This window comes from Sinosporangium album (genome assembly GCF_900100605.1).
Lineage (GTDB): Bacteria > Actinomycetota > Actinomycetes > Streptosporangiales > Streptosporangiaceae > Sinosporangium > Sinosporangium album.
On record NZ_FNCN01000007.1, the window covers coordinates 227,534 to 285,204 of the forward strand.

Genomic DNA, 57,671 nt, shown 5'->3' on the forward strand with positions numbered 1-57,671 from the left:
CCCGACCCCGACCGGCCCGGCAAGACGTACTCGATCCACGGCGGTTTCCTCGACGGCGCCGCCGACTTCGACGCCGCCTTCTTCGGCATCTCCCCGAAGGAGGCCCTGTCCATGGACCCGCAGCAGCGGCTCCTGCTGGAGGCCGCCTGGGAGGCGCTGGAGCGGGCCGGGATCGACCCGGCGTCGCTGCGCGGCAGCCGTACCGGCACGTTCATCGGGGCGAGCTACCAGGACTACACCTCGGGGAGCTCCGGCGGGGAAGGCGCGGAAGGGCATCTGATCACCGGGACGATCCCGAGTGTGCTGTCGGGCCGCGTGTCGTACACGTTCGGGTTCGAGGGGCCGGCCGTCACCTTGGACACGGCGTGTTCGTCGTCGCTGGTGGCGCTGCACCTGGCCTGCCGGTCGCTCCGTGACGGGGAGAGCTCGCTGGCGCTCGCCGGGGGAGTCAGCGTCATGGCCACCCCCAACGCGTTCATCGGCTTCAGCAGGCAGCGGGCCATGGCCCCCGACGGCCGCTGCAAGGCGTACGCCGACGGCGCCGACGGCATGTCGCTCGCCGAAGGCGTCGGCCTGCTGCTGGTGGAGCGCCTGTCGGACGCGCTGCGCCACGGGCACCGCGTGCTGGCCGTGATCCGGGGCAGCGCCGTCAACCAGGACGGCGCGTCCAACGGCCTCACCGCGCCCAACGGCCCCTCGCAGGAACGCGTCGTGCGCGCCGCCCTCGCCGACGCCCGCCTGTCCGCCGGCGACGTGGACGCCGTCGAAGGCCACGGTACGGGCACCCGCCTGGGCGACCCGATCGAGGCCGGGGCGCTGCTCGCGACGTACGGCCAGGGCCGCGAACGGCCGCTGCTGCTCGGCTCGGTCAAGTCCAACATCGGCCACACCCAGATGGCGTCCGGCGCGGCCGGGGTCATCAAAATGGTCATGGCCATGCGGTGCGGCACGCTGCCGCAGACCCTGCACGTCGACCGGCCGTCCACGCACGTCGACTGGGCCGCGGGCTCGATCGAGCTGCTCACCGAGCCGCGCCCCTGGCCCGCCACGGGGAGCCCGCGCCGCGCCGCCGTCTCCTCGTTCGGCCTCAGCGGCACCAACGCGCACGTCATCCTGGAGCAGGCTCCGGCGGAGCCCGCCGGCCTCGCCGGACTTGCCGACGGTGCCGACGGTGCCGACGGCGGCGGGATGTCCGACGGCGGCGGCCTGGATGCGGGCCGCGCCGACTCCGGGGCCGGCCCCGATGCGGAGCCCGTCGGCTTGGCAGGGGACCATTCCGCGGCCGATCCCGGACCCGGCCGGGACCCCGACAGGCCGCCGGCCGGTGCGCGTCCCGTCGTGCTGCCCGCTGAGTTGCCTGTTGTGCTGCCCGTCGTGCTGTCGGCGCGGGGCGACGCGGCGCTGCGGGCCCAGGCGGAGCGGCTGCTCGCCCACCTCGGCGAGCGGCCCGGCCTGCCCCTGGCGGACCTGGCGTTCTCCCTCGCCACCACGCGCGCGGCCCTGGACCATCGGGCCGCGATCACGGCGCGGGACCGAGGCGAGCTGGTGCGGGGCCTCACCGCGCTGCGGGACGGCCTGCCGTACGGAGGGCTGGTGACCGGCCGCGCGGGAGCGGCCCGGTCGGCGTACGTGTTCTCCGGGCAGGGCGCCCAGCGGCCCGGCATGGGCAGGGAGCTGTACGCGCGCTACCCGGCGTTCGCCGACGCGCTCGACGCCGTCCTCACCCGCCTCGACCTCGACGCCGACCGGCCCCTGCGCGAGGTGATGTTCGCCGAGCCCAGTACGGCGGAGGCCGCCCTCCTGGACGACACCGCCTTCACCCAGCCCGCGCTGTTCGCGCTGGAAGTGGCGCTGTTCCGGCTCGTGGAATCGTGGGGACTCCGCCCCGCCTACGTGGCCGGCCACTCCGTCGGCGAACTGGCCGCCGCCCACGTCGCCGGGGTCCTGTCGCTGGACGACGCCTGCACCCTGGTCGCCGCACGCGCCCGGCTGATGGCGGCGCTACCCGCCGGCGGGGCGATGGTGTCGGTGGAGGCGACCGAGGACGAGGTGCTCGCGCTGATCGCGGGGCTCGACGGGGGGCTCGCCGCGGGGCGGGAGGACCGCGTGTCGGTCGCCGCCGTCAACGCGGCCAGGTCGGTCGTGGTCTCCGGCGCCGAGGACGCCGTGCTGGACGTCGCCGCCCGCGCTGAGGCCGGGGGGCGCAGGGCCAGGCGGCTGCGGGTCTCGCACGCCTTCCACTCGCCGCTGATGGAACCCATGCTCGACGCGTTCGCCCAGGTCGCGCGGACCGTGTCGTACGGCGTGCCGGAGATCCCCCTCGTGTCCACCGTGACCGGCGCCGCGGTCGGCGCGGGCGAGATGGGGGCGGAGTACTGGGTCGGCCAGGTGCGCGGCGCCGTACGGTTCGCCGACGCCGTGGCGGCGCTCACCGAGCGGGGCGCCACCGAGTTCCTGGAGATCGGCCCCGGCGGCGCCCTCTCCGGCGCGATCGAGGACGGCAGGGCCGAGGACAGCGAGGACGGCAGGCCCGAAGGCAGCAGGGCCATGCCGGTGCTGCGCGCGGGAAGGGCGGGACTCGGCGAGGCCGACGCCCTCGCCGAAGCGCTGGCATGGCTCCACACGCGCGGCGCCCGGCCCGACTGGGCTGCGGTGTTCGGCGGTACGGGCGCGAGGGTCGCCGACCTGCCGACCTACGCGTTCCAGCGGCGGCGCTTCTGGCCGGAGGCCGGGGCGGCGGTGCCGTACGGTGACCCGGCCGATGGCGAGTTCTGGACGGCGGTGGAGCGGGAGGACCTGCCGGCCCTTGAGGCGAGTCTGCGTGTCGAGAGCGGCACGCTCGCCCCGCTCGTGCCCGCCCTGGCGGCGTGGCGGCGGCGGAGCCGCGACCGGTCCACCGTGGACGGCTGGCGCTACCACGTCACGTGGAAGCCGCTGCCCGGCTCGCCGTCGTCGGCGTCCGGCACCTGGCTGGCCCTCGTACCGCCGGGGTCGGCTGCAGGGGATGCCGTACTCGCCGGCCTGGTCCGGCTGGGCGTGGACGTGGTGAGGGTCGAGGTCCCCCGCGGTACGGCCAGGGCCGCATTGGCCGACCGCCTGCGCGGGCCCGACGTGGCGGGCATGGCAGGCATAGCAGGCACGGCAGGCATAGCAGGCACGGCGGGCATGGCGGGCATGGCGGGCATGGCAGGCACGGCGGGTGTCGCGGTGGCCGGCGTGCTGTCGCTGCTGGCGCTGCGAAACGACGACACCCCGCACGGCTCCGCGGCGGAGGACCCGTCACGAAGTGGCCGACAGGGCGGCCCTGGCGGCTTCGCACTCGGCGGGCCGGGAGAGGGGACACGGGACGGCCTGACGTGGGACGGGCTGTGGGCGACGGCGGTTGCCGTACAGGCGCTGGGCGACGCGGGGATCGACGCGCCGCTGTGGTGCGTGACGCGCGGGGCCGTGGCGGTTGGGCGGTCGGACCAGGTGACCGCTCCCGGGCAGGCCGCCGTGTGGGGCCTTGGGCGTTCGGCCGCGTTGGAGCACCCGGCGCGCTGGGGCGGTCTGGTGGACATGCCCGAGGAGATCGACGGTGCCGCGCTGCGGCGACTGTCGGCGGTGCTCGCGGGCGCCGAGGACCAGGTGGCGGTGCGGGCCTCCGGCGCGTACGCGCGGCGGCTGGCCCGCCGCCCCCGCGGCGGCCCTTTCGGGTCGTACGGCGACAGCCCGCTTCCGGGTGCCGCGGAGCGGGACGGCGGTAGCCGTACCGGCCCGGGAACGCCGGAGGGGTTCGACGCGGGCGGTACGGTGCTGGTCACCGGGGGTACGGGAGGGCTCGGCGCGCATGTGGCGCGGTGGCTGGCCGGGCGCGGGGCCGGACACCTGCTGCTGGCCAGCAGGCGCGGCCCCGCCGCGCCCGGCGTCGACGAGCTGCGGCGGGAACTGGCCGAGCTCGGCGCGCGGGTCACGGTGGCCGCCTGCGACACGGCCGACCGCGACGACCTCGCCGCGCTCCTTGAGCGGTTCCCGGTGAGCGCGGTGTTCCACGTGGCGGGCGTCGTGGACGACGCGGTGCTCGACAACCTGACGCCGGAGCGGTTCGAGGCCGTGCTGCGGCCGAAGGTGGCGTCCGCCGTACATCTGCACGAGCTGACGCGCGACACGGGACTGTCGGCGTTCGTGATGTTCTCGTCGACGGCGGGCACGCTGGGTTCGGCGGGGCAGGGCAACTATGCCGCGGCGAACGCGTTCCTCGACGCCTTCGCGGAATACCGCCGCGCCCACGGGCTGCCGGCGACCTCGCTGGCGTGGGGGCCGTGGGCGGAGGCGGGCATGGTCGCCGACGGCGCGGGCCTCGAAGGCCGGATGCGGCGGGGCGGTTTCGTCCCGATGGAGCCGAGGCTCGCGCTGGAGGCGATGGGCGAGGTCGTCGAGCGGGGCGATACGGCGGTGACCGTGGTCGACCTGGACTGGGAGCGGTTCGCCGGCGTGTTCGCGCGGAGCCCGCTGTTCGCGGACCTGCCCGAGATGCGCCGCGCCGCGCCGGGCGCCACGCAGGCGACCGGCGGGAACGTGACGGCCGGCGGGGAGGCGGGGCTGCGGGAACGCCTCGCCGTACTGCCGGAGAGCGCGCGGCCGAGGCTGGTGCTGGACCTGGTGCGGGCGCAGGCGGCGGCCGTGCTGGGCCACGGCGGAGCCGACGCGGTCGCGGCCGACCAGCCGTTCAGCGACCTCGGCTTCGACTCGCTGACCACCGTCCACCTGCGCAACGCCCTGGCCGCCGCGACCGGTCTGCGGCTGCCCGCCTCCCTCGTCTACGACCATCCGACGCCGCTCGCCCTCGCGGAGCGCCTGCTCGGTGAGCTTCTCGGCTCGCTGCCGCAGACCGCGCCCACGCAGACCGCGTCGGCCGCGGCACCGGGCGCGGACGACGACCCGGTCGCGATCGTGGGCATGAGCTGCCGCTTCCCCGGCGGGATCGAAACCCCCGAAGAGCTGTGGGCGCTTCTGTCGGAGGGACGCGACGCGATCTCGGGCTTCCCCGACGACCGGGGATGGGACCTGCCGGCCCTCGCCCGCGGCGCGTCGGCGACGCTGGAAGGCGGCTTCCTGCGCGACGTGGGCCGCTTCGACGCGCCGTTCTTCGGGATCTCGCCGCGCGAGGCGCTGGCGATGGACCCGCAGCAGCGTCTGCTGCTGGAGACGTCGTGGGAGGCGCTGGAGCGGGCCGGGATCGCCCCCGACTCGCTGCGCGGCAGCGCGACGGGCGTGTTCGTCGGCACCAACGGCCAGGACTACATGTCGGTGCTGCGCCGCGGCGCCACCGACGTGCGCGGCCACGCCGCCACGGGCAACACGGCCAGCGTCATGTCGGGGCGCCTGTCGTACACCTTCGGCCTGGAGGGGCCCGCCGTCACCGTCGACACCGCGTGTTCGTCGTCGCTGGTGGCGCTGCACCTGGCCGTCAGGGCGCTGCGCGGCGGCGAATGCTCGCTGGCGCTGGCCGGCGGGGTGTCGGTGATGTCGACGCCGGACGCGTTCGTCGAGTTCAGCGCCCAGGGCGGCCTGGCGCCCGACGGGCGGTGCAAGGTGTTCGCCGAGGCCGCCGACGGCACCGCGTGGTCGGAGGGCGCGGGCATGCTGGTGCTGGAGCGGCTGTCGGACGCCCGGCGGCACGGCCACACCGTGTGGGGTGTCGTGCTGGGTGCGGCGGTCAACCAGGACGGCGCGTCCAACGGCCTGACCGCGCCGAACGGGCCGGCTCAGCAGCGCGTCATCCGGCAGGCGCTGGCCGACGCCGGGCTCACGCCCCGCCTGGTGGACGCGGTGGAGGCCCACGGCACAGGCACCACCCTCGGCGACCCGATCGAGGCGCACGCGCTGGTCGCCGCCTACGGCGGCGACCGCGAACATCCGCTGCTCGTCGGGGCGGTCAAGTCGAACCTCGGCCACACCCAGGCCGCCGCCGGCATCGCAGGTGTGATCAAAACGGTCATGGCCATGCGCCACGGCGTGCTGCCGGAGACCCTTCACGTGGACGAGCCGTCGTCCCACATCGACTGGTCGGGCGGCGTCCTGTCCCTCGTACGGCACCGCCGCCCCTGGCCCGACACCGGACGCCCCCGCCGCGCCGGCGTGTCGGCGTTCGGCGTCAGCGGCACCAACGCCCACGTCATCCTCGAACAGGTTCCCCCTGCCGAGGAGAGCCCGGAGGAAAGGCCGGAGGAGCAGCCTGCCGCGCAGCCCATGGTGCCGTCGGTGGTGCCTTCCGTGGTGCCGTGGGTGGTGTCGGGCAAATCCGAGGCGGCGCTCGACGCCCAGATAGAACGCCTCGCCCCGTTCCGGGACGCCGCGGCGTCGGCGGCAGCCGTACGGGACGTGGGGTTCTCGCTGGCGCGGCGTACGCGCTTCGCGCACCGGGCCGTGCTGCTGAACGGCGAGCGGGTCGCGCGGGGCGTGGCCGCCGACACCTCGGCGGCGTTCCTGTTCCCCGGGCAGGGGTCGCAGCGGCTCGGCATGGGCCGCGGCCTGCACACCCGGTTCCCGGTGTTCGCCGACTCGTTCGACGCGGTGTGCGCCGAACTGGACCGGCATCTCGACCGGCCGCTGCGTGACGTGGTGTGGGGGAGCGACGAGGACCTGCTCGACCAGACCGTCTACGCCCAGGCCGCCCTGTTCGCGGTCGGGACGGCGCTGTTCCGCCTCGTGGAGTCGTGGGGCCTGCGGCCGGACCTGCTCGCCGGGCACTCCATAGGCGAGGTGGCCGCCGCCCACGCGGCGGGGGTGCTCTCCCTGGCGGACGCCTGCACGCTGGTCGCGGCGCGAGGCCGACTCATGCAGGCCCTTCCCGCGGGTGGGGCCATGGTGTCGCTGCAGGCCGGAGAGGACGAGGTCCTCGCATACCTCGCCCGGCCCCACTCCGGCCGCGGCGGCCTGGTGCCCGCCCCTCGGGAAGGCTCTCCGGGCCGCGCCGACACGGCCGGCGCCCAGTCCGCCGCCGCGGTATCCGTCGCCGCCGTCAACGGGCCGTCCTCGGTGGTGATCTCCGGAGGCGAGGACGCCGTCGAGGAGGTGCGGTCCCACTTCGAACGCGTCGGCCGCAAGACCACCCGGCTGCGCGTCTCGCACGCCTTCCACTCGCCGCTGATGCAACCGATGCTGGCCGCGTTCCGGGCCGAGATCGCCGACCTGGCCTTCCATGCCCCGGCGGTCGCGCTGGTCTCCAACGTGACCGGCGGGCTCGCCACCGCCGACCTGGTCGCCCGGCCCGACTACTGGGTACGGCACGTGCGGGACACCGTACGTTTCGCCGACGGCCTGCAGACCCTCCGCGACGCGGGTGCGGGCGCGCTGCTGGAGCTCGGGCCCGGTGGCGCGCTGACCGCGCTGGCCCGGCAGCACCACGACTGCGCCGCCGCCCCTGCGCTGCGTGCGGGCCGCCCCGAGGAGGAGGCGCTGCTCACCGGGCTGGCCCGCCTCCACGTCGCCGGCGTACACGTCGACTGGGCGAGCGTCTTCGACGGGACCGGGGCCCGCCGGGTGGACCTGCCGACCTACGCCTTCCAGCGTGACCTGTACTGGCCTGAACCCGCGCCGCCGCCTTCCGTCTCCGCGGACCCGGCCGAGGCGGAGTTCTGGAGCGCCGTCGAACGGGAGGACGTCGGGTCGCTGGCCGCCGCCCTCGGCCTCGACGGCGACACCGTGGCGACGCTCGTGCCCGCCCTGCCCGCCCTGTCCGCGTGGCGCCGCTCGCGCGGACAGGCGTCGGCCGCGGACCGGTGGCGTTACCGGGTGGCGTGGACGCCCCTGCCGGACGCCGAGGCGGCGGCTCTCCCGGGCGCCTGGCTTGTGATCGCACCCGCCGCGCCCCGCGACGGAGTCGGCGGTGCCGATGGGGCCGATGGGGCCGGGAACACGGTTGGCGGCTGGGCGGCGGCCGTGGCCGCGGCGCTCGGCCGCGAGACCGTGTGCCTGGAGGTGGGGGCCGACGACAGGGACGCACTGGTCGGCTGCCTCGCCGGATCGCAGGTCGCCGGTGTCGTGTCGCTGCTCGCGGTCGCCTGCGGTGAAGGCCGCCCGCCGAGCGGGCTCGCCTGGCCCGACGTGCTCATGGAGGTGTTGGCGGAGGCCGGGGTGGACGCGCCCGTGTGGTGCCTCACCAGGGGAGCGGTGTCGGCGACCCCGTCGGACGGCCCCGCCGACCCGGCCCAGGCAGCCGTGTGGGGCGTCGGCCGGGTCGCCGCCCTGAGCCGCCCCGCACGCTGGGGAGGGCTGGTCGACATCGGCGAGACCCTCGACGAGCGTACGGCGGGACGCCTGCGCGCCCTCCTGCGGGCAAGCCAGGCCGTGCCGGGCGACCCGGGTTCCGTGGAGCAGGTCGGGGCACGTGGGGCACAACCCGGTCCGGGTTCCGCGGGTATCGCCGGGGGGTGGCCGGGGGCGGGGTTCGAGGACCAGGTCGCGTTGCGGCCGTCTGGCCTGTACGGCAGGCGGTTGAGGCGTGCGGAGGCCGGGCGGGGCGGTTGGACGCCGTCGGGGACGGTGCTGGTCGCCGGTGATGCGCCTGGTTTCAGGGGACATGTCGCTCGTTGGCTTGGCGGGCACGGCGCCGCCCATGTGGTGGTGGCGGGCTCGGGCGAAACCGACGCGGCACTCGAAGCCCACCTGTCGGAGCTGGACGTCGCGGTGACGTTCGCGGCCTGCGACCCGGGCGACCACGAGCGGCTTTCGGAGATCATCGCCGCGGTCCCCGAGCGGTGGCCGCTGAACGCGGTGGTGTACACGGGCCACCAGGGGGACGGGGAGGGCGCTGACCGGGACGCCTACCTCGCCCGTGCGGCCGACGGTGTCGCGGCGCTGGAGACCGCCCTCGGCGGCCGGGAGCTTGAGGCGTTCATCCTCTTCACCTCCATCGCCGGCATCTGGGGCATCGCAGGCAGGGAGACCGGTGCGGCGGCCGGCGCCTACCTCGACGCGGTGGCGCAACGCCGTCCGGACGCCCTGTCCGTGGCGTGGGGCGCGTGGACCGACACCACTCCGCCCGCTCTCGCCCGGCATCTGCGCCTCAACGGCCTCCCGGCCGTGGAGCCCGCCCGCGCCCTGCCCGCCGCCCTGTCGGCTCTGCCCGCTGCCCTGTCGGCCCTGTCCACGCAGCCCGGCCTGTCCGGCCCGTCGGCCGCGCGTTCCCTGTCAGGCCCGCCCGACCTGTCGGGAGACTCTGGTCTGCCCGCAAGCTCCGCCACGATTGCGCCGTCTGCGCCGTCTGCACCGCCTGTTCTGCCTGTTCTGCCTGGTCTGTCCATGCCGACCGGTCCGTCTGGTCCGCTGCATGTGGGGCCGGCCGCCGACGCGGCCTGGGCTGAGATGTCCACGGTCACGGTGGTCGATGTGGCGTGGGATAGGTTCGCGCCTGCTTTCACCCGGGACCGGGCGAGTGTCTTCTTCGCCGACATCCCCGAGGTGCGCGAGAGCGCGGGCGAGCCTGCCGCCGAGGCGGCGTCCGCCGTACAGGGGCTGCGAACCGTACTGCCCGGCCTGTCGCCCGCGGAGCGGGCGGACCGGCTCGCCATGCTTGTGCGCAGCGAGGTGGCGGCCGTGCTCGGCTACGCCGACGTCGCCGCCGTCCGGACCGACCACGCCTTCAAGGACCTCGGCCTCGACTCGCTCACCGCCGTCGACCTGCGTGACCGGCTCAACGCGGCCACCGGGCTGCGCCTGCCCGCCACGGTGGTCTTCGACCACCCGACGCCGAAGGCCCTCGCCTCCCAACTTGAGGCCGACCTGCTCGGCCGGTCCGACACGCACGAGGTCGCCGTCCTGAGAGCCGCCTCGCCCGCCGCCTTGAACGACACCGTGGACGCCGCCGGCGACCCTGTCGTCATCATCGGGATGAGCTGCCGCTATCCAGGCGGGGTACGGTCACCCGAAGACCTGTGGCAGCTCCTGCTCTCCGAGGTCGACGCCATCGGCGACTTCCCCTCCGACCGGGGGTGGGACCTGGACCGTCTCGCCAAGGGCGACCGGGAGGGCCGCGGACGCAGCGCCGCCCGAGGCGGAGGGTTCCTCTACGACGTCGCCGACTTCGACGCCGCCTTCTTCGGCGTCTCGCCCCGCGAGGCGCTGATCGTCGACCCGCAGCAGCGGATACTGCTGGAGACCGCGTGGGAGGCGCTCGAACGCGCCGGGGTGGACCCGGCGGCGCTGCGCGGCGGCGACACCGGCGTCTTCATCGGCGGAGGCAGCGGCGACTACCGGCCGTCGCTCGGGCAGATCGGCCACGTGGAGACCGCCCAGTCGGCGAGTCTCCTGTCCGGGCGCCTGTCCTACACCCTCGGACTGGAGGGGCCTTCCGTGACGGTGGACACGGCGTGCTCGTCGTCGCTGGTGGCGCTGCACCTGGCGGCGCAGGCGCTGCGCGCCGGGGAGTGCGCGATGGCGCTCGCGGGAGGCGTGACCGTGATGTCGACGCCGGTCGGGTTCGTGGAGTTCGGTGAGATGGGGGCACTGTCGCCCGACGGCCGCTGCCGCCCGTTCTCCGACGCGGCGAACGGCACAGGCTGGTCGGAAGGGGTCGGCGTGCTCGTGCTGACCCGCCTGTCGGAGGCGCGGCGGCACGGCCACCGGGCGCTCGCCGTACTGCGCGGCTCGGCCGTCAACCAGGACGGCGCGTCCAACGGCCTCACCGCCCCCAACGGTCCGTCGCAGCGGCGCGTCATCCGGCGTGCCCTCGCCAACGCCGGGCTGTCGGCGGCGGATGTCGATGCCGTCGAGGCGCACGGCACCGGCACCACCCTCGGCGACCCGATCGAGGCGCAGGCGCTGCTGGCGACGTACGGCCAGGGCCGCGAACGGCCGCTGCTGCTCGGCGCGGTGAAGGCCAATATCGGCCACACGCAGGCCGCCTCCGGCGTGGCCGGTGTGATCAAGATGGTCATGGCCATGCGGGACGGCAGTCTGCCCGCGACCCTGCACCTCGACACCCTGTCGTCGCACGTCGACTGGTCGGCCGGCGCCGTCGAACCCCTCACCTCGCGCGCCGCGTGGCCCCGCACCGGCCGTCCGCGCCGTGCCGGGGTGTCGTCGTTCGGGGCCAGCGGCACCAACGCCCACGTGATCCTCGAACAGGCCTCCGAAGAGGTCGGCCCCGCCGACCCCGCCGACCCCGCCGAGCGCGCCGAGCGCGACGGGGGAGACCTGGGAGACAGGGGAGACGGGGGGCTCGGCCGCGGCTCCGGCGGCCCGGCGGACCAGGCTCCGGCCGTTCCCGGCCAGGCCGGTGAAACCGCCGGCCACGCCCCGGGAGCGCGCCGCGTTCTCCCCGTGACGGTGTCAGGCGCCGGCCCCCAGGCGCTGCGCGCGCAGGCGGGGCGCCTGCGCGCTCACCTGGACGCCCGGCCCGGCGCCGCGTTCGCCGATGTCGCGTTCTCCCTCGCCACGACCCGCTCGGCACACGAACACCGCGCCGTGATCAACGCGGGGGGCTGGGGCGCGCTGCTCGACGGGCTCGCGGCCGTGGCCGAAGGCCGGGCCGTGCCGTACGTGATCACGGGGCGGGCGGGGCAGGGACGCACGACCGCGGTGCTGTTCCCCGGGCAGGGGGCGCAGCGGCCAGGGATGGGCCGGGGCCTGTACGCGGCGTTCCCGGTGTTCGCCCAGGCCGTCGACGCGACCGCCGCCTGCTTCGACATGAAGCTGACCCGTCCCCTGCGCGAGGTCATGTTCGCCGAGCCCGGTACGGCGGAAGCCGTACTTCTGGACAACACCGCCTACACCCAGCCCGCGCTGTTCACCGTCGAGACGGCGCTGCTCGCGCTGTTCGCATCGTGGGGCATCCGGCCCGACGCCGTGGCCGGGCACTCGGTCGGCGAGATCGCCGCGGCTCACGCGGCGGGCGTGTTCTCCTTGGAGGACGCCTGCACTTTGGTCGCGGCCCGCGCCGGGCTCATGGCGGCGCTGCCGCCCGGCGGGGCGATGGTGGCGGTGGAGGCCACCGAGGCCGAGGCCGCCGCCCACCTGTCGCCGGGCGTGTCCATCGCGGCCGTCAACGGCCCGAGGGCGGTCGTGCTCTCCGGCGACGAGCCCGACGTGCTGCGTGTCGCCGCGGGCTTCACCGCCGAGGGCCGCAAGACTAGGCGTTTGCGGGTAAGCCATGCGTTTCACTCCGTGCACATGGACGCCATGCTCGGCGATTTCGCGCGGGTCGCACGCGGCATTTCCTACTCCGCGCCGACCGTGCCGCTCGTGTCGAACCTGACCGGGGAGATCGCGCCGCCGGACCTCCTCCGCACACCGGACTACTGGGTGCGGCACGCCCGCGAAGCCGTACGTTTCGGCGACACCGTGCGGACCCTCGCCGGTCGCGGCGCCACCCGCTTCCTCGAACTGGGCCCGGGCGCGGCGCTGTCGGCCATGGTCCGCGACACTCTCACCGGCGAGGCAGGGGCTGGCGCGGGTGCCGGCTCGGGCCGGGTCGTCGTGGCGGCGGCGCTGCGCGACGGCGACGAGGAGGCGTCGGCGGTCGCGGCCCTGGCCCGCCTCCACGCCGACGGGCACAGCCCTCACTGGCCCGCCGTCTTCGCGGGAAGCGGGGCCCGCCGCGTCGACCTGCCGACGTATGCGTTCCAGCGTGAACGCTACTGGGCGGCGGCGCCCTCCCCCGCGCCCTCCCACGCGGCAATGCCGGACGACGGGCTGCTGGCCGCGGTGCAGGACGAGACCGTTGGTTCGCTGGCCGAAACGCTGCTGGCCGAAACGCTGGATGTCGACGGCGAATCACTGGCGAAGGTGCTTCCCGCCCTGCGCGACTGGCACCGCCGCCGCGGCGAACAGGCCACCGTCGACGGGTGGCGGCAGCGTGTCACCTGGAAGCCCCTCACCGTCGCCGCGGCGGACACGCCGCCCGGCAGGTGGCTCGCCGTCGTCTCGGCCGAGCGGTGTGACGACCCGTGGACGGCCGCGGTGGTGGGCGTCCTCGGCCCCGGCGCCGTCCGCGTCCAGGCCGCTCCGGGCATGGACCTCGAAGACCTTCTCCGTGAACACGCGGGTGTCGGCTTCGCCGGCGTCGTGTCGCTCCTCGCCCTGGACGAGCCCTACGGAGAGTCGTCGGGAACGACCCCGGACGGAGAGTCGTCGGGAACATCCCCGGAGACGTCGCCGCGGATGTCCTTGGGGACCTCCTCAGGTGAGCCCGCCGACGCGGCGGGGCTCGGGAGCGTGCCCGGCGGGCTCATCCGCACCGCCGCGCTGGTCCGGACACTTGGCGCCCTCGGCGTCGCCGCCCCGCTCTGGTGTGTGACACGCGCGGCCGTCGTCACGTCGCCCAACGACGACATCCCCGAGGCCGGTCTCCCGCAAGTGGCGGTCTGGGGGCTCGGCCGGGTTGCCGCGCTGGAACATCCGCAGCGCTGGGGCGGCCTCATCGACCTTCCCGACTGCCTCGACCGCCGCACGCTGTCCCTGTTCGCCGGTTTCCTCGGCGCGCCCGACGGCGAAGACCAGGTCGCCGTGCGACCCGCCGCCGTGTCCGGCCGCCGGCTCACACCCGCGCCGCCCCGCCGTACGGCACCGCCCACGTGGACCCCGGACGGCACCGTGCTCATCACCGGCGGCACCGGCGCTCTCGGCGCCCATCTGGCCCGTGACCTCGCCGCCGCGGGAGCACCGCACCTGCTCCTCGTCAGCCGGCGAGGCCCCGACGCCCCCGGAGCCGCCGAGCTGCGCCGCGACCTCGCCGGGCTCGGCGCCGACGTCACCATCGCCGCCTGCGACGCCGCCGACCGCGGCGCGCTGGCCGCCGTGCTCGCCGCCATCCCCGCCGACACGCCGCTCACCGCCGTCGTCCACACCGCGGGCGTGCTCGACGACGGCGTGCTCGACAGTCTCACCCCGCGGCGGTTCGATGCCGTCTTCCGCTCCAAGGTCGCCCCCGCCCTCCTCCTCGACGACCTGACCCGGGACATGGACCTGGCGGTGTTCGCGCTGTACTCCTCGGCCTCGGCGGCCGTCGGCAACCCCGGCCAGGGCAACTACGCCGCGGCGAACGCCGTACTCGACGCCCTCGCCGAACGGCGCCGCGCCCGCGGCCTGCCGGCGACGTCGGTGGCGTGGGGCGCGTGGGGAGGCGGCGGCATGGCCGCGGCCGACCGCGCCGCGGAAGCCGCCCACCGGACCGGCGTTCGCCCCTTGGACCCCGGCCTGGCCGTCATGGCGCTCCGGCAGGCCGTCATGGACCCCGACCCGACCACCGTCATCTCCGACGTCGACCCCGCCAGGTTCGTCCCCGCCTTCACCGCCGTACGGCAGAGCCGTCTCCTCGCCGGACTCCCCGCCCCGAGCGCCGCAGCCCCCCGCGACGCCGAGACGGCCTCGCTCCGCGACCACCTCGACGGCCTGGCCAACGGAAAGCGCTCCGGCGTCGTCCTCAATCTCGTCCGCCGCCGCGCCGCCGACGTGCTCGGCCATGCGTCCGTCGACGTGGTCGGCCCCGACAAGGCGTTCCGCGACCTCGGCTTCGACTCCCTCGGCGCGGTCGAACTGCGCAACCAGCTCAACGCCGCCACCGGCCTCGCCCTGCCGTCCACCCTCGTCTACGACCATCCCACCCCGACGGCCCTCGCCGACCACATCCTCCGGCAGCTCGTCCCCGCGGCACGCACCGAACCCCCCGGCGACTCCGACGAGGCCGGGCTCCAGGCCGTCCTTTCCAGCGTGTCGGCCGACATGCTGCGTCGCGCCGGGCTCCTGGAACCGCTGCTGCGCCTCGCCGTACAGACCGAGAACCGCGCCGACGCCCACAGAGACGCCCGCAGCGACATCCACGGCGACATCCACGGCGACATTCGCAGTGACATCCACAGTGACATCCAGCGCGGCGCCCACGGCGCCGGCGACCCACGCGCCTACGACGACACCATCGACGCGATGGACGTCGACGAGCTGGTCCAGGCGGCGCTGCGGAACGACACCGACCCCACGCAGGAGTGACGGAGCTCGCCCATGACCACCCCGAACGACAAGGTCGTCCAGGCCCTCAGGTCCTCCATGAAAGAGGCCGAACGCCTGCGGCGCCACAACCGCGAACTGCTCTCCGCCGCCGCGGAGCCCATCGCCGTCGTGGCCATGAGCTGCCGCTACCCCGGCGGAGCCGACACCCCTGAAGCCCTGTGGGACCTGGTCGCCGCCGGCGTCGACGCCACCTCCCCGCTGCCCGCCGACCGCGGCTGGGACCTCGCCGCCCTGTACGGCGCGGGCACCGACACGCGCGGCACGGACGTCAGCCTGCGGGGAGGTTTCCTCGACTCCGCCGCCCATTTCGACGCCGACTTCTTCGGCATCTCGCCGCGTGAAGCCGTCACCATGGACCCGCAGCAGCGGCTGCTGCTGGAGACCTCCTGGGAGGCGTTCGAACGCGGCGGCCTGGACCCGGTCGCGCTGCGCGGAAGCCGTACCGGGGTCTTCATCGGCACCAACGGGCAGGACTACGCCTACCTGCTCGTGAGGTCCCTCGCCGACGCCACCGGCGACATCGGCACGGGCATCGCCGCCGGGGCCGTCTCCGGCCGAGTCTCCTACACCTTCGGGCTGGAAGGGCCCGCGGTGACCGTCGACACCGCCTGCTCCTCGTCCCTGGTCGCCGTCCACCTGGCCGTCCAGTCGCTGCGCGCCGGTGAATGCGCGCTCGCCCTCGCCGGGGGAGTGAACATCATGTCCACGCCCGGCTCGCTCCTGGAGTTCAGCCGCCAGGGCGGGCTCGCCGCCGACGGCAGATGCAAGGCGTACGGCGACGCCGCCGACGGCACCGGCTGGTCCGAAGGCGTCGGCGTGCTCCTCCTCGCCCGCCTGTCCCACGCCCGGCGCAACCGCTATCCCGTCCTCGCCGTCATCCGAGGCTCCGCCGTCAACCAGGACGGCGCGAGCAACGGCTTCACCGCCCCCAACGGCCCCTCGCAGCAGCGTGTCGTTCGCGCCGCCCTCGCCAGTGCGGGGTTGTCCCCGGCCGATGTGGACGTGGTGGAAGGACATGGCACGGCGACGCCGCTGGGGGATCCGATCGAGGTGGGGGCTCTTCTCGCGGCGTACGGGCAGGAGCGTGACAGGCCGCTGTTGCTGGGGTCGGTGAAGTCGAACATCGGCCACACGCAGGCGGCTGCGGGTGTGGCGGGTGTGATCAAGATGGTGATGGCGTTGCGGCACGGGGTGGTGCCGCCGACGCTGCATGTGGATGCGCCGTCGTCGCACGTGGACTGGTCGGCGGGCACGGTCGAGCTGCTGACCGAGGCGCGGGAGTGGCCTGAGGGCGGCCGGCCGCGTCGGGCCGGTGTCTCCTCCTTTGGGATCAGCGGGACGAACGCGCACGTGATCGTGGAGCAGGCGCCGTCCGCACCGCAGGAGGCGGCGGCGGTCGGGGAGCCGGGTGTGGTGCCGTGGGTGGTGTCCGGCAAGTCGGACGTGGCGCTGGACGCGCAGGTCGAGCGGGTGACGTCTGCTGCGGGCCGTGCTGTGGATGTGGGGTTCTCGCTGGCGGGCCGTACGGCTTTCGCGCACCGGGCGGTGTTCCTGGCGGGGCCGGACGGGGTGCGGGAGATCGCGCGGGGTCGCGCGGGTGAGCGGTCTGTGGCGTTCCTCTTTTCGGGACAGGGGGCGCAGCGGCTGGGGATGGGCCGGGAGTTGCATGGGAGGTTCTCGGTGTTCGCGGCGGCGTTCGATGAGGTGTGCGGGCTGCTGCCGGGTGTGCGGGATGTGGTGTGGGGTGAGGATGCGGGGCTGCTGGATCGGACGGTTCATGCGCAGGCGGGGTTGTTCGCGGTCGAGGTGGCGCTGTTCCGGCTGGTGGAGTCGTGGGGGGTGCGGCCGGACCTGGTGGCGGGGCATTCGATCGGCGAGGTGGCGGCGGCTCATGTAGCGGGGGTGTTCTCGCTTGAGGATGCGTGTGTGCTGGTGGGGGCGCGCGGCCGGTTGATGGACGCGCTTCCGTCCGAGGGCGCTATGGCGGCGGTGCAGGCCACCGAGGGGGAGGTGCTGGCCGAGCTGGGCCAGGATGGTGTGGCTGTGGCGGCGGTGAATGGGCCCGCCTCGGTCGTGGTCTCTGGGGACGAGGATGCCGTCGAGCGGGTTCGGCGGCATTTCGAGGGGCTTGGGCGGAAGACGTCGCGGCTTCGGGTGTCGCATGCGTTCCATTCGCCGTTGATGGACCCGATGCTGGAGGAGTTCCGGGCGGTGGTCGAGGGGCTGTCGTTCAATGCCCCGGAGTTCCCGCTGGTGTCGAATGTGACCGGTGGCCTGGCCGATCCCCAGGTGGTGACGACGCCCGACTATTGGGTGAGGCATGTGCGGGACACCGTAAGGTTCGCCGACGGGGTACGGAGCCTGCGGGAGGCGGGGGCGACGGCGTTCCTGGAGCTCGGGCCTGGCGGGGTGCTGACCGCTCTGGTGCGGGGCATTGTGGACGAGGGGTGTGTGGCCGCCGCCGGATTGCGTGCGGACCGGCCGGAGGAGACCGCGCTGCTCGGCGGGCTTGCGGAGCTTTACGTGGCCGGCGTGAAGGTCGACTGGGCCGCGGCCTTCGACGGCACCGGGGCCCGGCGCATCGGCCTGCCGACCTATGCCTTTCAGCGTGAGCGGTACTGGCCCGCACTTCAGCCTGATGCGGGCGATCCCTCAGCCCTTGGTCTTGCCACGGCCGACCATCCACTTCTGGGTGCTGTCGTCCCCCTCGCTGGTCGTGAGGAGCTCCTGTTCACCACCCGGCTCTCCACCCGGGAACTCCCCTGGTCGGCCGACCACACCGTGGACGGCGTCGCCGTTCTGCCGGCGACCGCGTTCCTGGAGCTTGCCGTACTCGCGGGCGACTACGCCGGATGTGACACAGTGCGAGAACTGTCGGTGCGTGAGCCGCTTGTCCTTCCTGAGGATGGCGCGGTGGTCGTGCAGGTCTGGGTGGGGGCACCGGATGCGTCGGGCGCCCGGAGCGTGGGGTTCTTTTCGCGTACGGATGGTCCGGGTTCCTCCGGGCGCGGCATGGTTGAGCTTGACGAGGTGTGGGTCGAGCATGCGTCGGGTGTCCTGGCCGAGGGCAGGCAGGATGTCGAAGCCTTCGACGCTTCGGTGTGGCCGCCTCGGGGCGCGGTCGCGGTCGACGTCGAAGGGCTCGGGGAGGGGCGGGGGGCGGCCTTCCAAGGGCTGCGCTCGGCGTGGCGCCGAGGGGCCGAGGTGTTCGTTGAGGCCGCGCTGCCTGCCGAGGTCGCCGGAGACAGCGGGCGATTCTCGATCCACCCGGCGTTGCTGGACGCCGTGGCGCAGGCGGACGAGCTCGTGCATGGGGTCGGCACGGGGCCGGACGGCAGGGGCCATCTCGGTCCGCATCTCAGCCCGACCGCGTGGCAGGGTGTCGCGCTGCACGCGGTTGGGGCGTCGGTCGTGCGTGCGCGGCTGGTCCGCGCGGGTGGTGAAGGCGCGGTGTCGGCCTTGCTGGTCGACGTCAAGGGCGCTCCGGTGCTGTCGGCGGAGTCACTGACTCTCTCGGTCCTCTCGGTCCCCGGTGCGCACAGGGCTGATGGCGGCGGGTCTCTGCTCACGTTGGAGTGGATCCCGGCTCCGTCCGGCCGCAACGGGGTTGATCGGGCGACGGGATACAGGCCGACGGGATACGCACTGGTCGACTTCGCCTGGAGTGCTGCGGAGGCACCTGCGGCGAAGCGCGGTCACGGCCGGGACGGTGGGGCCGTGACCACACCCACGTTGGATCCCCCGCGTGGCCATGACCGGCCGTCTGGTACGGCGCAGCCCGGCATGCCGGTCCCGGAGGACGGGTGTTCCGGGGACGGCGTGTCGCTGGGCTTGTCCATAGGCGTCGGCGATGCCGCCGGGCTGGTTGAGGAGCCGCCGCTGATTCACGGTGGTTGGAGCGGGGTTCCGGTCGGGGCGCTGGCGGATCTGGATTCTGCGGTGCCGCCTGTCATCGTGGTTCCGGTTCCGGGTGTCGACGGTGATGATGTGCCGTCGTTCGTGCACGGGGTGTGCGGCCGGGTCCTGGGACTGGTACAGGAGTGGCTGGCGGGGGAGCGTTTCTCGGGGTCGCGTCTGGTGTTCGTGACGCGAGGGGCTGTGTCGGCCGTGTCGGCGACGGGGGAGTCGGTGGATCCGGCGGCTGGTGCGGTGTGGGGGTTGGTGGGGTCGGCGCTGTCGGAGAACCCCGGGCGTTTCGGGCTGGTGGATCTGGAGCCGGGGGCCTCACTGCCGCTGAGCGATGTGCTGGCGGGCATGTCGGCGGTCGGCGAGGAGCGTGTGGCGGTTCGTGGTGGTGAGGTCCTGGTCGCCCGCCTGGCCCGGGCATCGGCGGACGCCGCAGGCCCCGCGCGGCGCGGGGTGGCCGACATGGGGTCCCCGTCCGATGGGTCGGCCGCGGGGTCGGCGGCCTTCGTCGGCTCCAACGACGCTGGGCCGTCGGCTGCCGTCATGTTGGGTGCTGGTTGGGCCGGTGACGGGACCGTACTGGTGACCGGCGGGACCGGCGGGTTGGGACGTGAGGTGGCCCGGCATCTGGTGGTCACGCATGAGGTGCGGAGCCTGCTGCTGGTGGGGCGCCGGGGGCTGGAAGCCCCCGGGGCTGCGGAGCTGGTGGAGGAGCTGCGGGGGCTGGGCGCCGAGGTGGTGGTGGAGGCGTGCGACGCTGCCGATCGTGACGCTCTCGCGGGGGTGCTGGCGCCCGTGGGATCCAGGCTGGTGGGAGTGGTGCATGCGGCGGGGGTGCTGGACGACGGAGTCGCGACCTCGTTGTCCGGCGATCGGGTGTCGGGGGTGCTGCGGTCGAAGGTGGACGCGGCCTGGCATCTGCATGAGCTGACGCAGGGCCTGGATCTGCGGATGTTCGTGCTGTTCTCGTCGATCGCGGGGGTCATGGGGGCCGCCGGGCAGGGGGCCTATGCGGCGGGGAACGTGTTCTTGGATGGTCTGGCCAGGTATCGGGCTGCTCGGGGGTTGTGCGGGGTTTCGGTGGCGTGGGGGGCGTGGGCTCCTTCCGGTGGGATGACGGGGGCGCTGTCGGAGGCGGATCTGCGCAGGTTGACCGCCTCGGGGGTCGCGCCGCTGCCGGTGGCCGAAGGGCTGGCGCTGTTCGATGCGGCGGTTCGCGGGCGGGAGCCGTACGTGGCGGCGTTGGGGCGTTTCGCGGTGAGTGCTTCGCCGGGTGGTGAGGTGCCGCCGCTGTTCCGGGGACTGGTCAGGGTGAGGCGGCGGGCGGCTGCGGCGGGAGAGGCCGCGGGGACGGCGTCCGTACTCGCCGAGCGTCTACGTCAGATGCCCGAGGCGGAGCGCGGGCGGCACATGCTGGACCTTGTACGGCAGGAGGCCGGGGTTGTCCTGGGGCATAAGTCCGGCAAGTCGGTCGATGCCACGCGAGAGTTCCGCGACCTGGGGTTCGACTCGCTCACCGCGCTGGAGCTGCGCAACCGGCTGGCCACGGCCACCGGGCTGCGCCTGCCCGCGACCCTCGTGTTCGACCACCCGACGCCGGCGGTGCTGGCCGAGCACCTGACGGCGGAACTGCTGGGGCAGCACAGCGAGTTCGGCATCGCCGTCGTGAATGCGACGCTGCCCGCCGACGAGCCCATAGCGATCGTCGGGATGGCGTGCCGGATGCCCGGCGGGGTCGAATCGCCCGAGGACCTGTGGGAGCTGGTGGCCGAGGGCAGGGACGGCATCGGTGACTTCCCCACCGATCGAGGCTGGGATCTCGACGCCCTGTTCGGCGGGCAGGGACCCGGGCGCGGCGTCAGCGCCACTCGTCGCGGCGGCTTCCTGACTGGTGTGGGGGAGTTCGACGCTGACTTTTTCGGTATCTCGCCGCGTGAGGCGCTGGCGATGGACCCGCAGCAGCGTCTGCTGCTGGAGACATCATGGGAGGCGGTGGAGCGCGCCGGGATCGATCCGGCGGCGCTGCGCGGCAGCCGTACCGGGGTGTTCGTCGGCACGACGGGCCAGGACTACGCGACGCTCGTGATGAACTCGCGTGAGGACGTCGAAGGCCATGCGAGTACCGGGCTCGCGAACAGCGTGATCTCCGGACGTGTCGCCTATGTCCTGGGGTTGGAGGGGCCCGCCGTCACCATCGATACGGCCTGCTCGTCGTCGTTGGTCGCCATGCATCTGGCCGCGCAGTCGCTGCGCAGTGGCGAAAGCTCGCTGGCCCTGGCAGGCGGCGTGACCGTTCTGTCCACGCCGGTGAGTTTCCTGGGCTTCTCACGGCAGGGCGGGCTCGCGCCCGACGGCACGTGCAAGGCGTTCGCGGACGCGGCGGACGGGACCGGGTGGTCGGAGGGCGTAGCCGTACTCCTGCTGGAGCGGCTGTCGGACGCTCGGCGCAATGGGCACCGCGTGCAGGCCGTGTTGAGGGGCTCGGCGGTCAACCAGGACGGCGCGTCCAACGGGCTCACCGCGCCGAACGGGCCTTCCCAGCAGCGGGTGATCCGCCAGGCGCTGGCCAACGCCGGGCTGTCGCCGGCCGAGGTCGACGCGGTCGAGGGACACGGCACGGGCACGCCGCTGGGGGACCCGATCGAGGCGCAGGCGCTGCTGGCGACGTACGGGCAGGGGCGGGAGCGTCCGCTGCTGCTGGGGTCGGTGAAGTCGAACATCGGCCACACGCAGGCGGCTGCGGGAGCGGCGGGCGTGATCAAGATGGTCATGGCCATGCGCTCCGGGGTGCTGCCGCCGACGCTGCACGTGGATGAGCCGTCCACGCATGTCGACTGGGCGATGGGAGCGGTTGCCGTACTCACCGAACCGGTCCCGTGGGACAGTGCCGGGCGGCCGAGGCGGGCGGGGGTGTCGTCGTTCGGGATCAGTGGGACGAACGCGCACGTGATCGTGGAGGAGGCGCCCGACGTGCAGGAGGCCGTCGGGGAGCGGGCGGTCTCGCCGGATGCGGCGCCGGATGCGGTGCCGGGTGTGGTGCCGGGTGTGGTGCCGGGTGTGGTGCCGTGGGTGGTGTCGGGCACGTCGGAGGCGGCGCTGGGGGCGCAGGTCGAGCGGGTGATGTCCGCTGCGGGCCGTGCCGTGGACGTGGGGTTGTCGCTGGCGGGCCGTACGGCGTTCGCGCACCGGGCGGTGTTCCTCGCGGGGCCGGACGGGGTGCGGGAGGTGGCGCGGGGGCGTGCGGGTGAGCGGTCCCTGGCGGTGCTGTTCTCAGGGCAGGGGTCGCAGCGGCTGGGGATGGGCCGGGAGCTGCGTGCGCGCTTTCCCGTGTTCGCGGCGGCGTTCGATGAGGTGTGCGGGCTGCTGCCCGGCGTTCGCGAAGTCGTCTGGGGGGAGGATGCCGAGCTGCTGGATCGGACGGTTCATGCGCAGGCCGGTTTGTTCGCCCTTGAGGTTGCCCTGTTCCGGTTGGTGGAGTCGTGGGGGGTGCGGCCGGACCTGGTGGCGGGGCATTCGATCGGCGAGGTGGCGGCGGCGCATGTGGCGGGGGTGTTCTCGCTTGAGGATGCGTGTGTGCTGGTGGGGGCGCGGGGCCGGTTGATGGACGCGCTTCCGGCGGGCGGGGCGATGGTGGCGCTTCAGGCCGCCGAGGAGGAGGTGCTGGCCGAGCTCGGCCGGGATGACGGTGTGGCCGTGGCGGCGGTGAACGGGCCGACGTCGGTGGTGGTGTCGGGTGTGTCGGAGGCGGTCGAGCGGGTCCGGCGGCATTTCGAGGGGCTGGGGAGGAAGACGTCGCGGCTTCGGGTGTCGCACGCGTTCCACTCATCCCTGATGGACCCGATGCTTGAGGAGTTCCGCGCGGTCGTGGAACGGCTGGAGTTGAAAACGCCGACGATTCCCGTGGTGTCGAACCTTACGGGTGACGTCGCTTCACCTGAGGAGATCCGTTCACCTGGGTATTGGGTTCGCCATGTTCGCCACGCCGTACGGTTCGCCGATGCGGTGCGAACGATGACGGAAAGGGACGTGTCGGCGTTTCTGGAGCTCGGGCCTGACGGGACACTGACGGCGCTGGTGCAGCAAACTCTGGACGGCGACTCCGACCATGTGGCGGCTCCGGCGCTGCGTAAGAATCAGCCCGAGGAAGACGCTGTCATCGGTGCGGTTGCCCGCCTTCATGTCGCGGGTGTCGCGGTGGGCTGGCGCCGCCTCTACGACGACACCGGCGCTCGTCCCGTGGACCTGCCCACCTATCCGTTCCAACGGCGGAACTACTGGCCCGTCCCCGCCCCACGCCTGGGCGATGTGAGCGGCGTCGGCCTCATGCCGACGGGACATCCGCTGCTCAGCGCGGTGGTTCCCCTCGCGGATTCCGATGGCGTGTTGCTGACGGGCATGGTGTCCCCGGCGACCCATCCCTGGTTGGCCGACCAAAGCTCATTCCCGGCGACGGGATTCCTGGAGCTCGCGCTGCGTGCGGGCGATCAGGTCGGCTGCGATCGTGTCGTCGAATTGACACTTGGCGAACCGCTGCCGTTGCGCGGCGGGCCGGTCGCGGTGCAGGTGTCGGTGAGTCCGCCGGACGCCTCGGGGCACCGTACGGTGCACTGCTATTCGCGCAACGATTCCTCCAGCCCATGGACCGCGCACGCCACCGGAACCCTGGCTCCCGGTGAATCGATCGGGGAGTCGGACGCGTTCGCATGGCCGCCGAAGGATGCCGTCGCGGCTGATGGTCTCTGGCGGCGCGCTGACGAGTTGTTCGGCGAGGTTTCGCTGCCGGGCGAGACGGGCGATGCCGAAAGGTTCTGCTTGCACCCGGCGCTGGTGGATGCGGTCGTTGAGGCGGCCGAGTTCGCGGGCGTCGGTGAAGGCGAAAGCGAAGACGAAGGTGAAAGTCTTGTGCCGTCGGGATGGCGGGGGGTTTCGCTGCACGCGACGGGCGCCTCCACGGTGCGTTTCCGCGTGGCAAGGCTGAGTGGCGACGCGGTGTCGCTCTCGATGGTCGATGTGGAAGGCGCTCCGGTGCTTTCCGTGGAGTCACTGTCACTTTCTTCTCCGTCGGTCTCCACGGAGACAGAGGCGCAGGGGCGTGGGTTCGGGTCCCTGTTGTCGTTGGAATGGGTGCTGCCGGCTGCGGGACCTGGCAGGTCTTCCAGCGCCAGGCATTCGATATCGCACGCGCTGCTGGAAGCAGCCTTGTGCGGACCGGCAGGTCCAGGTGCGGCCGACCCTGCTGTGGAGCCGGTGCTGGTCGAGGGGGGCGAGGGCGGGACCCGGGCCGGGACGTTGTCGGGTCTGGGGGCCGATGTTCCGTCCGTGGTGCTTGTCCCGGTGCCGACGTTCGGCAGCGGTGATGTGCCGTCGTTCGTGCATGGGGTGTGCGGCCGGGTTCTGGGGCTGGCGCAGGAGTGGCTGGCGGGGGAGGCGTTCTCGGGGTCGCGTCTGGTGTTCGTGACACGTGGGGCCGTGTCGGTGGCCGGGGAGGCGGTGGATCCGGCGGCGGGCGCGGTGTGGGGGCTGGTGGGGTCGGCGCTGTCGGAGAATCCCGGGCGGTTCGGGCTGGTGGATCTGGAGCCGGGCGCCCCGCTTCCGCTGGAGGGTGTGGCGGCGGTCGGGGAGGAGCGGGTCGCGGTTCGTGGCGGTGAGGTGCTGGTCGGCCGGCTGGCCCGGGTGTCGGTGGAGGTTGCGGGTGCCGGTTCGGGGTGGGCGGGTGATGGGACGGTCCTGGTGACGGGGGGGACCGGCGGGCTGGGGCGTGAGGTGGCCCGGCATCTGGTGGTCGCGCACGGGGTGCGGAGCCTGCTGCTGGTGGGGCGGAGAGGGCTTGAGGCTCCTGGGGCTGCGGAGCTGGTGGAGGAGCTTCGGGGGCTGGGCGCCGAGGTGGTGGTGAAGGCGTGTGATGTCGCTGATCGTGATGCTCTGGCGGGGGTGCTGGCGCCGGTGGGTTCGCGGCTGGTGGGGGTGGTGCATGCGGCGGGGGTGGTGGACGACGGGGTGGTGACCTCGCTGTCGGGGGAGCGGGTGTCGGGGGTGCTGCGGTCGAAGGTGGACGCGGCCTGGCATCTGCATGAGCTGACGCAGGGTGTGGATCTGCGGGTCTTCGTGCTGTTCTCGTCGGTCGCGGGGGTGATGGGGGCGGCGGGTCAGGGGGCTTACGCGGCGGGGAACGTGTTCTTGGATGGTCTGGCCCGTTATCGGGCTGTGCGGGGGTTGTGCGGGGTTTCGGTGGCGTGGGGGGCGTGGGTTCCCGCGGGTGGGATGACGGCGGCGCTGTCGGAGTCGGATCTGCGGAGGTTGGTCTCTTCGGGTGTGGCGCCGCTGTCGGTGGCGGAGGGGTTGGCGCTGTTGGACGCGGCGGTTCGCGGGCGGGAGCCGTACGTGGTGGCGTTGGGGCGTTTCGCGGTGAGTGCTTCGCCGGGTGGTGAGGTGCCGCCGCTGTTCCGGGGACTGGTCAGAGGCAAACGGCGTGCCGCACAGGCAGGAGCGGGCACGGAGCTCGCTGCGGCGATGGCCGAACGATTGCGTGGCATGCGGGACGGCGACCGCCTGCGACATGTCCTGGATATGGTGCGGGCCGAGGGGGCGGCCGTACTCGGACACACGTCCGGCGATGCCCTTGACGCCGCGCGGGAGTTCCGCGACCTGGGCTTCGACTCGCTCACCGCGCTGGAGCTGCGCAACCGGCTGACCACGGCCACCGGGCTGCGCCTGCCCGCGACCCTCGTGTTCGACCACCCGACGCCGGCGGTGCTGGCCGAGCACCTGCTGGCGGAGATGCTGAACGAACACAGCGATTCAATTGAGCAAGCACTGCTTTCCGACCTCGATAAATTCGAGGTCGCTCTGGCCGCGGGCGATGCGGATGCCTCTCTCAAATCCGCAGTGTCTCTTCGCCTACGCCGAATGCTGCACAAGCTTAACGAGGATGACTCCGGCAAAAGCGTTGCCGAACACATTGAGGCCGCCGACGCGGACGAGATTTTCGCGTTCATCGACAACGAGCTCGGCCGTCTGACCGACCGCTGATCATCGGAAGGGTCCCCCCATGTCTCACGACAGCAAGCTCGTTGACTATCTCAAGTGGGTCACCGCGGAACTGCACCAGACGCGTCAGCGGCTCCTGGACGTCGAATCAGGAAAGCATGAGCCTGTCGCCGTCATCGGCATGGCGTGCCGCCTGCCCGGCGGCGTGCGTTCGCCCGAGGACCTGTGGCGACTGGTGGTGGAGGAGCGGGACGGCATTTCCGGATTCCCGACGGACCGGGGCTGGGACCTCGACGCTCTCACCGGGGGTGGAAACGGAAGCAGCGCCACGACCGAGGGCGGCTTTGTCGCCGCGGCAGACTTCGACGCCGACTTCTTCGGCATTTCGCCGCGTGAGGCGCTGGCGATGGATCCGCAGCAGCGGCTGCTGCTGGAGACCTCGTGGGAGGTCTTCGAGCGGGCCGGGATAGATCCGCTGACGCTGCGCGGCAGCCGTACCGGGGTGTTCGTCGGTACGGCGGGCGTCGACTACGTCGGCGTGGTGATGAATTCGGATGAGGACGTGGAAGGCCACGCGACCACCGGCCTCACCGCCAGCGTGCTGTCGGGCCGGCTTTCTTACGCCTTCGGGCTGGAAGGTCCGGCGGTAACGCTGGATACGGCGTGTTCTTCATCGCTGGTGGCGCTTCATGTGGCGGCGCATTCGCTGCGGTCGGGTGAATGCTCGCTGGCGCTGGCCGGCGGGGTGACCGTGCTTTCCACTCCGATGAGTTTTTCGGGGTTCAGCCGCCAAGGCGGTCTCGCGGCCGACGGCAGGTGTAAGGCGTTCGCCGATTCCGCCGATGGCACGGGCTGGTCGGAAGGCGTCGGCGTGCTTCTGCTTGAGCGGCTGTCGGATGCCCGGCGAAACGGCCGCGACATTCTCGCCGTCCTGTCCGGTTCCGCGGTCAATCAAGACGGGGCCTCAAACGGTCTCACCGCCCCCAACGGCCCCTCCCAGCAGCGTGTTGTTCGCGCCGCCCTCGCCAGTGCGGGGTTGTCTCCGGCGGATGTCGATGTCGTGGAGGGGCATGGCACGGGGACGACGCTGGGGGATCCGATCGAGGCGCAGGCGCTGCTGGCGGCGTACGGGCAGGGGCGGGAGCGTCCGCTGCTGCTGGGGTCGGTGAAGTCGAACATCGGTCACACGCAGGCGGCTGCGGGTGCGGCGGGTGTGATCAAGATGGTGATGGCGTTGCGGCACGGGGTGGTGCCGCCGACGCTGCATGTGGAGGTGCCGTCGTCGCATGTGGACTGGTCGGCGGGGTCGGTGGAGCTGCTGACCGGGCCGCGGCCGTGGCCGGAGGCGGGGAGGCCGAGGCGGGCGGGGGTGTCGGCTTTCGGCATCAGCGGCACGAACGCGCATGTGATCGTGGAGGAGGCTCCTGCGGTAGAGCGGGAGGAGATGGGGGTCGGAGAGCCGGGTGTGGTGCCGTGGGTGGTGTCGGGCACGTCGGAAGGGGCGTTGGAGGCGCAGGTCGAGCGGGTGATGTCGGCTGCGGGCCGTGCCGTGGGCGGTGCTGCGGATGTGGGGTTGTCGCTGGCGGGCCGTACGGCGTTCGCGCACCGGGCGGTGTTCCTCGCGGGCGCGGACGGGGTGCTGGAGGCGGCGCGCGGGGAGGCCGACGAGCGGTCGCTCGCGGTGCTGTTCTCGGGGCAGGGGGCGCAGCGGCTGGGGATGGGCCGCGAGCTGCATGCGCGGTTCCCGGTGTTCGCGGCGGCGTTCGACGAGGTGTGCGGAGAGTTGGACGGGCATCTCGACCGGCCGCTGCGTGACGTGGTGTGGGGTGAGGACGCCGAGCTCCTCGACCAGACGGTTTATGCCCAGGCGGCGCTGTTCGCTCTTGAGGTCGCCCTGTTCCGCCTGGTCGAGTCGTGGGGTGTGCGGCCGGACCTGCTCGCAGGCCACTCGATCGGTGAGGTGGCGGCGGCGCACGTGGCGGGGGTGTTCTCCCTGGCGGACGCGTGTGTCCTGGTGGGGGCACGTGGCCGGTTGATGCAGGCGCTCCCGGCCGGTGGCGCGATGGCGGCGGTGCAGGCCACCGAGGAGGAGGTCCTGGCCGTACAGGGCGAGACGGCCGTGGCGGCGGTGAACGGGCCGACGTCGGTGGTGGTGTCGGGGGCATCCGAGGCGGTCGAGCGGGTCCGGCGGCATTTCGAGGGGCTGGGGCGGAGGACGTCGCGGCTGCGGGTGTCGCATGCGTTCCATTCGCCGCTGATGGACCCGATGCTGGACGGGTTCCGGGCGGTTGTCGAGGGGCTGTCCTTCAGCGCCCCGGAGATCCCGCTGGTGTCGCATGTGACCGGCGGCCTGGCCGATCCCGAGGGGGTGGCGACGCCCGGTTACTGGGTGGGGCATGTGCGGGACACCGTACGGTTCGCCGAGGGGGTGCGGAGCCTGCGGGAGGCGGGGGCGTCGGCGTTCCTGGAGTTGGGGCCGGGCGGGGTGCTGACCGCTCTGGTGCAGGGCGTCGCGGACGAGGGGTGTGTGGCCGCCGCCGCGTTGCGTGCGGACCGGCCGGAGGACGCCGCGCTGTTCACGGGGCTCGGGCGGGTGTATGTCGCGGGGGTGGCGGTCGACTGGGGCAGGGTGTTCGACGGCGCCGGGGCTCGGCGGGTGGATCTGCCTACCTATGCGTTCCAGCATGAGCGCTACTGGCCGAGGCCGGCGGCGCGTGTCGGCGATGTGGGTGGTGCGGGGCTCATGCCGGCGGGTCACCCCCTGCTGGGGGCCTCGGTGACCTTGGCGAACTCGGAGGGCACGCTGTTCACAGGCAGGTTCTCCGCGACCGCGCACCCCTGGCTGGCCGACCACGCCGTTGACGGGCACGTGGTGTTCCCCACCGCCGGCCTGCTGGAACTGGCGATACACGCGGGTGACCACGTGGGGTGTGACCGGGTCGAGGAGTTCAGCCCGAAAGAGCCGCTCGTGCTGCCCGAAGACGGCACGGTGGTGGTGCAGGTGTGGGTGGGGGCTCCGGACGCCTCGGGTGCTCGGGTCTTCGGCCTTTTTTCGCGTGCGGACGGCGCGGCCGAGGAGAACTGGGTCGAGCACGCGTCGGGCGTGTTGGTGTCGGGCGAGCAGGTTCGGACCTTCGACGTTTCGGCGTGGCCCCCTCGGGGAGCGGTCGCGGTCGAGCACGTGGACGAGGACGATACACCGGGTTTCCGTGGCCCGCGTTCGGCGTGGCGCCGCGGTGGCGAGGTGTTCGTCGAGGTGGCGCTGCCCGCGGATCTCGCGGGAGACGGTGAGCGGTTCGGGATGCATCCGGCGTTGCTGGACGCGTTGGTGCAGACGGCCGGTCTTGTGGTGAAGCGCAGGGGGGCCGCGGATGCCGATCACGACGAGTACGGCGACCGCGCCCCAGCGGCCGGGATGTGGTCGGCCGGGACGTGGCGAGGGGTCTCCCTGCACGCCTCCGGCGCGTCGGTGGTCCGGGCGCGTCTGGTCAGCACGGGCAGCGGGTCGATCAGCGGGTCGATCTCGGTGTCGGTCGTCGATACCGAAGGCGCGCCTGTCCTGTCGGCGGAGTCGCTGGCGCTGATCGCTCCGACGGCCCCTGCGGGGCTGCGCAGGACTGCGGAGCCGGGGACCCTGCTGAGGTTGGAGTGGGTCCCTGCGGCTTCGGGTCACGCTGCGGGCGCGTCGTCGGGTGTGCGCGCCCCGGTGACGTATGCGCTGCTGGAAGCGGCGTCACACGAATCCATGGTGTCACCGATGGCTTTTGGCGGCATGGCCGGAGCGGCTCGGGAGCCTCTGGCGGTCGAGGGGGGCCGAGCCGGTGCGCGGGTCGAGGCGCTGTCGGGGCTCGGCTCTGAGGTGCCTCCGGTCGTGCTTGTCCCCGTGCCGGCATTCGGCGGCGGTGATGTGCCGTCGTTCGTGCACGAAGCGTGTGTGGAGGTTCTCGGCCTGCTGCAGGAGTGGCTGACCGGGGAGGCGTACGCGCGGTCGCGTCTGGTCTTCGTGACACGCGGGGCCGTGTCGGTGGTCGGGGAGACGGTCCATCCGGCGGCCGGTGCGGTGTGGGGGCTGGTGAGCTCGGCGCTGTCGGAGAACCCCGCGCGTTTCGGGCTAGTGGATCTGGAGCCGGGGGCTTCGCTTCCGCTGGGCGATGTGTCGGCCGCCGGCGAGGCGCAGGTGGCCGTCCGGGATGGTGAGGTCCGAGTCGCCCGCCTGCTCCGCGCGTCGGTGGAGGCTGCGGGTGCCGCCCCTTCCGGGTGGGCCGGCGACGGGACGGTCCTGGTGACCGGCGGCACCGGCGGGCTGGGCCGTGAGGTGGCCCGCCATCTGGTGGTCGGTCACGGGGTGCGGAGCCTGCTGCTGGTCGGAAGGCGAGGGCTCGAAGCGCCCGGGGCCGCGGAGCTGGCGGAGGAGCTCCGGGCGCTGGGCGCCGACGTCACCGTCGCGGCCTGCGACGCCGCCGACCGCGACGCTCTCGCGAGGGTGCTGGCACCCGTGGGATCGCGGCTGGTGGGGGTGGTGCATGCGGCGGGGGTGGTGGACGACGGGGTGGTGACCTCGTTGACCGGCGAGCGGGTGTCGGGGGTGCTGCGGTCGAAGGTGGACGCGGCCTGGCACCTGCACGACCTCACGCAGGATATGGACCTGCGGGTTTTCATGATGTTCTCCTCGATCGCCGGGGTGACGGGCGCGCCGGGCCAGGGAGCCTACGCGGCCGGCAACCTGTTCCTTGACGGTCTGGCCCGCTACCGGGCGAGCCGGGGGTTGTGCGGGGTGTCGGTGGCATGGGGGGCTTGGGTGCCCACTGCCGGGATGACGGCGGCGCTGTCGGAAGGGCATCGCCGACGCCTGGGCTCTTCGGGTGTGGCGCCGCTGTCGGTGGCGGAGGGGCTGGCGCGGTTCGACGCGGCGCTCGGGGGGCGGGAGCCGTACGTGGTGGCGTTGGGGCGTTTCGCCACAAGCGCCCCGCAGAGTGGTGAGGTGCCGCCGCTGTTCCGGGCGCTGGTCAGAGGGAGACGGCGGGCCGCTCGGGGTGGGGCGGGCATGGCGTCGGCGCTCGGGGCGCGGCTCCTGGGCCTGCGGCCCGAGGAGCGCATCGGGCACATGGTGGAGCTTGTGCAGGGGGAGGCGGCGGCCGTACTCGGGCACGCGTCGAGCCGGGCCGTCGGCAGGGATCGGCCGTTCCAGGCGATCGGGTTCGACTCGCTGACCGCGCTGGAGCTGCGTAATCGGCTGACCGCGGCCACCGGGCTGCGCCTGCCCGCGACGCTGGTGTTCGACCATCCGACGCCGACGGTGCTCGCGGAGCACCTGGTGGCCGAACTGCTGGGCGAGGAGGCCGACGCGCATGCTCCGGCGGTTGTGGCGGCGAGTGTCGCGGACGACCCGGTCGCCATCGTCGGGATGGCCTGCCGCCTTCCGGGAGGCGTCGAATCCCCGGAGGAGCTGTGGGAGTTGGTGGCCGAGGGCCGGGAAGGGATCAGCGATTTCCCTGCCGACCGAGGGTGGGACCTCGCGACGCTGCTCGGCGGCGGCCGGAACGGGCAGGGGCGCAGCGCCACATCGCGCGGGGGTTTCCTGCAGGGAGTGGCGGAGTTCGACGCCGACTTCTTCGGCATTTCGCCGCGTGAGGCGCTGGCGATGGACCCGCAGCAGCGTCTGCTGCTGGAGACCTCGTGGGAGGCGATCGAACGCGCGGCGATCGATCCGGCGGCGCTGCGGGGCAGCCGGACCGGCGTGTTCGTCGGCACGGGAGGCCAGGACTATCTCACCCTGGTGATGAACTCCGCCGAGGATATTGAAGGCCATGCGAGCACCGGGCTCGCGGCCAGTGTCGTCTCCGGGCGCGTCTCCTACACGCTCGGCCTGGAGGGGCCGGCCGTCACCATCGACACGGCCTGCTCGTCGTCGCTGGTGGCGATGCATTTCGCCGCGCACTCGCTCCGGAGCGGCGAGTGTTCGCTGGCGCTCGCGGGCGGCGTCACGGTGATGTCGTCGTCGCTGGGGTTCCCCGGTTTCACCAGGCAGGGCGGGCTGGCCCCGGACGGCAGGTGCAAGGCGTTCGCCGACGCGGCGGACGGGACGGGGTGGTCGGAGGGCGTTGCCGTACTCGTCTTGGAGCGCCTGTCGGACGCGCGGCGCAACGGTCGCGAGGTGCTGGCCGTGCTGCGCGGTTCGGCGATCAACCAGGATGGGGCGTCCAACGGGCTGACCGCGCCGAACGGGCCGTCGCAGCAGCGGGTGATCCGCCAGGCGCTGGCGAACGCCGGGCTGTCGCCCGCCGAGGTCGATGCGGTCGAGGCGCACGGCACGGGCACGACGCTGGGGGATCCGATCGAGGCGCAGGCGCTGCTGGCGGCGTACGGGCAGGGCCGGGAGCGGCCCCTGCTGCTGGGGTCGGTGAAGTCGAACATTGGTCACACGCAGGCGGCTGCGGGTGCGGCGGGTGTGATCAAGATGGTGATGGCGTTGCGGCACGGGGTGGTGCCGAGGACGCTGCATGTGGATGCGCCGTCGTCGCATGTCGACTGGACTGCGGGCGACATCGAGCTGCTGACCGAGGTGCGGCCGTGGCCGGAGGCGGGGAGGCCGAGGCGGGCGGGGGTGTCGGCTTTCGGTATCAGCGGCACCAACGCGCATGTGATCGTGGAGCAGGCGCCGTCCGCACCGCAGGAGGCGGCGGCGGTCGGGGAGCCGGGTGTGGTGCCGTGGGTGGTGTCCGGCAAGTCGGACGTGGCGCTGGACGCGCAGGTCGAGCGGGTGACGTCTGCTGCGGGCCGTGCTGTGGATGTGGGGTTCTCGCTGGCGGGCCGTACGGCTTTCGCGCACCGGGCGGTGTTCCTGGCGGGGCCGGACGGGGCGCGGGAGGCGGCGCGAGGCGAGGCTGATGAGCGTTCGCTCGCGGTGTTGTTCTCGGGGCAGGGGGCGCAGCGGCTGGGGATGGGCCGGGAGCTGCATGCGCGGTTCCCGGTGTTCGCCGAGGCGTTCGACGAGGTATGCACGCTGCTGCCGGGCGTACGGGACGTCGTGTGGGGCGACGACGCCGAGCTGCTCGACCAGACCGTCCACGCCCACGGGGCGCTGTTCGCCCTTGAGATCGCCCTGTTCCGCCTGGTCGAGTCGTGGGGCGTACGGCCCGCCATGGTGGCGGGGCATTCGATCGGCGAGGTGGCGGCGGCCCACGTGGCCGGGGTGTTCTCCCTCGCGGACGCATGCGTCCTGGTGGAGGCGCGCGGCCGGCTGATGCAGGCGCTCCCGGCCGGTGGCGCGATGGCGGCGGTGCAGGCCACCGAGGACGAGGTGCTGGCCGAGTTCGGCCGCGACGGCGTGGCTGTGGCGGCGGTGAACGGGCCGTCGTCGGTGGTGGTCTCCGGTGCGGAAGCCGCCGTGAACGAGGTCATGGCCCGGTTCGGCGCCCGGGGGCGGAAGACGAGCCGCCTGCGCGTGTCGCACGCGTCCCACTCGCCGCTGGTCGAGCCGATGCTGGAGGAGTACGGGCAGATCCTTGCGGGCGTGGCGTTCCGCCCGCCGGAGCTGCCTCTCGTCTCCACCGTGACCGGTCGCCCCGCCGACGCGGAGCTGGTCGCAACGCCCGACTACTGGGTGAGGCAGGTGCGCCGCGCCGTACGCTTCGCCGACGCGCTGGGCGCCCTCCGCGACGGCGGCGCGACCGCGTTCCTGGAGTTGGGCCCCGACGGGGTGTTGACGACGATGGCGCATGGAGGCCCCGGGTGTGTGGCGGCGCCGGCGCTCCGGCAGGGCCGGTCGGAGGAGGAGGCGCTGCTGAGCGGGCTGGCCGCACTTCACGTGGCCGGGGTGGGCGTGGAGTGGGCGAAGGTCTTCGACGGTTCGGGGGCGCGCCGGGTGAGCCTCCCGACCTATGCGTTTCAACGCGTCCGCTACTGGCCGGACACCTCGGCGGCGACGCGCGGCTCCGGTCCGGCAGGGGCGGCGGAGTCGGTGGACTCGGATGAGCCGGGCTTCTGGGCAGCGGTCGAGGGCGAGGATGTCGACACGCTGGCCTCCGACCTTCGGGTCGACGCCGAAGCCCTCGGCGCGGTGCTGCCGGCGCTGTCGTCGTGGCGCCGCCACCGCAGGGACCAGTCGATGCTGGACGCCGTCCGGTTCCACGAATCGTGGAAACCGCTGCCGGGGATGTCCTCGGGGCACCTGCCGGGGCCGTGGCTGGTGGTCGCGCCCGCGCATTGCGACGACGAGGAGTGGACGGCGGCGGTGCTCGCGGCGGTGGGCGGCGACGCGCTGTGCCTGAACGTCGAGGCGCTCACCCGCGGCGAGCTGGCCGCGCGGCTGCGCGCTCTGCCCGCGCCCGGCGGCCCGTTCGCGGGGGTGCTGGCGCTGCCGGCGGCGTCGGACGCGGGCGGGGAGGAGGCGGTGCGGGCGGTAGCCGTACTGCTGCAGGCGCTCGGAGACGCGGAGATCGCGGCGCCGCTGTGGTGTGTGACGCGCGGAGCGGTGGCGGTGGGGGCCGCGGAGCCGGTGGCGGCTCCTGAGCGGGCCGGCGTGTGGGGACTCGGGCGGGTCGCCGCCTTGGAGTGGCCGGAGCGGTGGGGCGGGCTGATCGACCTGCCGGACGTCATCGACCGGCGGGTGGCGCGGCGGCTGGCCGGGGTGCTCGCCGGCTCCGGCGGAGAGGACCAGGTGGCGGTGCGGTCGTCGGCGGTGTACGGCTGCCGGCTCGTCCCCGCCCCCGCGGGCTCGCCGGGTGCCCTATGGGAGCCGTCCGGCACGGTGCTGATCACGGGTGGAACGGGCGGCAGGGGTGCTCATCTGGCCCGCCGCGTCGCGGAGGCGGGAGCCCGGCATCTGCTGCTGGTGAGCCGCAGAGGCCTCGACGCGCCGGGCGCAGCCGACCTCGTGGCCGAGTTGCGGCGGCTCGGGGCGGAGGCCACGGTCGCGGCGTGCGATGCGGCCGACCGGGAGCGGCTCGCCGAGGTGCTGGCGGGCATACCGGGGGACGCGCCGCTGACGGCGGTGGTGCATGCGGCGGCGGCTGCGGACGACGGACTGCTGGACGATTTCACCGCGGAGCGGTTCGCCGCGCTCTACCGGTCGAAGGTCACCGCCGCCCTCACCCTTCATGAACTCACCAAGGATCTGGATTTGTCGGCGTTTGTTCTGTGTTCGTCGCTGGCCGGGGCTGTGGGCGTCCACGCTGTGGCGGGGGCCGCGGCGGCGAACGCCGTACTCGACGCGCTGGCGAGGCACCGCGCGGCGCGGGGGCTCCCCGCGACGTCGGTGGCGTGGGGCGCGTGGGTGGGCGACGACGACACGTGGGGGGGCCAGCCCGCGCGCCGCACCGCGTTCCCCGCGATCCACCCGGATCTCGCGGTCGCGGCGGTGCGGCAGGCCGTCGCAGCGCCCGCCCCGGCGCTGGTGCTGCTCGACCTGCGGCAGCCGCAGATCCTCGACACCCTCATCGGCCTGCGGGGCAACGCACTGCTCAAGGACCTGCCCGCGGCCCGGCAGGCCCTCGCGGCGGCCGACGCCGAGCGCAAAACGCTCGCATCGGCCGCGACCGACCTCGCCGGGCGGCTGCGGCCGATGCCGGACAGAGACCGTACGGCACTGCTGACCGACCTGGTCCGCACCCACGTGGCCGCGGTCCTCGGCCATGCCGACGTGTCGGCCGTGGCGCCGGACAGGAAGTTCGGCGACCTCGGCTTCGACTCGCTGACCGCGATCGAGCTCCCGGCCCGGCTGCACCTCGCGACCGGCGTGAGGCTCTCCTCCACCGCCGTCTTCGACCACCCGACCTCGGCCGTCCTCGCCGCGCACCTCCTCACCGAGCTCCTGGACGAGCGCCCGCAGGCGCGGCCTCCGGCGGCGGTGGAGCGGGCGTCCGACGACGACCCGATCGCCATCGTCGGCATGGCCTGCCGCCTGCCCGGCGGCGTGCACACCCCCGGCGACCTGTGGCGCCTGCTCGTCGACGGCGGCGACGGCATCTCGCCCTTCCCCGCCGACCGGGGCTGGGACCTCAAGACCCTGATCGGCGGCGACCGCTACGGGCGCGGCAGGAGCGCGACGCTCGAAGGCGGGTTCGTGCCCGGCGCGGCGGACTTCGACGCCGGGTTCTTCGGCATTTCGCCGCGTGAGGCGCTGGCGATGGACCCGCAGCAGCGGCTGCTGCTGGAGACCTCGTGGGAGGCGCTGGAATGCGCGGGCGTGGACCCCGAGGCGCTGTACGGCACGCGCACCGGCGTGTTCGTCGGGACGAGCGGCCTCGACTACGCGACGCTCATGATGAACTCGCGCGAGGACATCGGCGCACACGCCGGCACGGGCCTGGCGAGCAGCGTGATGTCAGGCCGCATCTCCTACACGCTCGGCCTGGAGGGGCCGGCCGTGACGATCGACACGGCGTGCTCGTCGTCGCTGGTGGCGCTGCACATGGCGGTGCTGGCGCTGCGCAACGGCGACTGCTCGCTCGCCCTGGCGGGGGGCGTGACGGTGATGACGACGCCGGTCGGATTCTCGGGCTTCACCGTCCAGGGCGGTTTGGCGGCCGACGGCAGATGCAAGGCGTACTCCGACGCGGCCGACGGCACGAGCTGGTCGGAGGGCGTGGGCGTCGTGGTGCTGGAGAGGCTGTCCGAGGCTCGCCGCAACGGGCATGAGGTGCTGGGGGTGGTCCGCGGTTCGGCCGTCAACCAGGACGGCGCGTCCAACGGCATCACCGCGCCCAACGGCCCGTCGCAGCAGCGGGTGATCCGCCAGGCGCTCGCCTCGGCGGGCCTTGCACCCGCCGATGTGGACGCGGTCGAAGGCCACGGCACGGGCACCGCGCTCGGCGACCCGATCGAGGCGCAGGCGCTGCTCGCGACGTACGGCCAAGACCGGGAGCGGCCCCTTCTGCTGGGGTCGCTCAAGTCGAACATCGGCCACACGCAGGCGGCGGCCGGCGTTGCCGGCGTCATCAAGACGGTGCTGGCGATGCGGCACGGCCTGCTGCCCAAGTCCCTCCACCTCGACGAGCCGTCGTCGCACGTCGACTGGACCTCGGGCGATATCGAGCTACTGACCGAGGCGCGGCCGTGGCCGCGGGTGGACCGCCCGTGGCGGGCCGGCGTGTCGTCGTTCGGCATCAGCGGCACCAACGCCCACGTGATCGTCGAGCAGGCTCCGCCCGCGGAGGGGGAGACCCCCCGCCCGACCACCCGCCCGACCGCCCACGAGCGGGTGGTGTCGCCGCGCGCGGTGCCGTGGGTGGTGTCGGCCAAGTCGGAGGCGGCGCTGCGGGCGCAGCTCGTACGGCTGTCGCCGCTGCTCGGCGAGCTCGGTGGGCTCGGTGGGCTCGCCGACCGCACCGACGACGCCGGGGACGCAGGGGATGTCCCTCCGGCGGGCGCGGCCTTGGATGCGGGGCTGTCGCTGGCGGGCCGGTCGCGGTTCGCGCATCGGGCGGTGCTGGTGAACGGCGAGGAGGTCGCGCGGGGTGTGGCGTCCGAGCAGACGCTCGCCGTGCTGTTCACCGGGCAGGGGGCGCAGCGCCTGGGGATGGGCCGCGACCTGTATGGACGGTTCCCGGTGTTCGCCGAGGCGTTCGACGAGGCGTGCGGGCTGCTGCCGGGCGTCCGGGACGTCGTGTGGGGCGGCGACGCCGAGCTGCTGGACCAGACCGTCCACGCCCAGGCGGGGCTGTTCGCCCTTGAGGTCGCCCTGTTCCGGCTGGTCGAGTCGTGGGGCGTGCGGCCCGCCATGGTGGCGGGGCATTCGATCGGCGAGGTGGCGGCGGCCCACGTGGCGGGCGTGCTCTCCCTGGCGGACGCGTGTGCCCTGGTGGAGGCGCGCGGCCGGCTGATGCAGGCGCTCCCGGCCGGTGGCGCGATGGCCGCGGTGCAGGCCACCGAGGAGGAGGTGCTGGCCGAGCTCGGCTCGGACGGTGCGGCCGTGGCGGCGGTGAACGGGCCGTCGTCGGTGGTGGTGTCGGGCACGGACGAGGCCGTCGAGCGGGTGCGGAGCCACTTCGACGGGCTCGGACGCAAGACCGGGCGGCTGCGGGTGTCGCACGCGTTCCACTCGCCGCTGATGGACCCGATGCTGGAGGACTTCCACCGGGTCGTCTCCGGCCTGGTGTTCCGCGCCCCCGCGATACCGCTGGTGTCGAACGTGACCGGCCGGCTCGCCGACCCCGAACTGGTCGCGACGCCGGACTACTGGGTCAGGCATGTGCGGGACACCGTACGCTTCGCCGACGGCCTGCGGGCGCTCCGCGACGCGGGCGCGACCGCGTTCCTGGAGCTCGGCCCCGATGGTGTGCTGACCGCGCTGGTACGGCAGGAGCACGACCGCCCCGCCGCCTGCGCCCTGCGCAAGGGCCACCCTGAGGAGTCCGCGCTCCTCACCGGCCTGGCGGGTCTGCACGTGGCGGGGGTCCACGTCGACTGGGCGGAGGTGTTCGGAGGCACGGGGGCGCGGCGCGTGGAGCTGCCGACCTACGCCTTCCAGCACGAGCGCTACTGGCCGCGGCCGGCGCCGCACAATGGTGACGTGACCTCGGTCGGGCTCGTCCCGGCCGAGCATCCGCTGCTGGGCGCGGCGGTCCCGCTGGCGGACGCGGACGAGGTGCTGTTCACCAGCCGCCTCTCACTGCGGGTGCACCCGTGGATTCTCGACCACCGCGTGAACGGGCAGATCATCTTCCCGGCCGCCGGATATGTCGAGATGGCGATCCGGGCCGGGGACCAGGTCGGCTGCGGCAGGCTCGCGGACCTCACCGTCGTCGCGCCGCTGGAGCTCGCCGAAGGCGCCGAACCCGCCGTCCAGGTGTGGGTGGGAGCCCCTGGCGGGTCGGGTGCCCGCACGGTGAACTGCTACGCACGGCCCGCCGACGTCGGCCCCGACGAGCCGTGGACGTGCTGCGCGACCGGCACCCTCGTCGAAGGCGACGCCGAGGCGGTGGCGGAGGAGCCGCCGATCTGGCCGCCGCCCGCCGCCCACCCCGTCGACCTGGACGGCTTCCACGACACGCACGGCCGCGGCGTGTCCTTCCCGGGGCTGCGGGCGGCGTGGCTGCGCGGGGACGAGGTCTTCGCCGAGGTGGAGCTGCCGCGTGAGCAGGCCGAGGACGCCCAGTACTTCGGGTTGCACCCCGCTCTGCTGGAGTCCGCCCTCCGCGCGTGCGCGCTGGTGGGGGAGGAGGAAAGGATGCTTCTGCCGTACGCGTGGCGGGGCGTCACGTTGCACGCGACCGGCGCGTCGATGCTGCGGGTGCGCATCGCGCGGCTCGACAGAGACGGCTCCGGTGGTGGCCCCGAGGGCGCTGGTTCCGAGGGCGCTGGTTCCGAAGGCGGCGGGGACGGCGGCGAGACGGTGTCGCTGACCGCGTTCGACGCCAAGGGAGAGCCGGTCATGTCGGTGGAGACGCTGATGCTGCGCCCGCCCTCGACGCCCGGGACGGCCCGCGGCGGCCGCGATCCACTGTTCCGGCTGGAGTGGATGCCCGCCCCCGACGTCCGGGCGGGCGCGATCCCCGCCTGTGTGGCGCTCGGCGACGACGAGTACGGCATCGGCGCGTCGGTCGCCTCCCTCGACGCACTGGCGCGGCTGTCCGGGGCGGCCTCCCGCACGCCGGAACTGGTCGTGGTGTCGATGACCTCCCTGCACGCCACGCCCGGCGCGGGCGGGGACGTCGCGGCAGCGGTCCACGACGTCGCGGCACGCGTGCTGGGCCTTGTGCAGGAGTGGCTGGCCGACGCGCGCTTCGCGGCCTCGCGCCTGCTGTTCGTGACCCGCTCCGCCGTACGGGCGGCCGGCGGAGACCGCGTGGACGATCTCGCGGGCGCGGCGGCGTGGGGGCTCGTGCGTTCGGCGCACTCCGAGCATCCCGACCGCTTCGCCCTCCTCGACGCGGAGAAGACCAGCGACGTCTCCGACGCGCTGCCGTACCTTCCCGGCCTCCTCGAAACCGGCGAGGTCCAGTTCGTGGTCAGGGACGGCGCACTGCGCCTCGGTCGCATGGTCCCCCTGACGGACCCCGACCCGGCGCGCGAATGGGACCCCGACGGCACGGTGCTCATCACCGGAGGCACCGGCGCCCTCGGCAGGCACCTCGCCCGGCGGCTCGCGAGACGCGGCGCGCGGCACCTGCTGCTGGTCAGCCGCAGCGGCCCCGACGCCCCGGGAGCAGCCGAGCTGGCCGACGAGCTGCGCGGCCTCGGCGCCCACGTCGAGATCGCGGCCTGCGACACCGCGGACCGCGGCGCGGTCGCCGCCCTGCTGGACCGGATCCCGGCACAGCACCCGCTGACCGCGCTGATCCACACCGCCGGCGTGCTCGACGACGGCGTCGTCACCTCACTCACCCCCGGCAGGATGGCCACCGTCCTGCGTCCCAAGGTCGACGCCACCTGGACGCTCCACCAGCTCACCCGCGACCGCGACCTCGACCTTGCGGCGTTCATCACGTTCTCCTCCATCGCCGGGATCATGGGCAGCCCCGGCCAGGGCAACTACGCCGCCGCGAACTCGTTCCTGGACGCGCTCGTCGACCACCGCAGATCGCTCGGCCTCGCCGGCATGTCGCTCGCCTGGGGCCCGTGGGAGCAGGACGCCGGAATGACCAGCGGGCTCAGCGCCACCGACATGCGCCGCATGCAGGCCGGAGGCATGCCGCCGCTGTCGGTCGGGCAGGGACTGCGGCTGTTCGAGGCGGCGACGGCCATCGACGGGCTGCTCGTCATCCCGCTGGGGTTGACCGGCGGAGCCATGCGCCCGCCGCAGGGCGAGGTGCCTCCGCTCTTCCGCGAACTGGTCGGCCGCACCCGCCGCACCGCCGCGAGCAGCGCGGGCGGCGGCGACGCGGCGGCCACGTTCAGCAGGCGGCTCCTGGAGATGAACGAACGGGACCGGACGCGTTACGTTGTCGAGGTCGTGCGGGTGGAGGCCGCCGCCGTACTGGGCCACCCGTCGCACACCGCCGTCGAACCGGACCGCGACTTCTACGAGCTCGGCTTCGACTCGCTCACCTCCGTCGAACTGCGCAACCGGCTGGCCGCCGCCACCGGGCTGCGACTGCCCGCCACCGTCGTGTTCGACAGCGGAACGCCGACCGAACTGGCCCGGTGGCTGCGGGCCGAGCTGTCGGCGCAGCCGGGCATCGACCCGTCGAGCGGCGGGGAGGCGGGGGCTGTGGCGGTGCCGTACAGCGAACCGGAGCTCGACTCGCTGGAGCGGCTGTTCCTGGAGGCGCTCGGCGCCGGCAAGATCGGCGAGGCGCAGCGCATGCTGGCGGTCGTGGCGGCGCTGCGTCCGACGTTCGAGGCCGCGGCCGAGCTGGAGGACCTGCCGTGGGCGACGACGCTGGCCGACGGGCCGCGCGCGCCGAGGGTGATCTGCGTGAGCGCCCCGACGGCCAACGGAGGGGTCCACCAGTACGCGCGTCTGGCCGCCCACTTCCGCGGCGTCCGCGAGATGTCGGCGCTGCCGCTGGTCGGCTTCGCGGTGGGGGAGCGGCTTCCGGCGACGCCCGAGGCGGCCGTTCGCGTCATCGCCGAGAGCGCGCTGCGCGCCGCCGACGGCCACCCGTTCGTCCTGGCCGGCCACTCCTCCGGCGGTTCCTTCGCCTACGCCGCCGCTGGCCTGCTGGAGAACACGTGGGGGATCAGGCCGACGGGCGTCGTCCTGCTCGACACGCTCAGCTTCCAGCACCACGCCGACGAGGGTGTCGACTACGCCGGGATGATGCGCCTCAACTTCGCCGGGGAGCAGGCCAGTCCCGTGCGGCTCACGAACTCCAGGCTGTCGGCGATGGGCCGCTGGATGGTGCTGCTCAACAAGCTGGACGTCCAGCCCACCACCGCGCCCGTCCTGCTGGTCAAGTGCGGCAAGCCTCTGATCGGTGTGGACGCCGCGCCGGTTGGCGAGCCGGAGGCGGGGCCGCTCGTGCCGGGCGCCGAGGTCCGCCTCGTGGACGGCGACCACCTGTCGCTGGTCAGGGAGGACTCCGCGAAGACGGCCGAGATCATGGAGGACTGGCTCGGCTCCCTCGCCTGACATGCTCGTGAGAAGGCGTGCCGCGGTATGCCCGGTGCGCCTTCTTCATGCCGTTCCTCTAGGGAAATCCGCAGTCCCCGATGACCACACTGAGCGGGGACACGGCTCGGATCCGACGTCAGTCGTCTGCATGAGTCCACCGACACCCCCGGCATCCCACCCGAGAGGTTGGCATCCTCATGTCGAACGAGGCGAAGCTCCGCGACTATCTAAAGCGCGCGATCGCGGACCTTCACGAGACGCGCGAGCATCTGCGAGAGGTGAGCGGGAAATCCCGCGAACCGATCGCCGTCGTCGGCATGGCGTGCCGCTACCCCGGCGGCGTACGGTCACCGCAGCAGTTGTGGGATCTTGTCCGCGACGGCGTCGACGCCGTGTCGGGCTTCCCCGCCGACCGAGGCTGGGACCTCGACACCGTGTTCCCCCCGGGAGCCGCCTACACGCGGGAAAGCGGATTCCTCCACGACGCCGACGCGTTCGACGCCGACTTCTTCGGCATCTCGCCGCGTGAGGCGCTGGCGATGGACCCGCAGCAGCGGCTGCTGCTGGAGACCGCCTGGGAGGCGGTCGAGCGGGCGGGCATCCCGCCCGCGACGCTGACGGGCACGCATACCGGGGTGTTCATCGGCGCCGGCCACGGAGGATACGACGCGGCGTGTTCCGCCTCCGGACGGCCGGCGCCCGACGAGGTCGCCGGCCATGTGCTGACCGGCAACACCGTCAGTGTGGCCTCCGGCCGTATCTCCTACGTGCTGGGGCTGGAGGGCCCTGCCCTCACCGTCGACACGGCGTGTTCGTCGTCGCTGGTGGCGCTGCACCTTGCGGTGCAGTCGCTGCGGCGCGGCGAGTGCTCGCTGGCGCTGGCGGGTGGGGTGACGGTGATGTCGACGCCGCAGATGTTCGCGGAGTTCGCCCGGCAGGGCGGGCTCGCCCCCGACGGGAGGTGCAAGCCGTTCGCGGCGGCGGCCGACGGCACCGCGTGGAGCGAAGGTGTCGGGGTGCTGCTGGTGGAGCGTCTGTCGGACGCCCTCCGCCACGGCCGCACGGTGCTGGCGGTGGTGCGGGGCAGCGCGGTCAACCAGGACGGAGCGTCGAACGGGCTGACCGCGCCGAACGGGCCGTCGCAGCAGCGGGTCATCCGCAGCGCCCTGGCCGACGCGGGCCTGACGGCCGCCGAGGTCGACGCGGTGGAGGCGCACGGCACGGGCACCAGGCTGGGCGACCCGATCGAGGCGCAGGCTCTGCTGGCGACGTACGGCCAGGGCCGGGAACGGCCTCTCCTGCTGGGGTCGGTCAAGTCGAACCTGGGCCACACCCAGGCCGCCGCCGGGGTCGCCGGCGTCATCACGGTGATCGGGGCGATGCGGTACGGCACGCTGCCGCGGACACTGCATCTGGACGAGCCGACCCCGCACGTCGACTGGTCGGCGGGGGCGGTCGAGCTGCTGGCCGAACCGGTGGAGTGGCCCGATACGGGCCGCCCGCGGCGGGCCGCCGTCTCGTCCTTCGGGGTGAGCGGAACAAACGCCCACATCATCCTCGAACAGCCGCCCGGCAGCGCTCCTGCCCCGGACGCCTCCGATACCGCCCCAGACGCTTCGGATACCGCTGCGGACCGTGAGGTGATCGCGGTGCCGTGCCTGGTATCGGCGAAGAGTGAGGCCGCTCTCCGTGCCCAGGCCGCGCGGTTGGCCGAGCACCTCAGGGCGCGGAGCTCGGGCGACACGGCCGAGCCGGAATCCCGGCGGGGTCCGGCTCCCGTGGACGTCGCCTACTCCTTGGCGACCACGCGGACTCCCCTGGAGCACCGGGCCGCGGTGGTCGCCGCCGATCGGGAGAGTCTGCTGAGCGGCCTCGACGCCCTCGCTCAAGGCGAGGTCTCCGGCGTCTCCGGCGTCTCCGGCGTCTCCGGCGTCTCCGCCGGCAAGGGACCCGTGGCGTTTCTCTTTTCGGGGCAGGGGTCGCAGCGGCTGGGGATGGGCCGGGGGCTGTATGAGCGGTTCCCGGTGTTCGCGTCCGTTTTCGATGAGGTGTGCGGGCTGCTGCCGGGTGTGCGGGAGGTGGTGTGGGGGGAGGACGCGGGGCTGCTGGATCGGACGGTTCATGCGCAGGCCGGGTTGTTCGCGGTCGAGGTCTCCCTGTTTCGGCTGGTGGAGTCGTGGGGTGTACGGCCGGACCTGGTGGCCGGGCATTCGATCGGCGAGGTGGCGGCGGCGCATGTGGCCGGGGTGTTCTCGCTTGAGGACGCGTGTGTGCTGGTGGGGGCGCGTAGCCGGTTGATGGACGCGCTTCCGGCGGGCGGGGCGATGGCGGCTCTTCAGGCTACCGAGGAGGAGGTGCTGTCCGAGCTCGGCCGGGATGACGGTGTGGCCGTGGCGGCGGTGAACGGGCCGACGTCGGTGGTGGTGTCGGGTGTGTCGGAGGCGGTCGAACGGGTCCGGCGGCATTTCGAGGAACTGGGGAGGAAGACATCCCGGCTGCGGGTGTCGCACGCGTTCCATTCGCCGTTGATGGACCCGATGCTGGACGGGTTCCGGGCGGTTGTCGAGGGGCTGTCCTTCAGCGCCCCGGAGATCCCGCTGGTGTCGCATGTGACCGGCGGCCTGGCCGATCCCGTGGCGGTGGCGACGCCCGATTACTGGGTGGGGCATGTGCGGGACACCGTACGGTTCGCCGACGGCCTGCGTGCCATGGCGGGACACGGCGTGACGCGCCTCCTTGAGCTGGGCCCCGACGGAGTGCTGTGCGCGTTGGTCGGGGAGACGTTGGACGGTGCTGCGGCCGTACCCGCGTTGCGCAAGGGCAGGGCGGAGGAGCGGGCCGTCGTCGAGGCGGTGGGGCGCATGGCCGCATGGGGGGTCGGCGTCGACTGGGCCGCGTTCTTCGCGGGCACCGGAGCCCGCCGCGTGGAGCTTCCCACCTATGCCTTCCAGCGTCGGCGGTTCTGGATGCGGGCCGCCGAGACCGGCTCAACGCCTACGGCGGACGATCCTGTGGAGGCGGCGTTCTGGGAGGCGGTGGAGCGGGGGGACCTGGGGGCGGCGTCCGCGGTACTGGGTGTTGAGGGGGAGCAGGCGCGGGACTCCCTCGACGGGTTGCTCCCCGTGCTGGCGGCGTGGCGAGAGCGGCGGCGGGTGAGCTCGGCCGTCGACAGGTGGGGTTACCGGGTGACGTGGGCGGCGGTGCCGGACGGCGACGGCCACGTGTCGCCCGGCCGCTGGTTGGCGGTGGTGCCGGACTGCGCCGCCGGCGACGAAGGCGTGAAGGCACTGCTCGACGGCCTGATGGCACTGGGCATGCGGATTGAGCGTGTCGAGGTGCCGGACGGCGGCGACGCCGCGCGGACGGCCGACCAGGCGGGCGACGCATCGGTCGCGGGGGTTCTGTCGTTCCTCGCCTTGGACGAGCGGGCCCACCCCGACTTCCCCTCGGTGCCGCGTGGGCTGGCCGCGACGGTCGACCTCCTGCGCTGCGGGCTTCCCGGTCGGCTGTGGTGTGTGACGAGGGGCGCGGTGTCGGTGGAGCGTCCGGCCGAGGTGGCGGGCGCCGTACAGGCGCAGGTGTGGGGGGCGGGGCGCGTCGCCGCGCTGGAGCAGCCGCACCGCTGGGGCGGGCTGATCGACCTTCCTGCGGCCGTCGACGGCAGGACCGTGTCCCGGGTGGCCGGGGTTCTGGCCGCTCACGAGGAGGACCAGGTCGCGGTGCGGGAGTCGGGGGTGTTCGCCCGGCGCCTCGCGCGGACGAGCGCGCACGGTGACGCGCCGTGGTCGGCTCCGCGTGGAACGGTGCTGGTCACGGGCGGTACGGGTGCCCTCGGCCGGCGTGTCGCCCGCTGGCTGGCCGAGGCCGGTGCCGACCACCTGCTGCTGGTCGGCAGGCGGGGCCCTGAGGCCGAGGGGGCGGACGAGTTGACGTCGGAACTCTCCGCCTTGGGCGTGAAGGTGACCGTGGCGGCGTGTGACGTGGCAGACGAGGACGCGTTGGCGGGTCTGCTCGCCTCGGTCCCGGCCGACATGCCGTTGACGGGTGTCGTGCATGCGGCGGGCGTTCTGGGCGACGGGGTTCTGGAATCCCTGACGGTCGAACGTTTCGAGGCCGTGCTGCGGGCCAAGGCGCAAGCCGCGTCGAACCTCCACCGCCTGACGCGCGACCGCGCACTGTCGATGTTCGTGCTGTTCTCCTCGATCAGCGGGGTGCTGGGCAACGCCGGGCAGGCCAACTATGCGGCGGCCAACGCCTATCTCGACGCTCTTGCCGTACGGCGGCGCGCACAGGGGTTGCCCGCGACGTCGGTGGCGTGGGGCGCGTGGGCCGGTGGCGGCATGGCCGCGGGCCGGTCCACGAACAGTGACACGAACAGTGACGCGAACAGGGCCGCGAGCAGGGCCGCGGGCGGTCGGGCGCGGGGTGATGGTGTGGTGCCGATGGCGCCCGACCTGGCCGTCGCCGCGTTGCGGCAGGCGCTCGCGCGCGACGAGACGTGCGTGACAATCGCCGACGTGGACTGGGACGCCTTCGCGCCCGCGTTCACTTCGGTCCGTCCGAGCCCCCTGCTGAGCGGCCTTCCGGGCGTACGGCACAGCCGACCCGAAGACGATCGCCCCGCCGTGTCGGCGCTGCGCGACCGCCTGGCGGGGCTGGCGCCGTCCGAGCAGGAGCGCCTCCTGGCCGAAACCCTCCGCACGGAGGTGGCCCGCGTCCTCGGGCACACCTTCTCGGCCGCCGTCGACGTCAACCGGGCGTTCCGCGAGCTCGGGTTCGACTCCCTGACCGCGGTGGAGCTGCGCAACAGGCTGATCGCGATGACCGGTCTCCCCCTGCCCGCCACACTGCTGTTCGACCACCCGACCACCGCCTCGGTCGCGCGGCACCTCCGCGACGGGCTGCTCGGCGAGGCGTCCGGCGGGTCGCGCGGCGGCCTGGATGCCCCCGCGCCGGTCGCGGAGGCGGGCCACGCCGGTGAACCGATCGCGATCACTGCCATGGCCTGCCGCCTCCCCGGAGGGGTGAGCACACCCGAGGAGTTCTGGGAGCTGCTGGCCGGCGGGGTCGACGGTCTGACCGCCTTCCCCGAGGAGCGGGGCTGGGACCTGGAGGGCCTCTACAACCCCGACCCCGACCACCACGGCACCAGCTATGTGCGGGAAGGCGGGTTCGTCGACGGTCTCGCGGGATTCGACGCCGACCTCTTCGGCATCTCGCCGCGGGAGGCCCTGGCGATGGATCCGCAGCAGCGGCTGCTGCTGGAGGCCGCCTGGGAGACGCTGGAGCGGGCCGGTATCGCGCCCGACGCGCTGCGCGGCACCGCCACCGGTGTGTTCGTCGGGTCGAACTTTCAGGACTACCAGACTCTGCTGGACGGCGTCCGCGACGACGTCTCCGGCCATCTGCTGACCGGCAGCGCCGCGAGCGTGATCTCCGGCCGGGTGTCGTACGCGTTCGGCTTCGAAGGTCCTGCGGTGACGGTGGACACGGCGTGTTCGTCGTCGCTGGTGGCGCTGCACCTTGCGGTGCAGTCGCTGCGGCGCGGCGAGTGCTCGCTGGCGCTGGCGGGCGGGGTGACGGTGATGTCGACGCCGCGTGTCTTCGTGGAGTTCTCGCGGCAGCGGGGCCTCGCGGCCGACGGGCGGTGCAAGCCGTTCGCGGCGGCGGCCGACGGCACGGGCTGGGCCGAGGGCGTGGGGCTGGTGCTGGTGGAGCGCCTGTCGGACGCCCTCCGCCACGGCCGCACGGTGCTGGCGGTGGTGCGGGGCAGCGCGGTCAACCAGGACGGAGCGTCGAACGGGCTGACCGCGCCGAACGGGCCGTCGCAGCAGCGGGTCATCCGCAGCGCCCTGGCCGACGCGGGCCTGACGGCCGCCGAGGTGGACGCGGTGGAGGCGCACGGCACGGGCACCAGGCTGGGCGACCCGATCGAGGCGCAGGCTCTGCTGGCGACGTACGGCCAGGGCCGGGAACGGCCTCTCCTGCTGGGGTCGGTCAAGTCGAACCTGGGCCACACGCAGGCCGCCGCCGGGGTCGCCGGGGTGATGAAGATGGTGCTCGCCATGCGGCACGGCACGCTGCCGCCGAGCCTGCACATCGACGAGCCGACGCCGCACGTCGACTGGTCGGCGGGGGCGGTCGAGCTCCTGTCCGAGGCAGGGCCGTGGCCCCGGGCGGACCGCCCGTGGCGGGCCGGCGTGTCGTCGTTCGGCATCAGTGGCACCAACGCTCACGTGATTTTGGAGGCGGGCACCGGCCTCGCCGAGTCGGGCCGTCGCCGGGGCGCCGGGCCAGGCCCTCAGGAGATGGCCGAGCCTGGCGTTGAGCCGGTCGCCGGGCCGGGCGGCGAAGGCGTGGAACACGGGGACGCGCCGCTGCCGTGGGTGCTGTCGGCCAAGACGCCGGAGGCGTTGCGGGCACAGGCCGCGCGGCTCGCCGCGCATGTGCGGGCCGCGCAAGCGCGGGGGGAGGCCGACCTCGCCGGCGGGGAGCCGTACCTCGCCGGGGAGGGGCACAACGCGGAGCCCGGCCTTGCCGATGTGGCCCGCACGCTGGCGACGGCGCGGGCCGCGCTGGAGCACCGGGCGACGGTGGTGGCGTCCGACCGCGAGGGTTTCCTCGACGGGCTCGACGCCCTGGCGCGGGGGCAGGCGGCGCCCGGTTTGAGGGAGGGGGCGGTCGCCGGCGGCGGGACGGTGTTCGTGTTCCCCGGCCAGGGGTCGCAGTGGGCCGGGATGGCGCTGGACCTCCTCGACTCGTCCCCGGTCTTCGCCGGGCGTGTGGGCGAGTGCGCCGCCGCGCTCGCGCCGTACGTCGACTGGTCGCTCCTCGATGTGCTGCGCGGGGCGTCCGGCGCCCCGCCGCTCGAACGGGTCGACGTGGTGCAGCCGGTGCTGTTCGCGGTGATGGTGTCGCTGGCAGAGCTCTGGCGGGCGGCGGGTGTCGTGCCGGATGCGGTGGTGGGGCACTCCCAGGGCGAGATCGCCGCCGCCTGTGTCGCGGGAGCGCTCTGTTTGCCGGACGCGGCGCGCGTGGTGGCGCTGCGCAGCAAGGCTTTGACCGCGCTGTCGGGTCTCGGCGGGATGGTGTCGATCGCGCTGCCGGTGGCGGAGGCGCGGGAGCTGCTGCGCCCGTGGGAGGGCCGAGTGTCGGTGGCGGCTGTCAACGGGCCGGGGTCGGTCGTGGTGTCGGGCGATTCGGAGGCCCTCGACGAGCTGGTGGCCGTGTGCGAATGCGACGAGATCCGGGTGCGCAGGGTGCCGGTGGACTACGCATCGCATTCGGTTCATGTGGAGCGCATCGAACGGGATCTGATGTCCGCGCTCGCGCCTGTCGCCCCGATATCGGCGGGGATCCCGTTCTATTCCACGGTCACCGGCACACCGATCGATACCGTCGGCCTCGACGCGGCCTACTGGTATCGCAACCTGCGCGAGCCCGTCGAGTTCGAGCGGGCCACCCGCGCGCTGCTCGGCGACGGCTACCGCGTGTTCATCGAGGTCAGCCCGCATCCCGTCGTGACGACCGGTGTTCAGGAGACCGTCGAGGACAGCGGGCTGCCCGCCGCCGCCTGCGGCACGCTCCGCCGCGACGAGGGGGATCTGCGGCGTTTCCTCCTTTCGTTCGCCGACGCCCGCAACCACGGCGCCCGCGTCGACTGGGACGTCTTCTTCGCCGGTACGGCGGCACCCCCCGTTGAGCTGCCGACCTACGCGTTCCAGCGCAAGCCGTACTGGCCGGTGCCGTCGTCGGTGGGGGCGGGAGGTGTCGCGGCGGCGGGCCTCGGGGTGTTCGACCACCCGCTGCTGGGCGCGTCGGTACGGCTCGCGCCGGGCGACGGGCTCATCGCGACGGCGCGCTGGTCGCTGCGCGGCCACCCGTGGCTGGCCGACCACACGGTGTCGGGGGTGGTGGTCGTGCCGGGCGCGGCGCTGGTGGAGGCGGCGATCCGGGCCGGTGACGAGTTCGGCTGCGGACGGGTCGAGGAGTTGGTGTTGGAGGCGCCCATCGTGGTGCCGCCGGGTGGCGGGCTCCAGGTGCAGGTCGCGGTCGGCGGTCCGGACGAGGCGGGGCTGCGTCCGGTATCGGTGCATACGCGGCTCGACGACGACCGGCCGTGGGTGCGGAACGCCACCGGGACGCTCGGGCGACCCCGGCCCGGCGGGTCAGCGGATCTCGGCGCGTGGCCGCCCGCCGGGGCCCGGCCCGTCGCGTCCGGCGACGGCCTCTACACGGGGCTGCGGGACCGCGGCTACGGATTCGGCCCGCTGTTCCAGGGGGTCCGGGCGGCCTGGACCGTCGGCGACGACGTGTACGCCGAGGTGGCCCTGCCGGAACCGGGCCGTAAGGACGCCGGACATTTCGGGCTCCACCCCGCCTTGCTCGACGCCGCCCTCCACGCCGCTCTGGCCACCCCGCTCGGTGCCGGCGACGGCCTGCCCTTCTCCTGGACGGGTGTCTCACTGCACGCCGCCGGGGCCGCCTCTCTGCGCGTACGGCTATCGCCTGCCGGGCCCGGCGCCCTCTCGGCCACGCTGGCCGATCAGACCGGCCGGCTCGTCGCCACGGTCGACCGGATCGCCATGCGGCCGTTCGCGGCCCACGCCCTCGACACCGCCCCGCCCATCGTCCGGGACGCGCTGTTCCACCTGGAATGGCCCGTCGCGAGTGCGGCCGTGTCGTCCGCGGAGGGGGCCTCCGGCCGCTGGGCCGCCGTCGGGGCCCTCCCCGCCGGAGCCACGGAGGCCCTCGCCGAGAGCGGCGCCACCCTGGACGCCCTGGACGCCCTGGACGCCGTGGCCGACGGGCTGGGGCATGGGGTCACCCTGATCGCGGGCTTCGAGCATGCCGAGCCGTCTGAGCCGTCTGAGCCGTCTGAGCCGTCTGAGTCGTCTGAGCTGTCCGATTCGTCTGATCGGTCCGGGGCTGAGGTGGCCGCTCCCGCGGCCACCTACGCGCTTCTCGACCGCCTGCTCGCCCCTCTGCGCACCTGGCTTTCGTCCGCCGAAAGCCCGTCCGGCGACGGCTCCGGCCAAGGCTCCGGTGAAGACCCTGGTGAAGGCCGCGAGCCCGCGAGGCTTGTCGTGGTGACGCGGGGCGCGGTCGCGGCCCGCGCGGGGGAAGGCGTGGCCGACCTGGCGGGGGCCGCGCTGTGGGGGCTGGTCCGTACGGCGCAGACCGAGCACCCCGGCCGGATCGTCCTGGTGGACGTCGACGGCGGCCCGGCCTCGTGGCGGGCGCTGCCGACCGCGATCGACGCGGGAGAACCCCAGATCGCGCTCCGGCACGGCGTCGTCCACGTGCCGCGGCTGGCCCGGACCTACGCCTCGGACGCACTCCGCGAGCCCGACCGGCCCGACGCGCGAGCCCAGGCCGACACGCGAACCCGGCCGGATGACGAGCCGGCGCGGCCCGACACACGGACCCATGCCGACATGCCGTGGCGGCTCGACGTCGACGGGAAAGGCACCCTCGACAACCTGGTCCTGACGCCGTGCCCGGAGGCCGCCGCGCCGCTGGAGGCGGGCCAGGTGCGCCTCGCCGTACGGGCCGCCGGGCTGAACTTCCGCGACGTGTTGAACGCGCTCGGCATGTATCCGGGGGAGGCGCGGCACCTCGGCTCGGAGGCGGCGGGCGTCGTGGTCGAGGTCGGACCCGGCGTGGCGGGGTTCGCGCCGGGCGACCGGGTGATGGGCATGGTGCCCGGCGGCATCGGCCCACTGGCCGTGACCGACCGCAGGCTGCTGGCGCGCATACCGCGAGGCTGGACGTTCGCGCAGGCCGCCACGGCGCCGGTGGCGTTCCTCACCGCCTACTACGCCCTGCGCGACCTGGCCGATGTGACGGAAGGCGAGGCCGTGCTCGTGCACGCCGCCGCCGGAGGCGTCGGCATGGCCGCCACGCAGCTCGCCCGCCTGTGGGGCGCCGAGGTGTACGGCACCGCCGGCGAACCCAAACACGCCTTCCTCCAGGCCGGCGGCTGGCCGGCCGAGCGGCTGGCCTCCTCGCGCTCGCTCGACTTCGAAGGCCGCATCCGCGCGGCCACCGGAGGGCGCGGCGTCGACGTGGTCCTGAACTCCCTCGCCGGGGACTACGTCGACGCCTCGCTGCGCCTGCTGCGTCCCCGCGGCCGGCTCGTCGAGATGGGCAAGACCGACGTCCGCTCACCTGAGCGGGTGGCGCGGGACCACCCGGACGTGACCTACCGCGCCTTCGACCTCCAGGAGGCCGGGCACGACCGCATCCAGCAGATGCTGGCCGGCCTGGTCGCCCTGTTCGACCGCGGCGACCTGCACCCTTTGCCCGTCACCGCCTGGGACGTACGGCACAGCCGACACGCCTTCCGCCACATGGCCAACGCCGAGCACATCGGCAAGATCGCACTCACCGTGCCCCGCCCCTGGGACCCCGAAGGCACGGTCCTGATCACGGGCGGGACCGGCGCGCTGGGCGGCGCGCTGGCCCGGCACCTGGTGGCCGAGCGCGGTGCACGCCACCTGCTGCTCGTCGGCCGCCGCGGCCTGTCCGCCCCCGGCGCGGAGGCGCTCCGCGACGAGCTGGCCGGGCTGGGAGCCCGTGTCACCGTCACCGCGTGCGACGCCGCCGATCGGGTGGCGCTGGCCGAGGTGCTGACCGCCGTACCGGCCGAGCATCCGCTGACCGCCGTCGTGCACGCGGCCGGCGTGCTGGACGACGGCGTGATCGGCGCGCTCACGCCGGAACGGCTGGGGGCGGTCCTGCGTCCCAAGGCCGACGCGGCGTGGAACCTGCACGAGCTGACGCGTGACGCGGACCTGGCGGACTTCGTGCTGTACTCGTCGGCGGCGGGCGTGTTCGGTGGGGCGGGCCAGGGCAACTACGCCGCCGCCAACGCCTTCCTCGACGGTCTGGCCCAGCAGCGCCGCGCCTGTGGGCTGCCCGCGACCTCCGTCGCGTGGGGCCTGTGGGCAAGGGCGAGCGCGATGACCGGTCATGTGGTCGGGGCGGGGGCGACGCGGGAACGGCACGGCGGGGCCAGGCCGCTCGCCACCGAGGACGGGCTGGCGCTGTTCGACGCGGCGGTCGCGGAGCGGCGGGCGCTGCTGGTGGCGGTGCCGTACGAGGCGGCGGCGCTGCGGTCGCGCGACCCGGCCGATGTGCCGCCGCTGCTGCGCGGGCTGGTCCGGGGCGCTGCGCGGCGCGCCGCCGCGACCTCCTCCGGCGAGGGGGGACTGCGGTCGAGCCTCGCCGGGCTGCCGGCCGATGAGCGCCGCGCCCGCCTGCTCGACCTGGTGACGAGCTGCGCGGCGGCCGTCCTGGGCCACTCCGGCACCGAGCCGATCCATCCTCGGCGGGCGTTCCGCGACCTCGGTTTCGACTCGCTGACCGCGGTCGAACTCCGCAACAGGCTCGGCGCGGCGAGCGGGCTGCGGCTGCCCGCCACCCTCGTCTTCGACCATCCCACGCCACTCGAACTGGCCGACTATCTCACCGGCCACCTCGCCGCTCATCCCGGCGCGCATCTGCCGGACAGGCGGTCGGCGCCGCTGGACGGCGGGTCCGGCGCGGGCGGCGGGGCCGCCGGCGAACCGATCGCGATCGTCGGCATGGCGTGCCGGCTTCCCGGCGGCGTACGCTCCCCGGACGACCTGTGGGACCTGCTGGCCTCCGGCGGCGACGCCGTCGCCGGGTTCCCCGCCGACCGGGGCTGGGATCTCGCCCGGCTGTACGACGCGGTGACCGACCCCGACGCGCCGAAGCCGTGGGAGGGCGGGTTCCTCGACGGCGCGGCCGAGTTCGACGCCGACTTCTTCGGCATCGGCCCCCACGAGGCCACGGCGATGGACCCGCAGCAGCGGCTGCTGCTGGAGACCGCGTGGGAGGCCGTCGAGCGGGCGGGGATCGACCCGAGGTCGCTGCGCGGCAGCCGTACGGGGGTGTTCGCGGGGCTGTCGTCCGCCGACTACCTGGCGCGAGGGGCCGAGATCCCCGAGGAGATAGCGCCCTATGTCGGCAATGGGAATGCCGCGAGTGTGGTGTCCGGCCGGGTCGCCTACACGCTCGGCCTGGAGGGCCCGGCGGTCACCGTCGACACCGCCTGCTCCTCGTCGCTGGTGGCGCTGCACATGGCGGTGCAGGCGCTGCGGCAGGGCGACTGCACGCTGGCGCTGGCCGGCGGCGTCACCGTCATGACCTCCTCCCGGGTCATCGTCGAATACGCCCGCCAGCGCGCGCTCGCCGCCGACGGTCGCTGCAAGGCGTTCGCCGCGTCGGCCGATGGCACCGGGTTCTCCGAAGGCGCCGGCCTCCTCGTCGTCGAACGGCTCTCCGACGCCCGCAGGCATGGCCATCCGGTGCTCGCGCTGGTGCGCGGCACCGCGGTCAACCAGGACGGCGCGAGCAACGGCCTGTCGGCCCCGAACGGCCCGTCGCAGCAGCGGGTGGTCCGCGCCGCCCTTGCCAACGCCGGGCTGGCGCAGTCCGACGTCGACGCCGTCGAGGCCCACGGCACGGGCACAAGGCTCGGCGACCCGATCGAGGCCCAGGCGCTGCTGGCGGTCTACGGGCAGGAGCGGGAGCACCCGCTGCTGGTCGGGTCGGTGAAGTCCAACCTGGGCCACACCCAGGCCGCCGCCGGCGTCGCAGGCATGATCAAGATGGTGCTGGCGATGCGGCACGGCACTCTGCCAAAGAGCCTGCACATCGACGCCCCCACCCCCCACGTGGACTGGTCGGCGGGAGCCGTACGGCTGCTCGCCGACCCCGCCCCCTGGCCGCCCACCGGGCGTCCGGCCCGGGCGGGCGTCTCCTCGTTCGGCGTCAGCGGCACCAACGCCCACATCATCGTGGAGCAGGCCGCGGAACCCGAACCCTCAGGCCCTCCCGCCGCCACGCCGCCCACGCCGCCCGCGCTGCCGTGGCCGCTGTCCGCGCGCAGCGCGCGTGCCCTCCGCGGACAGGCCGAGGCGCTCCTGGCCCACCTCGACACTCCGTACGGCACCGCCACCTCACCCCTCGACCTCGCCGCCTCGCTCGCCACCCGGCGGGCGGCCCTCGAACACCGGGCGGTCGTCGTCGGCACCGACACCGGCGACCTGCGGGCCGGCCTGCGCGCCCTCGCGGCCGGAGCCCCCGCCCCCGGAGTCGTCCACGGCGGCCCCCACGGCTGCCACGCGGCGGGACGCGACCGCCGGGTCGTGCTGGTGTTCCCCGGGCAGGGCTCCCAGTGGCCCGGCATGGGCGCCGAGCTGCTCGACTCCTTCCCGGTCTTCGCCGACCGCTTCGCCGAGTGCGAGCGGGCGCTGGCGCCGTACCTCGACTGGTCGCCGCGGGCCGTGCTGCGGGGGGAACCGGACGCGCCCGCGCTGGACCGGGTCGACGTCGCCCAGCCCGTGCTGTGGGCGTTCATGGTCGCCATGGCCGAGCTGTGGCGCGCCTACGGCGTCGAACCCGCCGCTGTGCTCGGCCACTCCCAAGGGGAGATCGCCGCCGCCTGCGTGGCGGGCGCGCTGACGATCGGCGACGCCGCGAAAGTCGTGGCGCTGCGCAGCCAGGCCATCGCGCGGGGGCTGTCCGGCGGGCCGTCCAGCGGGGGCGGCATGGCGTCGGTCACGGCGAGCCGCGCCGACGTGCTCACCCGCCTCGCGCCGTGGGGCGAGGCGATCTCCGTCGCCGCCGTCAACGGGCCCTCCTCCATCGTCGTCTCCGGCGACTCCGACGCGCTCGACGAACTGCTCGCCGCCTGCGCCGAGGACGGTGTCAGGGCCAAGAGGATCCCCGTGGACTACGCCTCGCATTCGGCGCAGGTCGAACGCATCCGCGACACCGTCCTCGACGACCTGGCGGGGCTCGACACGCAGGAGAGCCGCGTCCCGTTCTTCTCCACGCTCACCGGGGAGTGGCTCGGCGACACGCCGCTCGACGCCGACTACTGGTATGAGAACCTGCGCCGCGCCGTACGGCTGGAGGACGCCCTGCGGGCCTTGCTGCGCCACGGGTGCGACGTGTTCATCGAGGTCGGCGCCCACCCGGTCCTCGCGACCGGCATCGAGGACACCGCAGACGACGTCGAGGCCGACGCGGTGGTGCTCGGCTCCGTACGGCGCGGCGACGGCGGGCCCGTGCGGTTCCTCACCTCGCTGGCCGAGGCACATGTGCACGGCGTGAACGTGGACTGGCGCGCCGCCGTCGAGGGAGGCCGCCACGTCGACCTGCCGACTTACGCCTTCCAGCGGGAACGGTACTGGCTTGAGGCGCCCGCGGCCGGCGACGACGACCTCTTCCAGGTCGCGTGGGTCCCCGTCGGAGAGGCCGCCGACGGCGGGCCGTGGACCGCGCTGCCGTCGATGTCGCTCGACCGGCTGCCCCCCGACGGCTACGGCGGCACCGTCGTGCTGCGCCTCTCCGACAGTGCCGGCCTCGGCAGTGGTGGCCCCGACGGCGACGATCCTGACGGTGGCGGCCCTGACGGTGGCGGCGCGGAGGTGCGCCACGCCGTACGCCGCGCCCTGGAGTTCGTCCAGGCGTGGCTGCGCGACGGCCGCGTCACCTCGTCGCGGCTGGCGCTCGTCACCCGCGGCGCGGTGGCCGCCGCGCCGCACGACCGGGTCGAGGACCTGGCGGGGGCCGCGGTGTGGGGGCTGATCCGGTCGGCCCAGTCCGAGCACCCGGACCGGTTCCTGCTCGTCGACGTCGACGGAGACGAACGCTCAGAGGCGGCCCTCCCCGCGGCGATCGGTATCCGGGGCGAACCCCAACTCGCCATCCGCGCCGGAGCTGCCACCGCGCCGAGGCTCCGCCGTGCCGAACCGGGAGGCGGCACGCCCGCGTGGGGGTGGGACGCCCACAGCGGCGACGCCCACGGCGGCGGCACCGTGCTCATCACCGGCGGCACCGGAGCGCTCGGCGGCCTGCTCGCCCGGCACCTCGTGACGCGCCACGGTGTACGCCACCTCGTGCTCACCGGCAGAAGAGGACTCGCCGCGCCCGGTGCCGAAGCACTCCGCGACGAACTGGCCGCCGCGGGCGCCCACGTCACCGTCGCGGCCTGTGACGCGGCGGACCGCGACCGCCTCGCCGACGTGCTCGGTGCCATCCCCGCCGAACACCCGCTGACCGCCGTCGTGCACGCCGCAGGCGTGCTGCACGACGGACTGCTGGACACCCTCACCCCCGACCAGGTCGACCACGTCATGCGGCCCAAAGCCGACGCGGCGTGGAACCTGCACGAGCTGACCCGCGACATGGACCTGTCGGCGTTCGTCCTGTTCTCCTCGTTCGCCGGGGTCGCCGGAGGCATGGCGCAGGCCAACTACGCGGCGGCCAATGCCTACCTGGACGCCCTCGCCTGCCACCGCCACGCTCTCGATCTTCCCGCCGTGTCCCTGGCGTGGGGCTACTGGGAGCAGCCGGGCGGGATGACAGCCACCCTCGACCGTACGGATATCGCACGCTTCGCCCGCTCCGGCATGCTGCCTCTCACCGCGGAACGGGGACTCGCCCTCCTGGACTCCGCCGTCCGCCACGCCGGCCCCCTGCTGGTGCCGGTCCGGCTCGACCTGCGGACCGCCGCCCTGCGAGCCGCCGACGGCACGGCACCGGCCCTGCTGCGCGATCTCGCCGTACGGCACACGCCGGCACCCCGTGCCGCAGCCCCCGCCGCAGCCGCCGTGGCCGGCAACGACCTCACGGCACAACTGGACGGATTGAACCCGGCGAAACAGGAGAAACTCCTGCTCCGCCTGGTCGTCGGCCACGCGGCCACCGTGCTCGGACACGACTCGCCCGACGCCGTCGACAAGGACCGCGGTTT

The 57,671-nt window shown here is 74.0% G+C and carries 4 protein-coding genes (2 of these 4 running past the window's edge); all 4 read left to right on the forward strand.

What is annotated here, in order from left to right:
* On the forward strand, window positions 1-14,967 hold the 3' end of the coding sequence (locus BLQ73_RS33925; RefSeq protein WP_143020194.1) for a type I polyketide synthase. The gene continues 15,822 nt to the left of window position 1, outside the view; only the last 14,967 of its 30,789 coding nucleotides appear in the window; its start codon lies beyond the left edge, outside the window; it ends in the stop codon at window positions 14,965-14,967.
* Window positions 14,968-14,979: 12 nt separating this feature from the next.
* A complete protein-coding gene (locus tag BLQ73_RS31105) occupies window positions 14,980-25,923 on the forward strand; it encodes a type I polyketide synthase (RefSeq protein ID WP_176955350.1) in 10,944 nt (3,647 codons plus the stop codon).
* Between the two features lie 19 nt (window positions 25,924-25,942).
* Window positions 25,943-41,896 carry a type I polyketide synthase gene (locus tag BLQ73_RS33935; protein ID WP_093170092.1) on the forward strand — a complete coding sequence of 5,318 codons (15,954 nt, stop codon included), beginning with the start codon at window positions 25,943-25,945 and terminating at the stop codon, window positions 41,894-41,896.
* Window positions 41,897-42,075: 179 nt separating this feature from the next.
* Window positions 42,076-57,671 carry the 5' portion of a type I polyketide synthase gene (locus BLQ73_RS33945; protein WP_093170093.1) on the forward strand. Its footprint extends 391 nt past the window's final position, so 15,596 of the gene's 15,987 nt are visible here — the first part of the coding sequence; it begins with the start codon at window positions 42,076-42,078; its stop codon lies off the right edge, out of view.

Coding starts and splice junctions, on each gene's coding strand:
- BLQ73_RS31105 (WP_176955350.1), top strand. CDS start 14,980: ATGACCACCCCGAACGACAAGGTCGTCCAGGCCCTCAGGTCCTCCATG.
- BLQ73_RS33935 (WP_093170092.1), top strand. CDS start 25,943: ATGTCTCACGACAGCAAGCTCGTTGACTATCTCAAGTGGGTCACCGCG.